The sequence below is a fragment of the Bradyrhizobium sp. F1.13.3 genome, assembly GCF_040548265.1.
GTDB lineage: Bacteria > Pseudomonadota > Alphaproteobacteria > Rhizobiales > Xanthobacteraceae > Bradyrhizobium.
In genome coordinates, this window is the sequence record NZ_JBEPRI010000001.1 from 738,878 (window position 1) to 796,548 (window position 57,671).

The following is a 57,671-nucleotide window of genomic DNA, read 5'->3' on the forward strand; positions in this document are numbered from 1 at the left end:
GAGTGCCGATGTGTGCTGGCTGCCCGGCGGCTATCCCGAGCTGCAGGCCGGCAAGATCGCGGCCAATGCGCGCTTCCACACCGGATTGCGCGGCTTCGCCGAAACGCGCCCGGTGCACGGCGAATGCGGAGGCTATATGGTGCTGGGCACCGCTTTGACCGACGCCGACGGCATCCGCCACGAGATGACGGGTCTGCTCGGCCTGGAGACGAGCTTTGCCAAGCGCCGCATGCATCTGGGCTATCGTCTAGCCGAACTCGCCACGCCGATGCCGGGTCATCAGGCCGGTGCACGCCTGCGTGGCCACGAATTCCACTATTCGACGATCCTCGCGCAGCCCGACACGCCGCTGGCGGTCGTGCACGACGCGACAGGCGCGGTCATCGCCGAGACCGGCTCGCGGCGGGGACAAGCCACTGGCACGTTCTTCCATCTGATCGCGGAGGACCGGTGAGCGGTTTTGTGTCCTTCGTCTCCGCCGGCCCCGGCGATCCCGAGCTCCTCACGCTCAAGGGTGCCGCGCGGCTGCGCGAGGCCGACGTCGTGCTCTATGACGATCTTGCTTCGGGCGCGATCCTCGATCTGGCCCGGCCGGGCGCCAATCTTGTTGCAGTGGGAAAGCGGGCGGGACGGGCCTCGACCAAGCAGCACCATGTCAACCGCCTGCTGGTCGACTATGCCGTAACAGGCGCGCGCGTGGTGCGATTGAAGTCGGGCGATGCCGGCATCTTTGGCCGGCTCGAGGAGGAGCTCGAGACGCTGCGTGAAGCGGGCATCGGCTACGAGATCATTCCGGGCGTCACCACGGCCTGTGTCGCTGCGGCCCAGGCCGGCATTCCCCTGACCCGGCGCCATACCTCGCGGCGGGTGCAGTTCATCACGGGCGCGGACGTCACCGGCGAGCTGCCGCCAGACCTCAATTGGGCAGCGCTGGCCGATCCCGAGGCGACGACCGTGGTCTATATGGGCCGGCGGACGTTTCCGGCGTTGGTCGCCAAATTGATCGAGCACGGCCTCGCCCCAACCACGCCGGCGCTGTTTGCCGAATCGCTCGGCCGTCCCGACGAGCGGTTGGTTCGCACCACCATTTCGGAACTTGCCGAGCAGCTTGCGCGGGGCGGAGCGGCCTCCACGGCGGCCGTCATCCTGTTCGGCGCGCTGGCGGGGGATTATCCGTCATGACGCTCTCGGCCGCCCTTCACCCCTTGACGCCCGGCTGGCGAAAGGGGCACACAGGAGAGGCATGGTGCTCGACGCGGCGCAAAGCGCCGGAGCATAATCGGGAATGGGGATGGGCGGACCCAGTTGCGGCGCCCAAAACCCCAGCCGCCCCCGCGACTGTAAGCGGTGAGGGACTTCGATCAGCCACTGGGCCGCAAGGTTCGGGAAGGCCGGAGACTCCCAGTGAACCGCGAGCCAGGAGACCGGCCGTGCACGTTTTGAGGCCAAGGCCGTCGGGTGTGACGGCAAGAAGGATCTGAGCCATGCATATCGAACCCGGACTAGTCTCGGACGCCAAGCTCGTGCTGAGTTACGCAACCGGCATCGCCGTCGGCGGCGTTGCCTTGAAGCTCGCGGTCGAGACCGTGCGCGAGCAGGGTATCACGTCGTTCGCGGCGCGCACGCTCGCCACTACGGGACTTGTATTTGTCTTCTTCGAGATCCTGCCGCACTTCCCGGTCGGCGTGTCCGAAGTGCACTTCATCCTCGGCTCGACCTTGTTCCTGCTGTTTGGAGCGGCGCCCGCGGCGTTCGGCCTCGCGTTCGGCCTGCTGTTCCAGGGCATCTTCTTCGAGCCGCCCGACCTGCCGCAATATGGCATGAACGTCACCACGCTGCTGGTGCCGCTGTTCGGGATCCAGGCGATCGCCACGCGGATCATTTCGCGCAACACGGCCTATGTCGATCTGAAGTACCGCCAGGCGCTGGCGCTTTCGACGACCTATCAGGCGGGTGTCATCGCCTGGGTGGCGTTCTGGGCGATTTATGGATCGGGCTTCGGCGCGACCAACCTCGCCAACATCGCGACCTTCGCGGCGTCCTATGCGCTGGTCATCGTGATCGAGCCGCTCGCCGATCTCGGCGTGCTGGCGCTGGCGAAGTCGTTGCGCGGCGTCACCGCGTCCGGCCTCGTCACACCGCGTTTGCACAACGCGGCCTAGAGACAAGCGAAAGGGCGGCCGTCATGGCCGCCCTTCGCGGGCACGATGCTCACGCTCTCCCTGATAGGCATCGGTTGCGGCGATCCCGAGCGGCTCACGCGCGCCGCGATCACTGCCATCAACGCGGCCGATCTCGTCCTGATCCCGCGCAAGGGGACGGCCAAGTCCGACCTCGCCGATCTCAGGCGGACGATCTGCGCGGATGTGCTCACCAACGATAAGACGCGCGTTGCCGAGTTCGATCTGCCCGTGCGCGACGCCGCTGAAGCGGACTACCGCAAGGGCGTGGACGATTGGCACGATGCCGTGGCTGCGGCTTGGTCGCAGACGATCGCAGATCATCTCAAAGGCGAGGGCAAGGTCGCGCTGCTGATCTGGGGCGATCCCTCGCTTTATGATTCCTCGCTGCGCATCGCGCGGCGGCTCAATCCCTCGCCGAAAATCGAGGTTGTTCCCGGCATCACCTCGATCCAGGCGCTGTGCGCGGCGCATGCGATTCCGCTCAACGACATCGGCGAGCCGTTTCTGGTTACAACCGGACGCCGCTTGCGCGATGGCGGCTGGCCGGCAGGTGTCGATACCGTGGTGGTGATGCTCGACGGCGGCACGGCATTCCAGTCGCTCGATCCGGCGGGCCTGCACATCTGGTGGGGCGCCTATCTCGGCATGGCCGATCAGATTATCATGTCCGGCGCGCTGGCCGAGATCGGCCCGCGTATCGTCGCGGTGCGGCAAGAGGCGCGCGAACGGCACGGCTGGATCATGGACAATTACATCCTCAAGCGCAGGCCGTGAGGCAAGCGAGGCAGCATGCTCCCCGAATGGGTCACCCAACAATGCCCGGATATCTCCGCAGTCCACCGCGAGGCGGCGGTGGCGCGGCAGGCGCAACTGACGAAACCGACCGGCGCGCTCGGCCGGCTTGAGCAGCTCGCGATCGAGCTTGCGGGCCTGCAAGCAACCGAGCAACCGCGCGCGGCGCGGGTGCCGATCATCATCTTCGCCGGCGATCACGGCATCGTCGCGCAGGGCGTCTCGGCCTATCCGCAAGAAGTGACCATCGCGATGCTGGCGAACTTCGCCTCCGGCGGAGCCGCGATCTCGGTGCTCGCGCGTGAGCTGGGGTCCAACCTGGAGGTTGTCGACGCCGGCACGCTGGCGCAGCAGGAGATGGCCGGAATCGTGACCGACAAGCCGCGCAGCGGCACGCGCGATTTCAGCGTCGAAGCTGCGCTCACCTCCACAGAGCTGGCATTTGCGCTCGAAGCCGGCCGACGTGCGGTGGCGCGCGCGCAGGCCGGACAGCCCGATCTTCTGATCTTCGGCGAGATGGGCATCGGCAACACCACGACATCGGCGGCGATCGCGGCCGGCTTGCTGGGCGTGAGCGCCGGGGAGATCGCGGGCAGCGGCACCGGGATCGACGCGGCCGGCCGTACGCATAAGGCGCGGGTGATCGACACTGCGATCGCACGCCGTGGCGTTGCGGGCGCTTCGCCCGAAAAGATCCTGTGCGCCGTCGGCGGTCTCGAGATCGCGGCCATCTGCGGTGCCCTTATCGCCGCTGCACAGCGCCGCATCCCCGTGTTGATCGACGGCTTTATCGTGTCGGTCGCGGCGTTGGCGGCGGCGCGGCTCAACCCCTCGTGCCAGCCTTTCTTGCTGGCCTCGCATCAATCCGCCGAGCAGGGACATCGGCTGGTGCTGCGCGCGCTGAATGTGCAACCGCTGATCAGCCTCGATCTCAGGCTCGGCGAAGGATCGGGCGCGGCCATCGCGCTGCCGCTGGTGCGGTCGGCTTGCGCGCTCCACAACGGCATGGCGACCTTTGCGCAGGCCAATGTGCCGGATCGTCCGGCCTGATTAAATCATCGGCTGATTGACCGAGACGACGCGCCAGCCGGTCGCGAGCCGGTCGATCCGGGTCAGCGACAGCGGATCGATCACAAAGCGGAGCGCCGCTTGTGGCGTCAGATCCAGCGCGATGCAAAGCGCCGCGCGGATCGTGCCGGAATGCACGACGAGCGTTGCGGCGCCGGCGCCGATCTTTGACAGACCTAACCGGACGCGCGCGACCTGTTCCTCGAAGCTTTCGCCGCCCGGCGGCCGTCCGCGCGCCGCATCGCTCCAGAACCGTGCATAGGCCTCGCCACCGGTCGCGGCGAGTTCGTCATGCCGACGGCCGGTCCAGTCACCAAAATCTTGCTCGCGGAATCCGTCCAGCTGCAGCGGCTCGAGCCCCAGCGCGCGGGCCGTTTCAACCGTGCGCCGCGACGGGCTCGCATAGCTCGTGGCGTCCCGCGGCAGGCGGTGTCGCAGAGCCTCGAGCTGCGCTCGAGCGCCGAGATCGGCCGGCGCGTCGGCTGCGTGGATCGTCCCTGGGACGCCATCGACGGGCGCGTGCCGTATCAGCCAGAGGAAGGTCTCGCCTTCCATGCTTATCTCCAAGGAAACTGGTCGTTGTGGCAATAACGCCGCAACTGGCACATTGACTCTGTCTGGATCGTAATCCTAGATGCTCGCGACGGTTTCCCCGAGAGGGGATGAAAAGGGAATGCGGTGCGGGGACGTTGTCCCCAATGCCGTGGCTGCCCCCGCAACTGTAGCGGCGAATCTTGCGTCACGTGCCACTGGGTATCTCGGTCCCGGGAAGGCGATGCAAGGTACTGACCCGCGAGCCAGGAGACCTGCCGTCAGCCGTGGTCACACGCGAAGATGTCGGTCGGGGAGTACAGACATTCGGCTTCATCGGAAGGCTGGAAGCCGGAAGATGGGACCTTGGTTCGCTGTGACGTGCCACTGACGTCACTCCGAGGTCCAAGACGGTGTCTCCTGTTCGCATTGTACGACCGCGTGCATTCCTGCTCGCATCCGCGGCGCTCACATCCTTTGTCATCCTTGATGCTCCCGCCGCACTGGCCCAGCAGGCCCCGGAACCTCTGCCGCCGGTCGAGGTAACGCCCGCCCAATCCCGCAAGCAGGCCAAGCCCGCCGCGCGGGAGGCGCAGGGCCCACGTCGCGCAGCAGCGCGCCGGCCGGTGACTGCATCCGCAGTGCCCAAGCCTGTCGTGCCGATCGCAGCGGCGCAAACGCCGCTCAACACCAACGTAGTCGCCGAAAGCGCCTCGCGCCTCGGCCTGACCGTGCGCGAAACGCCCGCGACCGTGGAGGTGATCTCGGCCGCAACCATGCGTGAGCAGGGCTATCGCACCGTGTCCGACGTCGCGCAGGGAGCGGTGGGCGTCACATCCGGCGACAATCCGGCCGAGCCCTCGGCGTTCTCCATGCGCGGCTTCACCAACAGCCAGATCAACACGCTCTACAACGGCATCAAGATCGGTCCGCAGAACATGACCTCGCGGATCACCGACACGGCCAATCTGGAGGCCGTCGAATTCCTGAAAGGCCCGGCGTCGCTGATCTCGGGCGAGGGCGCCGCCGGCGGTGCGATCAACTTCGTCACCAAGCAGCCGCACACCGGTCCGATCCGGAACGAGGCGGATTTCTCCTGGGATTCGCTGAACTCGTTCCGGGCGCATTACGGCTCGGGCGGCAGCACCAATGTGCAGGGGCTGGACTACCGCTTCGACGTCAGCCGTTCCTCGCTCAACGGCTTTGCCGACGACACCAACACCAAGACGCTCGACGTGTCGGGCCAGCTCAACTACCGCTTCTCCGACAGCCTCAAGGTCTGGGGTGCGATCGAGTATCGGGAAGATCGCTCGAAAGCCTATTGGGGTGCGCCGCTGGTGCCGATCGCGTTCAGCGGCTCGCATGCGACGATGGGGATCGTGTCCGGCAATTACGTCTCGAACTACAATAAAACCAATCTCGGCCCGGTCACGATCGATGATCGCACCTTCAACACCAACTACAACGTCCTCGACAATCGCAACGTCGCACAGGAGGTCTGGCTGCGCGGCGGCTTCGAGCTGAAGCTCGCGCCCGACCTGACGCTGAAGAGCCAGGCCTATGGTTATGGCGCAGAGCGCACGTGGTTCAATAATGAGGTCGAGGCGTTCAATTCCGGTACCAACATGGTTGACCGTGAGCGCTTCTATGTTGCGCACGGCCAACGCCTGGTCGGCAACATCACCGACCTGATCTGGGATACGAATATCGCCGGCTTTGACAACCGCTTGGTCACGACGTTGTCCTCGAGCTACCTTGATTTCGTGAGGCCGGGCGCCGCAAATTTTCCCGGCGATTCCGTTCCGCTGGTCGATCCGCCTCGCGGCTATTGCGGCCTGCTCACCATTCAGCAGCAGACCGCGCGGATCGACAACGAGGCGCTGTCATTCGAGGACCGGCTGAAGCTCACGCGCAGCTTCGCGCTGGTTGGCGGCCTGCGCGTCGAGCATATCGGGCTCGACCGCAATTCGACCGACAAGTTCGGTCTGGAGAAGGCGAACTTCCCGTTCTCGCAATCCTGGGTCCCGACAACGGGGCGCATCGGTTACACATGGGAAGCCGTTCCGGGCCTGACCTTCTTCAGCCAATATGCGACCGGCGCCGACATCGCAGCCAACAACATCTTCCTGCTCAATCCGACCGATCCGCTCAACCTGACCACCGCGCGCACCTACGAAACCGGCGTCAAGCACCTGTTCTGGGACAACCGGGCGGAGTGGTCGTTCTCGGCCTATGACATCCTGCGCAAGAACGTCTATGCCGCGGCCGGCGGCATGCAGCTCAACCTTGCCGGACGGCAGGAGTCGAAGGGCGTCGAGCTTGCCGCGTCCGTGCGTCCGATCGAGCCTCTGCGCCTCTGGGGCAACATCGCCTATGTCGATGCGCGCTACGCCGACTACGATTTTGTCGGCGGCTCGTTTTCCGGCAACACGCCGCCGAACGTGCCGCGCGTCGTCGCCAATGCCGGCGCGTCCTACCGGTTCTTCACGCCCTGGACGGTCGAGCTCGGCATCACCGGTCGCCATGTCGGCGACCGCTACAACACCGATGCCAACACCGTGACGCTGAAGGCCTACACCGTCGCGGACGTCTATGCTTTCGTCGACGTCCCCAAGGCCGTATTCAATGCGGTCGACCAGGCCCGCCTGACCTTCCGGGTGCGCAACATCACCGACAAGCGCTACGCGATCTGGGGCGATCCGTTCTATCCTGACCAGATCCTGCTGGGCACGCCGCGCACCTATGAGATCTCGGCTGCGTTCAAATGGTAGGACGCTGATCAATGATGCGCGCGCTCGTCCTGCTGCATCGATGGCTCGGGATCGCGTTCTGCCTGCTGTTCGCGATGTGGTTCGCGACGGGAATCGTGATGCACTTCGTTCCGTTCCCATCTCTGACGGAAACGGAACGTTTTGCCGGGCTCGTGCCGCTGGCTAGCGCTGAGACGAGGATTGCGGTCGCCGATGCCGTGGCCGCAAGCGGCATCGCGGATGCGACGCGCGTTCGCCTGATCCAGCGCAGCGACGGACCGGTCTATATCGTCGCGGGGCCGTCGCGCGCGGGTGCAGTCCGCGCCTCCGATGGGGCCGACGCGTCGGTCAAATCATTCGACGTCGTGCTGGCCATCGCGCGAGATCACGCCCGCAGCCGTGGGCTCGATGCTGCGCGGGCCACGATCGTTGCGCGCTCGGACTATGACCAATGGAGCGTGCCGAACGGCTTTGACCGCCATCGTCCCTTGTTTCGGGTTGCCCTCGGCGACGCCGCCGGAACGGAGGTCTATGTCTCCTCGCTCACCGGCGAGATCGTCCTGGATACGACGCGCAGCGAGCGGACCTGGAATCTCGTCGGGAGCGTGCTGCACTGGATCTATCCAACGGTGCTGCGAAGCAACTGGCCACTGTGGGATCGCGTGGTCTGGACCTTGTCGCTGCTGGCCCTGATCGCAGCATTGCTGGGCGCCGTGCTCGGGCTTGCGCGGATCAAACCTCGAGGTGGCCAGATCGGCTCGCCCTATCGTGGCTGGCATGCGCTGCATCATCTCATCGGCCTCGCGGCGATGGTCTTCGTGCTGACCTGGATTTTCAGCGGCTGGCTCTCCATGGATCACGGGCGACTATTCTCGCGTGGGCAATTGACCTCGGCCGAATCCAGCGTGATGAACGCCGCACCGAACTGGACGGCTGCCCCATCGATCGATCGGCAGCCTGGAGCGCCGTCGGCCCGTGAGACCGAATGGTTTGCATTCAACGGCACTCTCTATCGGCGGGATCGGACGGGCCTTGCCGCTCAGACCTTGATCAAGGCAGGGGATGCGCCCCGCGATCGACCAACGGGATCTCTGGATGTGCACGAGGTCGAGAGGCTGACAACGCGCCTCGCAGCCGGCTGCGCAGTACCGTCCGTGCTTGCCGACAACGACAACTATCCCGCGCAGTCCACCGTCCCGGGTGCCCCGGTCTACCGCTCCTGCTGCGGCGACCTCTGGTTCGACATCGACGGCGCGGACGGCAATTTGCTGCAAAGGCTGGATTCGTCGCGGCGGGTCTATCGCTGGTTCTACGGCGCACTGCACACGCTGGATTTTCCGGTCCTGGTCGCGCATCCGTTGCTGCGTGACGGCTTGGTCGTCGGGCTCTGCGCCCTCGGCTTTCTGTTCTCCATCACGGGCATTGTCATCGGCTGGCGCCGCCTGCGTCCCTCGTTTGCAGCCTGAGGCCTGGAGTGAGGTCGCGATGCGTTGAGCGGGCAAAACCACCGCTTACTGATCGTCCAATAAAGAGAGGCTGAGCCGACTGGCATGCATAGCTCATGAGCACGCGCAGGGCCCTTAGCGCCGGTCTATCGCCTGCAAATTAGACAGTCCGTGCGCGGCGCGTGGATTGCACTGCAGCGGATGTGGCGTTTCGTCCGCGAAAATGCGTGGTGCGCCGCACTTTTCTCGCGTGGAACGATCCACACCGGCGTGCACTCCCTGCGGGCAGCGCTGCACTAAAATGTGCCTCCGCGCGTCCTGCCCGTCGCGGGCTGGTCCAATGCGTTGCGACAACTCTGGCCCTATCCCGAGCCCATCGCTCTGTCGCACGCTCGCAAGCGGTGGCATGACAGGGGATGATGATGAGCGCTCTCGGTTTGCGATTGAACCTGGCGATGGACGGGAAGGACCCGGCGTCCGGTTCGAACGTCGTTCGCAGCTGACCTACACATGAGCACTGACGAAAATCACTGGGAGGTCGGCACCGATATCGGCGGCACCTTCACCGACATCATCGCAATCCGGCACTCCCCCGCGGAGGCGCGGATCGCGAAAGTGCCGTCGCGACCTCAGGCTCCGGTTCAGGCGATGCTGGAGGCCATTGAGGCGGTCGGCCTGCGCAAGAGCGAGGTCAAGCGCTTCGTCCACGGCACCACGCGTGTGACCAACGCCATCGTCGAGGGACGGCTGCCGAAAGTGGCGCTGGTGGCGACCGAAGGCTTTGCCGACGTGCTGGAGATCGCGCGCTATCGCCGCCGCGATCTTTATCGTCTCGATGTCCCGCCGAAATCGCCGCCGCTGGTGCCGCCGGAACGATGTTTTGGCCTTGCCGAGCGCCTCGACCACGAGGGAACGGTGCTGAAGGCGCTGGATGAAGCGGAGATCGAGCGCCTGGTCGCCTGGCTGAAAGCAACCGGCGTTCAGAGCGTCGCGGTCGCACTGCTTCACGCCTATGCCAATCCCGTCCACGAGAAGATGCTCGGCGAGCGCCTCAAGGGCGTCGTTGCCCACGTTTCGCTGTCGCACGAGGTCAATCCCGAGGCGCGTGAATATGAGCGGACTTCGGCGACCGTGTTCAACGCCGCCGCCATGCCGATCGCGGTGGAATATCTGAGCGAGCTGGAGCAGCGGCTGCCGATCGGCCCCGGCCTGCAGGTGTTTCATTCGGCCGGTGCCATGGTCCCGATCTCGGCCGTGAAGCGGCGGCCGCTGGTGATGGCCATGTCGGGCCCCGCGGCCGGCGTCTCCGCATCGGTCAGCATCGCGCGTCAGCTCGGCACGTCGCGTATGCTGACGTTCGACATGGGCGGGACAACGACCGACGTCTGCCTGATCGTCGATGGCCAGGCCGAGATGACAGACGGCCGCATGCTCGGCGACCAGCCGCTGCGCCAGCCGATGCTTGCGGTTCACTCGATCGGCGCGGGCGGCGGCTCGATCGTGCGCAATGGTCCCGGTGGCCTGACCGTCGGGCCGGAAAGCGCCGGCTCCGAGCCGGGACCGGCCTGCTACGGCCGCGGAGGTACCGAGCCGACCATCACCGACGCCAACGCCGTGCTCGGCTATCTCAATCCCGAAACCAGGCTTGGCGACCGGATCGGAATCGACATCAGGGCAGCTAATGACGTCATCGCGCCGATCGCGCGCGCGTTGGGGCTGAGCCTGACCGAAACCGCGCTCGGCATCATCAAGGTCGCGAATGCGACAATGGCGCGTGCGCTCCGCCGCGTCACAGTCGAGCGCGGCATCGACGGACGCGACTGCACGCTTCTCGCTTTCGGCGGTGGTGGCCCGATGCACGCCGCGGGTCTTGCCGATCTCTACGGGATCGCCGAGGTCGTCGTTCCCAGCGCATCGAGTGCGTTTTCGGCGCTGGGTTGTCTCACTGCCGACTTCAGCTTCCTCCAGCAGCAAACCCTACGCGCTGCGCTTGACGGCATCGATCTCGCCCGCGTGTCCGAGCGGATCGGGGTGCTGATCGACGATGCGTCGGCGCCGCTCATCGCCACCGGCGTTGCCGCGACCGAGATTCAGATCGAGCTGGTGGCCTTGATGCGCTACGCGGCGCAGAACGACGCTATTCCGGTGCCGTTCGCGCGACCGCTCGATGTTATCAGGCTGAAGAAGGATTTTCTGGCCCGGCACCATGAGCTGTTCGGCTATGCGACGAGCGAGAGCTGCGTCATCGAATCCGTGCGGGTGCAGGCACGCCGTCCCTCGAGCACCGTCGTGAGCCGGCCGGCCACCGCGGTCAGGACGGTATCCACCGGCGAGCGCAGCTGCTCGTTCGACGGCTTTCACGACGTCGCGACAAGCATCATCGATCGCGCCTCGCTGACCGAAATCGTCAGCAGCCCGGCCATCATTGAAGACGCATGTTCGACCGTGGTGGTCCCGCCCGGCTGGCAGGCGCGGCCGGATGTTTCAGGCAATTTGTTCCTGACTCGGGGGGCCGCATGAAGCTCGATCCGTTCGTCGTCGAGGTCATCAGGCACGGGCTCTCGGCCGCGGCCGAGGAGATGAGCCTGGTGATGACGCGCTCGGCGCGCTCGCCGCTGCTGCGTGAAGCCGGCGACCTGTCGTCGGCGATCACGGACGGCCGCGGCGATCTGGTCGGGCAGGGTCGGGACATCCCGATCCATCTCGGCGCGATGGCCTATACGGTTCTCGAATTGCTGAAGGTGGTGCCGCGCGACAGCCTGAACGACGGCGACGCACTGATCTACAATGTCGGCCCGCTCGGCGGCAATCATCTCAACGACGTCAAGGTCGTGCGCCCCGTCTTCGTCGACGGCGAGATCGTGGCGTTCGCAGTCAGCCTCGCGCACTGGCCCGATATCGGCGGCACCTGGCCCGGCAGCTATTTTGCCAAGGCGATCGATACCTTCCAGGAGGCGATGCGCATTCCACCGGTGCTGATCGCCACCGCAGCCGGCATCAACACGCCGATCGTGCAGCTGCTCAAGGCCAATGTTCGGGATTCCGAGTCTTGCGAGGGCGATCTTCTCGCCCAGATCGCCGCAACGAAAGCCGGTGAGAAGCGCATCGTCGAGCTCTGCCGCGAGCACGGCAAGGCGGTCTTCACGGCGGCGCAGGCGCGCCTGCACGATCTCTCCGAAATCGAGATGCGCGAGGCGTTACGGCATCTGCCTGATGGCGTCTACGAGGGCGAGGATTATCTGGACGACGGCGGCGTCGACGACGCTCCCGCGCGCATTCATGTCAAGATCACCATTGCGGGCGACGAAGCAACCTTCGACCTTTCGGGAAGCTGCGACCGCGTCTCGAATTTCTGCAACACGACGCCATTCATGGCGCGCTCTGCGGTGGCCTATGCCGCGCGCATCATGAGCGGGCGCGACATGAACCAGAACGCGGGCGCGCTGCGGCCGCTGACCATCATCACGCGCCCAGGCTCCATCCTGGAGCCGGGGTGGAGTGCCTCGGTTGCGGCCGGCAATCACGAGACCTCGATGCGCATCGTCGATGCGATTTTCCGCGCCATGCAGGATACCATCCCCGAACGTCTGTCGGCCGGCGGGGCGACCACGGCGGGCGTCCTCTTCTTCGCCGAGCCGCGACAGAACGGTTCATGGAAGATGCTCTACGAGGTCCACGGTGGTGGCGAGGGCGCGCGACACGATCGGGCCGGCATCTCGGCGACGCGGGTGCATCTGTCCAACACTTCGAATACGCCGGTCGAGGTGATCGAGGCGAATTACGCGATCCAAATCGAGCAGCAGGCCATTCGCCGGCAGTCCGGCGGCGCCGGCGCGCATCGCGGTGGGGACGGAGTCGTGCGCACCTATCGCATCCTGGCGCCGTCGATGCATCTGACCACCTGCATCGAGCGCATGGTGATGGCGCCGTTCGGCATGCAGGGCGGCGAGCCCGGCAAGGCCTGCCGCATCTCGCTGATCCGGCAGGGCGCCAACGTCGCGATCGACGGCAAGTCGAACCTGGTGCTTCAGCAAGGCGATCTCGTCACGATCGAGACGTGCGGCGGCGGTGGCTACGGCGTAGAGGCTGCGCAATGAAGGGATTGCGATGAGCAGATTGTTGCGAACCGGGCTCAACGCGGGCGACAGTGCGCCCATGGCCGTGGTCGGCGGCGAGGGCGTCTATTTTCATCTGTCGGATGGTCGCAAGCTCATCGACGGCAGCAACACCGGCGGCGGCCTCGGACATCGTCATCCCGCGATGGTGGAGGCGATCCGCCGCGCCGCGGATACGCCCGTCGTGAACGAGGGGTGGACCTGGGTCGGCCGCGAGCAGGCTGCGGACGATTTAATGGCCATCGCGTTCAAGGGTGAGGAGGATTGGGTCGGTGCGGTGCGCTTCTGCATCAGCGGCAGCGAGGCCAACGATATGGCGCTGTCGCTTTGTCAGGCGCTGACGCAGCGGTCCGCGCTGGCAACGCGCGAGCGCGCCTATCACGGCATCACCGGCCTGTCGCGCAGCATGACGGTGCAGCCGCAATGGCATGGCGGCCTCGCGGTGCACTCGGGCGGCTCGAAGCTGCCGGCACCGATGGCGCCGGTGCGGATATTGCCGGCCCCGGATGGCGCGATCTACGGCGCGCCGGCCAACAACACCCCGCCCAGCGAATATCTGGCCGATGCCACGCGCCTGCTTTCGGACACGGCGGCGACGATCATCGACTACACGCAGGGCGGCATCTATTACGACGGCGCCTATCAGGACGAGGTGGCGCGGTGCGCGCGGCAGGCTGGCTCCTACTGGATCGCCGACGAAGTGGTGACTGGTGCGGGCCGCGCCGGGCGCTGGTTCGCGTTCCAGGGCGCCGAGAGCCGTCCTGACATCGTGACGCTGGGAAAATCGCTCGGTGGCGGCGCGGCGGCGGTAGCCGCGGTCGTCGTGTCGAAAGATATCGTCGAACGGCTCAAGGGCGCGAGCTGGCAGAACTACGGCACGCTGCGCGGCCATCCGATCAGCATGGCCGCCGTCAGCGCCTATCTGAAGGTTGTGAGCGAAGAGAAAATCTTGGAGCACGTGAAGAGCCTCGAAAAGCTGTTCGCCCGGCGCCTGCTCGCCATCGCGCAGAAACATCCAAGCGTGCAGCGCGTGGCGGGGCAGGGGCTGCACTGGACGGTGGAGCTGCACGGGCCGGACTGGCGCTCCTGGCATGCCGACACCACTGAGGTGCCGATCGCCTCGCGCGTCGCCGAGCGGGCGCTGGAGGCCGGTGCCGTGATCGGGACCAGCGGCGAGCAGACTTCGCTGTTCCTGGCGCCGCCGCTCGTGATCTCCGAGCATGAGGCCGGGCAGCTTCTTGATGCACTCGACCATGGCCTCGATCTTGCCGATGCGGAACAGAAATGAGCGTGCAACGCACACCATGCCGATCGGCAGACACGGGCTGGCAAGTCCGGGCGATGCTGCGTTATGCTGCCGCGCGCCGGCACATTGTTGAAACTGTAGCTTAGCTCAAGACATCACCAGGAAATCGCTGATGCGTATCGTCAATGTTGCCGCCGCCCAGATGGGTCCAATCCAGAAAGCCGACAGCCGCGAGGCCGTGGTCAAGCGCATGATTGCGCTGATGGATGAGGCCAAGAGCAAGGGCGCAGACCTGATCGTCTATCCGGAACTGGCGCTCACGACCTTCTTCCCGCGCTGGTACGTGGAGGACCGGGCCGAGTTCGACAATTGGTTCGAGCGCGAGATGCCCAATGCGGCGACCCGGCCGTTGTTCGAGCGCGCGGCGCAGCACCAGATGGCGATGAATTTCGGCTATGCGGAGCTGACGCCTGATGGTCATCATTTCAACACTGCTGTTCTCACCGACAAATCCGGCAAGATCGTCGGAAAATATCGCAAGATCCATCTGCCAGGCCATGTGGAATACGACACCAAGCGCTCGCACCAGCATCTGGAGAAGCGCTATTTCGAACCGGGCGATCTCGGTTTCAACGTCTGGCGCGAGCTGGGCGGGATCATCGGCATGGCCATCTGCAATGACCGCCGCTGGCCCGAGACCTATCGCGTAATGGGCTTGCAGGGCGTCGAGATGGTGCTGATCGGCTACAACACGCCGTCCGTGAATGCGGAGAGGAGCGATGAGGGGGTCGAGAAACGCCTGTTCCACAACCGCCTCTCGGCGCAGGCCGGCGCCTATCAGAACGCGACCTGGGTGGTCGCGGTGGCCAAGGCCGGTAACGAGGACGGACACCCGCTGTTCGGCGGCAGCCTGATCGTCGATCCCAACGGCGAGATCGTCGCAGAGGCCAGGACTGAAGAGGACGAGCTGCTGGTCCATCCTTGCGATCTCGATGCCACCACATTCGGCAAGACCACGATCTTTAATTTCGCGCAGCATCGCCGCATCGAGCATTACGGTCTGATCACGAGCCAGACCGGCGCGGTGCCGCCGCCGGAGAAGTGATGTCGATGGCGGACAAGGGCACATCAGGTATTCCCCTGCGCGAGCTCGATCCGCGCGACCGCTACAAGCTGCTCTGCGGCGTGGTGGTGCCGCGGCCGATTGCGCTGGTGACGACGCTGGATGCGAACGGGGCGGTCAACGCCGCGCCCTTCAGTTTCTTCAACGTGTTTTCGGAGAGCCCCGCGCTGATCGTGCTCGGTCTCCAGCACAAGCCGGATCACAGCCCGAAGGACACCACCCGCAACATCCATCGCGACGGCGAATTCGTCGTTCACATGGTGGACGAGGCGCTGTCGGGGGCGATGAACGACTGCGCGGTGGATTTTCCGTCCGGTGACAGCGAGGTCGCTGCGGCAGGGCTCGCGATCCTTCCCTCAATCGACGTGAAGGTGCCGCGCCTCGCCGCAGCACCCTTCGCGCTCGAATGCCGGCGCCATGTCGCGCTGACCTTCTCGCCCGATCGGGAACTGCTGGTCGGCGAGGTGCTCCGGATTCACGCCCGCGAGGGCCTCGTCAACGAGGCCAACATGTATGTCGACCTCGACGCCTACCGGCCGATCGGTCGCATGTTCGGCAATCTCTATACGACGCAGCGGGACACGTTCGCGCTTGTCCGCGAGAGCCACGCGCAATGGCTCGCGCGGCAGGACGCCAAAGAGCTGAAGGACGCCTAGTGATTCGAGAACTGCACCGTACCGAGCGCCATCGTGACGGCCGCCTGTGTCGGGTCGATCACGGCAATGCCGAGCGCGTCTTCGAGGGGACGGCGATGGCGCGCCATGCCGGCGCAGCCCATCACGATGGCGCGGGCGCCGTCCTCGTCGCGCAGCGCGCGGCCGATTTCGATCATCGTGGCCAGCGTGCCTTCGCCCGAGGCGGTTTCCGCGACGCTCATGTTGAGCGGCCGCTCGCCGGCAAGGCGGTCGGTCAGTCCCATCTGCCTGAGATAGCGCATGTGACGCGGGATCGAGCGCTGGGCGATCGCGATGACGCCAAACGTTTCCGCGCGGGCGAGCGCCGTCAGCACGCCGCACTCGGCGATGCCGAACACGGGGCGGTCGGTGCCTTCGCGGCAGACCTGAAGCCCGGGATCGCTGTAACAGGCGATGACAAAGGCAGCCGAGCTGTTGTCGCCCTCGACCAGCCGGCGCAGCGGCATGGCAACGCCATCGACATCGGCCTGGCTTTCAATGCCGAACGGCCCCTCGGCCAGCGTCTGGCAGACCAGTTCGGGGCCACCCTCGAAGCCGAGCGGCTTCAGCGCGTCCTCCAGCCCCTGCGTCACCGCAGGGTTGGAATTTGGATTGATGACGAGAATGCGCGGTCGGGACATGCTGGTCTTCCTGCAAAATTTCGATCACTTGGCTTGAGCCTATCATGGAGTGCCTCATGACTGAACCCGCTTACGACCTGATCATTCGCGGTGGGCGCGTCGCGACGACAACGGACGTCTTTGAAGCGGATGTCGCCATCTCCGGCGAGACCATCGCCGCTATGGGGCGCGGGCTTCCGCCTGCGAAGCGCGAGATCGACGCGCGCGGCAAGCTCGTTCTGCCCGGCGGCGTCGACAGCCACGCCCATATCGAGCAATTGTCCGCTGCCGGCATCATGAACGCCGACACCTTTGAGAGCGCGACCGTCTCGGCCGCTTTCGGCGGTACGACCACGGTGATCCCCTTTGCCGCCCAGCATGTCGGCATGAAGCTGCCGCAGGTGGTGGAGGATTATCACGCCCTCGCCAAGAAGGGCGCCGTGATCGATTACGCCTTTCACATGATCATCGCCGATGCGACCAAGGAAACGGTCGAGGAGCATATTCCGGCGCTGGTGAAGCAGGGCCATGCCTCGATCAAGATTTTCATGACCTATGACCGGCTCAAGGTGGACGACGAGCCGTTGCTGGACATCCTTCTTGCCGCGCGCCAGTCCGGCGCGATGTTGTGCGCCCATGCCGAAAACCACGGTATCATCGCCTGGATGGTGAAGCGCCTGCTCGCGCGCGGCTACACCATGCCGAAATACCACGCCGTCAGCCACGCCCGGGTGTCGGAGGCGGAAGCCTTTACCCGGCTGATCGGCATGGCGGCGTTGATTGACCAGCCCATCATGATCTTCCATGTCTCGACTGCCGAAGGCGCCAAGGTCATCCGCGACGCGCGTGGGCAGGGCTTGAAGGTGTTTGCCGAAACCTGTCCGCAGTATCTGTTCCTGACCGCTGCCGATCTCGACAAGCCGGGGGCGGAAGGCGCCAAGTGGATGTGCAGCCCACCGCCCCGCACGCACTCGGATCAGGAGGCGTTGTGGCAGGCGCTGTCGCTCGGCGATCTTCAGACCATCTCGTCGGATCACGCGCCGTATCGTTACGACGAGACCGGCAAGCTGCGTGCCGGTCCAAATCCCAATTTCAAGCAGGTCGCCAATGGCCTTCCGGGGCTGGAGTTGCGGCTGCCGCTACTGTTCGACGCAATGGTGTCGAAGGGACGGTTGGGCCTGGAAAAGTTCGTCGAACTGACTTCGACCGCGCCGGCCAAGATCTACAATCTGCATCCGCGCAAGGGCTCGATCGCAATCGGCGCCGATGCCGATATCGCGATCTGGGATCCCAATCGCGAGACCGTGATCGCCGACGAGATGATGCACGACCTCGCCGGCTATACGCCGTTTGCGGGACGCAAACTGAAGGGCTGGCCGGTGTCGGTGCTGTCGCGTGGTCGGGTGATCATCGACGGCAACAAGTGCCTCGCGAGCGCTGGCAGCGGCCAGTTCCTGGCACGCAGCGGCGGCGAGGCGGCCAAGCCCACCGGCCGGCTCGTCGCCGACCTGGACCCCGAACGCAATTTCGGAGCGAAGCTACTGTGACCGCGGATCGCGCGCGATGAAGATTGTCATCTTCGGCGGCACGGGGTTTGTCGGCCTCAACATTGCGGAGGCGCTGCTCGCGCGCGGGCATGACGTGACGCTGTATGACCGTGCAGAGTTGCCCGGTTCGGCACGGCGATCTCTTGCCGACTACGGCGCCCGGCTCAAAGCCGTGCAGGGCGATATCACCGACGCAGATGCCATCGATGCCCTCATCGCCGAAGGCGTTGATGCGATCGTGCTCGGCGCGGCGATTACCGCCGGTGATGAACTGGAGAGAGTGTCGACCGCGCGCGTTATCGAGATCAACGTGATGGCGCAGATCCCGATCCTGCTCTCCGCCATCCGTCACGGCGTGCGCCGGGTCGTCAATCTCTCGTCGGCATCGGCTTACGGCGCCGCGGGCGCGCGGGTCGAGATTCTCGACGAGGAAACGCCCTGCGATCCAGTCTCGTTCTATGCCATCAGCAAGTTCACGTCGGAGCGATCTGTCGCGCGCCATGCCGAACTCTTCGGCGGCGATTTCCTGAGCGTACGGCTGAGCGCCCTGTTCGGACCGTGGGAGCGACCGAGTTCGGTGCGCGACACGCCAAGCCTCCAGTTCCAGATCTTGGCTGCGTTCGCCCGCGGGGAGGCGGCGATCATGCCCGAAGCGGGCATGAGGGACTGGATCTACGCGCCGGATGCGGCCGAGGCAGTGGCACTGCTGATTGAAGCCGATCGGCCCCACCATCGGCTCTACAACATCTCCAGCAGTGGGCTATGGCCTGCGCTGCAATGGGGCGAGGCCTTTGCGGCGTTGCATCCCGGCCTGCAATGCCGGCTCGCGGCGCCTGGGGAGAAAACCGTCATCAAGCTGCATGGACCGTATCGCGCGCCGCTGTCGGTGACGCGGATGGCGGATGAATTCGGCTGGCGGGCGCGGTTCGGCTGCGCCGAGTCGGCGGCCGCGATGAGCGCCTGGCTGACGCAGCACAAGGAGTGGATCTGACATGCGGCTGCAGGGGCGCACGGCCATCGTTACGGGAGCCGGCTCCGGCATCGGCCGTGCCAGCGCGAAGCTGTTCGCGGAGGAGGGCGCGCATCTCGCTCTGGTCGATCGCGATGCCGCAGGGCTTGAGGAGACGCTGATCCTGGTTGGCGAGGCCATGACGCATGTTGGCGACGTCGGCGATGCCGATTTCGCCGAGACCGTTGCAAACGATGTGGTGGCACGGCACGGCCGGCTCGATATCCTCATGACCGCCGCCGGCTTTTCCTGCGGCGGCACGGTGCTGACCACCAGTCCCGCCGATTGGGATGCTGTGTTCCGCACCAATGTCGGTGGCACCTGGCTGTGGGCGCGAGCGGCGGTACCGCAGATGCAGCGGCAGAACAGCGGCTCGATCATTACGCTGGCATCGCAGCTTGCGATTGCCGGCGGCAAGGGCAACAGCGCCTATATCGCCGCCAAGGGCGCGATCGTCAGCCTGACCCGAACGATGGCGGTGGACTTTGCGACCGACGGCATTCGCGTCAACGCGATTGCGCCCGGTGCGATCGACACGCCGATGCTTCGCCGCAGCTTTGCCCGTCATGCCAATGCGGACGAGGTGTGCGAAGGCTCCCGCAATCGCCACGCCATGAAGCGGTTCGGCCAGGCCGAGGAGATCGCGCAGACCGCACTTCACCTCGCAAGCGATGCGTCCTCGTTCACGACCGGCACCGTGATGGTGGTCGACGGAGGCTGGCTCGCGGCATGAGTGATGCGCTGACAGAGCTCGAAACGAAGGTTCGCGCCGATCTCGCGCGGATCGCGCATCCCGGTGCCGCCTGGCTCGAACCGAAGACAGGACCGGACGGCAAGCCTGCGCTGGATGTGCTCGTGGTCGGCGCCGGCCAATCCGGCATCGCCATCGGCTTCGGCCTGATGCGCTCCCGCGTCAGCAACATCCTGGTGCTGGACAAGGCAGAGGAGGGGATGGAAGGCCCGTGGCTCACCTATGCCCGCATGCCGACGCTGCGCAGCCCGAAAGACTATACAGGACCTGACCTCGACATCCCGAGCCTGACCTACCAGTCATGGCACGAGGCCCGCTTCGGCAGGGACGCCTGGCAGACACTGAACCTAATCCTGAGGGAGCATTGGGCTGAGTATCTGCTCTGGTTGCGGCGCACGATCGGCTTGCCCGTGCGCAACGGGAGCGAGCTTCTGGAAATCCGGCCGGCGGCGGATGGTTTGCTGGCCGCACGCGTGAAGCATGGCGATGGCGTCGAGACGCTCCATGCGCGCAAGATCGTGCTGTCGACGGGGCAGGAGGGGATGGGGAACTGGATGATCCCCGAACCGCTGAGCCTTCTGCCGGTGAGCTCGGTCGCAACCGTCGCCGACGACATTGATTTCGAAACTCTTCGCGGCAAGCGCGTCGCCGTGATCGGCGCCGGCGCATCTGCCTTCGATAATGCGGCAACTGCGCTGGAAGCGGGCGCGGCGGAAGTGCATCTGCTGTGTCGGAGGGCACAGATCCAGCTGATCCAGCCCTATCGCTGGCTGACCTTCCGCGGCTTTCTGCGCCATCTCAGCGATCTCGACGATGCCTGGCGCTGGCGCTTCATGCGCACCATCCTCGAGATGCGCGAAGGCTTTCCGCAGCCAACTTACGATCGCTGCGCAAATCACGCCAATTTCACATTGCACGAGGGCGCGCCGATCGAGGCCGCGCGCGAGACCGGCAAGGGAATCGAATTGCAGACGCCGCGCGGCGTCATCGCAACGGATTTCGTCATCTGCGGCACCGGCATTGACATGAACTTTGCCGAGCGCGCCGAGCTCGCCACATTCGCAGGCAATATCGCAACCTGGGCCGACCGCTACCAGCCCCCGGAAAGCGAGCGCAACGCGCGGCTTGGCCGCTTTCCCTATCTCGCCGACGACTACGCCTTCACCGAACGTATCGCGGGCGAGACGCCGTGGATCTCAGACATCCATCTCTTCGCCATCGCCTCCACCATGAGTTTTGGTCCGTCGGGATCGTCGATCAACGCGATGACGACCGCGGTGCCGAAGCTGGTGAACGGACTGACGCGCGGTCTGTTTCGTGCCGATGTCGAACGACACTGGGCCTCGCTCCGCGCCTATGACGTGCCGCAGGCCGTGGTCACGCGGCCAGCGCGAAACATGGAGGAATCGCGATGATCGTCCATGCGCCGCCGCGACAAAGCGTCCACAAGAGCGCATCATAAGACTGGCGCGCAACTTGCTTGTTTCTTAACCTGCCTTGCTGGCGTTCTTGTCGAGATTTTTGGGGAAAACAAATGCGTTTTGTGTCTTTCAGGTCGGTATCCTCCGTGCTCGCCACCACCGCGTTGTTGCTCATCGCCGCAGCGCCTTCGCAAGCGCAAACCAGGGCCGAGACGCTGCGCTATGTCACCGGCGCATCCGTCAACACGCTCGATCCCAACATTCCGGGCTCGACGCGCGAATCCTTCGCGCTGAGCATGAGCACTTACGACCGCCTTGTGGCGTTCGGCCGCAAGCAGCTCAACGGCAAATGGGTGTTCGATCTCGACAAGATCACCGGCGAACTCGCCGAATCCTACGACGTCAGCCCGGACGGACTGAAGCTGACATTCCGTCTGCGCAAGGACGCCAAGTTCCAGGACGGCTCGCCCGTGACCGCCGAGGACGTGAAATGGTCGCTCGATCGCTGCGTCACCGCTCCGATCCTCGGCAAGGCGCAATTGCTGACGGGATCGCTGACGTCGGCCGACCAGTTCAAGGTGATCGATCCCCTCACGATCGAGGTGACGCTGCCGAAACCCGATAAGCTCGCGCTGCCGAATCTCGCTACGGTCTACCCGCTGATCATCAACTCCAAGGTTGCCAAGGAGCATGCGACCCCGGAAGATCCCTGGGCCACCGCCTGGCTGAAGGAGCACACTGCCGGCAGCGGTGCTTACGTGATCGAGAGCTTCAAGCCCGGCGAGCAGGTGATCATCAAGCGCAACGAGGCCTGGAACCGCGGCTCGCCCGACAAGCCGGCGTTTTTCAAGCGCGTGATCGTGCAGTCCGTGCCGGAGCCCGCGACCCGCGCCAATTTGGTCGAGCGCGGCGACGCCGATCTCGTCGTCGATCTCCAGGCCAGCGACGTGCAGTCGCTGGAGGCCAAGGGCAAGCTCAAGGTGGTCTCGACGCCGCAATACAATTCGATCACCTTCGTCTCGATGAACAACCAGATCCCGCCTTTCGACAACGTCAATGTCCGCCGAGCCATCGCCTTCGCGCTGCCCTATGAGGACATGTTCAAGGCGGCCCTGTTCGGCCGCGGGGCCCCGCTGTTCGGTGCGAATTGGCCGGATGGCAAGCCGCTGAACGGCATCTATCCGTTCCAGGCGCCGGTGAAGACCGATCTCGACAAGGCGAGGGAATATCTGAAGGCCGCCGGCCTCCCGGAGGGTTTTTCGACTACCTTCAGCTTCAACGTCGGCCAGGCCTCGACCGCGGAGCCGATGGCGGCTCTTGTGAAGGAATCGCTCGCCAAGATCGGAATCAAGGTCGACATCCAGAAGCTGCCGGATGCGCAGATGTCGACGCAGATCAACGAAAAGAAGCTGCCCTTGTTCACGGAAGGCATCGTCGCCTGGCTGCCCTCGACCGATTACTTCTACCGCAACTTCTACACCGGCAATCAGCGCTGGAATTACAGCTCGATCAACAATCCCGAGCTGGCCGCGATCGCGCAGGAGGCCCGCTTCGAGCCCGACAAGGCCAAATACGAGGAGGATGGCCGCAAGCTCAACGCGATCCACTTCAGCGAGATGCCGCAGATCCCGCTGTGGCAGCCGAACCAGGACGCCGTGATGGCATCGTCGATCGAGGGCTATACCTACGAGTTCCATCGTCAGGTCGACTATCGCGACGTCAGCCGCAAGTGATGTCCGCAAGCCAGAGGCTCTGAAAGGTGATGACCGGACTTGGTGCGACGGTGGCGCGGGCGGGGAGGCGGCTTCTGTCGTCGCTGCCGGCGTTGTTCGGCGTGCTGGTCTTCACCTTTCTGCTGATGCGGGTCCTCCCCGGAGATCCCGCGGTGTTCTTCGCCTCGGGGCCCAATGCCGGCAAGGAGGAGATCGAGCAGATCCGCAAACAGATGGGGCTCGACAAGTCGGTGCCGGAGCAGCTCGTGTTCTATCTGTCCGACATCGGCCGCGGCAATCTGGGCCGCTCCATGATGACGGGGCAGCCGGTGCTCAAAGATTTGCGCGAGCGTTTGCCGGCCTCGCTCGAACTCACTTTCACGGCGCTCCTGATCGCGCTGATCGCGGCGGTGCCGCTCGGCGTGATCGCCGCCTTGAAGCCGGGATCGCTGGTCGATCACGGCGTGCGACTGTTCTGCGCGCTCGGCGTCTGCGTGCCGACCTTCGTCTCGGGCCTGCTGCTGATCTATGTGTTCTACTATCTGCTCGGTCTTGCGCCTGATCCGACCGGGCGGATCGACGTCTTCACCTCGCTGCCGCCGCAGCGCACCGGGTTTCTGTCGGTCGATTTCCTGCTCGCGGGCGACATCGAGGGCTGGTGGGCGGCCTGCAAGCAGTTGATCCTGCCGGCCGTGAGCATGGCCCTGTTCGTGATCGCGCCGTTGGCGCGGATCACACGAGCCTCGATGCTGGTCTCGCTCGGCAGCGATTTCGTGCGCACCGCGCGCTCGGTCGGGTTGTCCTGGCAGAAGGTCGTCGTCACCTATGCGCTGCGCAATGCGATCCTTCCCGTCATCACCATTGCCGGCATCGTGTTCTCGACCATGCTTGGCGCGAACGTCCTGGTGGAGAAGGTGTTCTCCTGGCCGGGCGTCGCCTCCTACGCGCTCGATGCGCTGCTGTCGTCCGACTATGCGCCGGTCCAGGGTTTCGTGTTGCTGATGGCTGGCATCTTCGTGCTGGTCAATCTCGTGGTCGACATCTGCTACGGCATCGCCGATCCCAGGGTGTCGATCGGATGACGAGCGCAACCCTCCGCCATTCGGTCTGGATTTTGCGCGGCAACCCGCTGACCGGTGTCGCCGCGGCGGGTGTCCTGCTGTTTGTCCTGGTCGCGATCTTCGGACCGTGGCTGGTGCCCTATGATCCCGTCGTCTCCAATGTTTCGGAGGCCTTGCAGCCGCCGAGCGCGGCGCATCTGGCCGGCACCGATCAACTCGGGCGCGACGTGTTCAGCCGCCTCGTCGTTGCGGCCCGGCTCGACCTTGCCATCGCGGTCTCGGCGGTCGGAATCTCTTTCGTGATCGGCGCCGTCGTCGGCTCTTTCTGCGGCTATGCCGGCGGCAGGCTCGACCGTTCGGTCGGCCGCTTCGTCGACGTCATGATGGCCTTTCCGCTGTTCGTGCTGGCGATGGCGATGGTTGCGGCGCTCGGCAACCGGATCGAGAACATCGTGATCGCGACCGCGATCATCAATCTTCCCTTCTACATCCGCTTCGCGCGCGCCGAGGTCAACGTCCGGCGCAATGTCGGCTGGGTGGAGGCGGCGCGATCCTGCGGCGAGAGCCATTTCTCAGTGGTGCTGCGCTTCCTGCTGCCGAACATCCTGCCGGCGATGGCGGTGCAGATCTCGCTCAACCTCGGCTGGGCCATTCTCAATGCGGCCGGCCTGTCGTTCATCGGCCTCGGCGTCAAGCCGCCGACGCCGGAATGGGGCATCATGGTCGCGGAGGGCGCCCGCTTCATCTCGACGGGGCGGTGGTGGCTGGTGGCCTTTCCGGGCCTCGCGTTGATGATGGCCGTGCTGTGCTTCAACCTTCTCGGCGACGGGATGCGGGACATTCTCGATCCGCGCATGCGCACATGAGCGAGATGCTCCTCGAGATTGACGATCTCCACGTCTCGTTCTCGACACGGCGTGGACTGGTCGAGGCCGTGCGCGGCGTCACGCTCGCGGTCGAGGCCGGCGAGATGCTCGGCCTCGTCGGCGAGAGCGGATCGGGCAAGTCGGTCACCGGGTTTGCCACAACGCGACTCCTGGATTCAGCCGGGCGCGTCACTCGCGGAAAAATCCTGTTTCGCGGCCAGGACGTCACAAAGCTCAGGGGCGACGATCTCCGTCAGCTCCAGGGCGCCGCCATGTCCATGATCTTCCAGAACCCGCGGGCCGCGCTCAACCCGATCCGCGCGATCGGTCTGCAGATTGCGGACGCGATCCTCACTCACAAGCGGATATCGAAGGATGCCGCCCGCGCCGAGGCGCTGGAGCTATTGCGTGCCGTCCAGATCCGCGAGCCGGAAACGCGGATGAACGCCTATCCGCACGAACTCTCCGGCGGCATGTGCCAGCGCGTCATGATCGCGATTGCGGTTTCCTGCAATCCCGCGCTGTTGATCGCCGATGAGCCGACGACCGGCCTCGACGTCACCACGCAGAAAGTGGTGATGGATCTCCTGGCGGAGATTGCCGCCGCGCGCGGCATGGCGACGATCCTGATCACGCACGATCTCGGGTTAGCGGCGCGATATTGTCGCCGTATCGCGGTGATGGAGCGCGGTCGCATCGTCGAAGAGGCAAGCCCGAGGACGCTGTTCGGCGCGCCGCAGCACGCCTATACTAGGCGTCTGGTGGCGGCGTCGCCGACTGCGACCTCCCAAATCGAGGACCTCGTGACGGAAGAGGAGCGGGAGCGCCATGCAGCTGTCGTCAGCAGGCCTAGGCAGGAGCTCGCCCACGGGACTCCACCGCTGCTGGAAGTGCGCAAGCTCGCAAAACGCTTCGACGAGGGTGCTGCGGCGGTGGCGGATTTCTCGATGACGATGGTTGGCGGCGAGAGCGTCGGCCTCGTCGGCGAATCCGGCTCCGGCAAGAGCACGACGTCGCGGATGATCTGCCGCCTGATCGATCCGAGCGAGGGCGAGATCGTGTTCGACGGGCAGTCGATCGGCCACGTGGCGTCGCGTGACTTCCATCGCTCGCGCTTCCGCAAAGACATCCAGATGGTGTTCCAGGATCCGAACGAGAGCCTCAACCCGCGCTTCACGGCCTTCGATTGCATCGCCCATCCCCTGATGCGGCTCGACGGCATGCGTGGGGGCGATGCGCTGCGCAAGCGGGTGGAAGACTGCGCCGATCGTGTGGGGCTGCCGCTGGATCTGTTGCCGCGCTTTCCGCATCAGCTCTCCGGCGGCCAGAAGGCGCGCGTCGGCATCGCCCGCGCCATCGCCTGCCGGCCGCGGCTCCTGGTGCTGGACGAGCCGACCGCCGCGCTCGACGTCTCCGTGCAGGCCGTGGTGCTGCAACTGCTCGACCGCCTGCGGCGCGAGAACGACATCGCGCTGCTGTTCGTCAGCCACGACCTCAACGTGGTGCGCATGCTTTGCGACCGCACCATCGTGCTGCGCAATGGCGGCATCGTGGAGCAGGGCGAGAGCCGGGCGCTGTTCGACAATCCCAAGACCGATTACACGCGCAAGCTGGTCGAGGCGATCCCGCATATCGAGACCGGCCCGGTACTGGCGGCCGCGCTTTGAGGTCTCGACCGGTCCAAATGGTGCGGATCTCCCGCTGGCGAAGGCCCGGTTAGTGGCATACCATTTGCACGCCAATGAGCTCTGGTTTCACCTGTTCTTGGCCAACGATGGCCGGCATCACGGCACTATTGGGAGGATTTCATGGATCGCAGGACCGTATTGAAGGGACTGGCCGGCGCGGGCGGTCTGGCATTGAGCGGCCTTTCGGCCCCGGCGATCGCACAAGGTGCCTCCGCGCGCACCCTGCGCTTCGTGCCGCAAGCAAATCTCGCCAATTTCGACCCGATCTGGGGCACGCAATATGTCGTGCGCAATGCCGCGGCGCTGGTCTGGGATACGCTCTACGGCGTCGATTCCGCGCTCCAGCCCCAGCGGCAGATGGTCGAATCCGAGGAAGTGACCGACGATGGCACCACCTGGACGTTCAAATTGCGGCCGGGACTCAAATTCCATGATGGCGAGCCGGTGCGGAGCAAGGACGTCGTTGCGAGTCTCACCCGCTGGGCAGCGCGCGATCCGATGGGGCTGATGCTCAAGGCGCTGCAGCAGGAGCTCACCGCTGTCGACGATCGCACTTTCAAATGGGTGCTGAAGCAGCCGTTCCCGAAAATGCTCTATGCGCTTGGCAAGAACAACTCGCCTTGCGCCTTCATCATGCCGGAGCGCATTGCGCAGACCGACCCGTTCAAGCAGATCGGCGATTATGTCGGCTCGGGGCCGATGAAGTTCGCCAAGGGCGAATGGGTCCCCGGCGCGAAAGCCGTGTTCGAGAAGTTCGCCGACTATTTGCCGCGGCAGGAAAAGTCGTCGTGGCTCGCTGGCGGCAAGCAGATGCTGATCGACCGCGTCGAATGGATCGTGATGCCGGATCCGGCGACCGCTGCGGCCGCGTTGCAGAACGGCGAGATCGACTGGTGGGAGAACCCGATCGCGGACCTCGTCCCGGTCCTGAAGAAGAACAAGAACATCAGCGTCGACATCGGCGACCCCCTCGGCAATGTCGGCTCGTTCCGCATGAACTTCCTGTATCCGCCCTTCAACGACGTGCGGGCGCGGCGCGCAGTGCTGATGGCGATGAGCCAGGAAGACTATATGCGTGCGCTCGTCGGCGACGATAATTCGCTGTGGAAGCCGCTCCCCGGCTTCTTCACGCCGGATACGCCGCTCTACACCGAGGCGGGCGGCGAGGTCCTCAAGGGCAAGCGCGATCTCGACGCTGCCAAGAAGCTGCTCGCCGAGAGCGGTTATTCCGGCCAGCCGGTGACGTGTCTGGTGGCGCAGGATCAGCCGATCACCAAGGCGTTCGGCGATGTGACCGCCGATCTCTTGAAGAAGCTCGGTATGAATGTCGACTTCGTCGCGACCGATTGGGGTACGGTCGGCTCCCGCCGCGCGCAGAAGACGCCGCCTGGACAGGGGGGCTGGAACATGTTCCACACCTGGCATGCGGGTTCGGACTGCATCAATCCGGCGCCCTATACCGCCATTCGCGCCAACGGCGACAAGGCCTGGTTCGGCTGGCCGAACAGCCCCGGCACCGAGAAGGAGGTCACGTCCTGGTTCGAGGCCAAGAACCTCGACGAGGAGAAGGCCGCGGTCGCTCGCCTCAACAAGGTCGCGCTCGAGGACGTCGTCTACGCGCCGACCGGCTTCTTCCTCAGCTACACGGCCTGGCGCAAGAACGTCTCCGGCATCACGAAAGGGCCGCTGCCGTTCTTCTGGGGCGTGTCGAAATCCGCATGACCTTGCGCTGAAGCCAGATGCTCTCCTACATCCTCCGGCGTATCGCCTCGACCTTGCCAGTGATGGCGATCGTCGCGCTGTTCGTGTTCAGCCTGCTCTACATCGCGCCGGGGGATCCCGCCGTGGTGATCGCGGGCGATCAGGCAAGTCCGGAGGATGTGGAGCGCATCCGTCAGAGCCTCGGCCTCGATCGACCCTTCCTGATCCAGTTCGGCAGCTGGGTCTGGCGCATTCTGCACGGCGATCTCGGCACCTCGATCTTCACCAATCTGCCGGTCTCGACCATGATCGGGCAGCGTCTCGGGCCGACGCTGTCGCTGATGATGGTCACGCTCCTGCTCACGATCGTGGTCGCGGTGCCGCTCGGCGTGCTGGCGGCGTGGAAGGCGGGAAGCCTGATCGACCGGGCCATCATGGCCTTTGCCGTGTTCGGCTTCTCGCTCCCGGTCTTCGTTGTCGGCTATGTCCTCGCCTACGTCTTCGCGCTGGAGCTCGAATGGCTTCCCGTGCAGGGCTATACGCCACTCGCCCAAGGCTTCTGGCCCTGGCTGCAAAACCTGATCCTGCCGGCGATCGCGCTCGGCTGTGTCTACATCGCGCTGATCGCGCGTATCACGCGCGCCACCATGCTCGAAGTGCTGCAGCAGGATTATATCCGCACCGCGCGCGCCAAGGGCCTCGGGCAGGGTGGCATCCTGTTCGTCCACGCGCTGAAGAACGCGGCGGTGCCGATCGTCACGGTGATCGGGATCGGCATCGCGCTCCTGATCGGTGGCGCGGTCGTCACGGAAAGCGTGTTTGCGATTCCCGGCCTCGGCCGGCTCACGATCGACGCGATCCTGCGCCGCGATTATCCCGTCATCCAGGGCATCGTGCTGCTGTTCAGCTTCGTCTACGTCCTCGTCAATCTGATGATCGACGTCACCTATACGCTCGTTGACCCGAGGATCCGCTATTGACCGACACGACCGTCAATCCGCAAGCGCTGCCGGCGGGCTTCGTCCTCGCGCCGCAACTGCCTGAGATCCTCCGGCCGGTCACGATCCGGCGCGGCTTCATCGGGCTGCTGCGCGGCCATCCCACCGTTGCCATCGGCGGCACGTTGCTGCTGATCCTCGTCCTGATCGCGATCTTTGCGCCTTATCTTGGAACGGTGGATCCGACCGCACTTGCGCCGGCCAAGCGCACCCGCGCACCGTCGGCGCTTTACTGGTTTGGCACCGACGTCCTCGGCCGCGACATCTATTCACGCGTGCTGTTCGGCGCGCGCGTCTCGCTCACCGTCGGGCTCTCGGTTGCGATATTCGCCTCCGCGGTCGGTCTTGCCATCGGCATCGTCTCCGGTTTCATCCGCTGGGCCGACGGCATCTTGATGCGCTTCATGGACGGCCTGATGTCGATCCCGCCGATTCTGCTGGCGATCGCGCTGATGGCGTTGACACGCGGCAGCGTCGGCAACGTCATTCTCGCGATCACCGTCGCCGAGATTCCGCGTGTTTCCCGTCTTGTCCGTAGTGTCGTGCTGTCGCTGCGCGAGCAGCCTTACGTGGATGCGGCGGTGGCCTGCGGCACGCGCACGCCGATGATCATCCTGCGCCACATCCTGCCCAACACAGTGGCGCCGATGCTGGTCCAGGCGACCTACATTTGCGCCAGCGCGATGATCACGGAGGCGATCCTGTCCTTCATCGGCGCGGGAACGCCGCCGACCATTCCGTCCTGGGGCAACATCATGGCCGAGGGGCGGGCGCTGTGGCAGGTCAAGCCCTACATCGTGTTCTTTCCGGCGGCCTTCCTGTCCGTCACCGTGCTCGCCGTCAACCTGCTCGGCGACGGCCTTCGCGATGCGCTCGATCCGCGCATGGCCAAGAGCCTCTGATGGCGAGGGGCTGATCGCGATGGCACTGCTCGAAGTCGAGAATTTGCAAACACACTTCCGCACGCCCAGCGGCATCAACCGCGCGGTGGACGGTGTGTCGTTCCATGTCAACGAGGGCGAGACGCTCGCCATCGTTGGCGAGTCCGGCTGCGGCAAGTCGGTGACCTCAATGTCGCTGATGCGGCTGATCCCGGAACCACCGGGCAGAATAGCCGGCAGCATCCGCTTCGCGGGCAAGGACCTGCTGCAAATGTCGGATCGCGAAATGCGCGCCATTCGCGGCAACGACATCTCGATGATTTTTCAGGAGCCGATGACCAGCCTCAACCCGGTCCTGACCGTCGGGCGTCAAATCCGCGAAACGCTGATGATCCACCAGGGCCTGGATAAGGAAGCCGCAGAGGCGCACGCCATCGAGATGTTGGTGCTGGTCGGCATTCCCGAGCCGAAGCGCCGCGTGCGCGAATATCCGCATCAGCTTTCCGGCGGCATGCGCCAGCGCGTCATGATTGCCATTGCACTCGCCTGCAATCCAAAGCTTCTGATTGCCGACGAGCCGACCACCGCGCTCGACGTGACGATCCAGGCGCAGATTCTGAAATTGATGCTGGATCTCAAGCACCGGGTTGGCGCAGCCATCATCCTGATCACCCACGATCTCGGCGTGGTCGCCGAGATCGCCGAACGCGTCATGGTCATGTATGCCGGCCGCAAGGTCGAGGAGGGGCCGGTGGCGGACCTGTTCCGTTCGCCGCGTCATCCCTATACCCAAGGCCTGCTCGGCGCAGTGCCGCGGCTCGGCTCGTCGCTGACCGGCACCGCGAGACGGCTTGCAGAGATCCCGGGACAGGTGCCTGATCTGCGCAAGCCCATCGTCGGTTGCGTGTTCGCCGGACGTTGCGCGCTCGCGACCGATCTTTGCCGGCAGTACGCGCCGGGGCTCGAAGAGAAGGGGCCACGTCACGTCGCGGCCTGCCACTATGCGGCCAAGGGAGCGGTCGCGGCATGAGTCCCCCGCTGCTCCAGGTCAACGACCTCAAGAAACACTTTCCGGTCAAAAAGGGCATGTTCAGCCGCAAGTCCGAATGGGTCTATGCGGTGGACGGCGTGTCGTTCGAAATCGCGCGCGGCGAGACGCTGTCGCTGGTCGGCGAGTCCGGCTGCGGTAAATCGACGGTCGGCCGTGCGATCCTGCGACTGTTCGACATCACGTCAGGGCAGGTCATCCTCGACGGCCAGCGCATCGACGACGCCCATCCGAGCACGATGCGCCAGATGCGCCGCCGCGTGCAGGTGGTGTTCCAGGACCCGTTCTCGAGCCTCAATCCGCGCATGCGCGTGCGCGACATCCTGGCCGAGCCGATCCGCAATTTCGGCCTCGCCAAATCCGCGATCGACCTCGAAACCCGCGTGACGGCGCTGATGGACACCGTGCGCCTGCCGCGCGAGGCGCTGAACCGCAGGCCACACGAATTCTCCGGCGGCCAGCGTCAGCGCATCGGCATCGCGCGGGCGCTCGCCGCCGAGCCCGAGCTGATCGTCTGCGACGAGGCGGTCTCGGCGCTCGACGTCTCGGTCAAGGCACAGATCGTCAATCTGCTGCAGGATCTCCAGCGCGAGTTCGGCCTGGCGCTGCTGTTCATCAGCCACGACCTCGCGATCGTCGAGCACATGACCCACCGCGTCGCGGTGATGTATCTCGGCAAGATCGTCGAGGTGGCGCCACGCTACGAGATCTTCGCAGCGCCAAAGCATCCCTACACCAAGGCGCTGCTTTCGGCGGTCCCGCTGCCGGAGCCGGGTGCCCAGCGCAATCCGATCATCCTCAAGGGCGACGTGCCGAGCCCGATCAACCCGCCGAGCGGATGCCGCTTCCACACCCGTTGCCCGCTCGTGTTCGATCGCTGCCGGACCGAGGAGCCGACATTGCGCGCGGCTGGACCCGAGCAGTGGGTGGCCTGTCATCTCGAAGAAGCGGCGGCGGTGGCGAGCGGCTAGCCGTTGGGCGGGCGGCAAAGCTCCGGATTGAGGTGCAGGGGCGACTATCGGGCGAGGATGCCACTCTGCTCCTGTTTTGCCCGACGAGTCAAAAGCGTTTGCGACGAAAATTCATGTGTAAAAACAACCTCATTCTACTGTGCATGGGGTTGTTTTCGCGTTTTTTGTTTAGCCGCCCTCAACCTTGGCGGCGCAGGAAGCCGGTGATCGTGACCTTGTCCCAGATGTCGGCCGCGGCAAACGGATCGGCTCGGTTGAAGGCTTCCACTTCAGCGCGGCTTTGGGCTTCGATCAGGAACAGGCTGCCGATCATCCTTTCGCCGTCGTCAGAGACCAGCGGCCCCGACATCACGATCTTGACGCCGAAGCGCGAGGTGTCGCTCAGGAAAGCCTTGTGGGCGTCGTAATTGGCGAGCCGGGTCGGTAGCGCGCCGGCGCGGTCGAGGGCGTGAATGGCGAACAGCATGATGGTCTCCGTTTATGTCTCGTTTTCTTGGGACGGCCGCGGCTGCGGCCGTCCGGGCTTGTCGTGATGGGTGCGCTTGGTTACTTGCCGCCAAGCTTGCTGGCTTCCTCGAAAGTCGGGCAGCTGCGTTGCTCCAGCGGCACGTCGAACGGCTGGTAATTGTCCTTGGTGATGACGGTTGGCCTCAGCACGATCTCTGCGATGACGGGCTGGTTACGCAAGGAGCGGATCGCCATCATGGTGCCAAGGCAGCCTTGGAAAAATCCGTTGTAGTCACCGCTCGCGAGCAGCTTGCCGGACTTGATCGCGTCGATCGCTTCCTTGGTGCCATTGATGCCGATTACCTGCGCCTTGCGGTTGGCGCCGTCGAGCGCCTCGATCGCGCCGACGGCCATGGCGTCGTTAGCGGCGAGCACCCCGTCGATCTGAGCGTTCGACTGCATCAGATTCTCCATCACCTGGAGCGCCTGGAGCCGCTGGTAGTTGCCGGGCTGCGAGGCCAGCAGTTTCGCACCGGCATTTTCCTTCAGCGCGTCGTTGAAGCCGCGGACGCGATCGACATTGGTCAGCGAGCCCTTGACGCCCTCGATGATGACGATGTTGCCCTTGCCGCCCAGCGTCTTGAGCAGGAAGCGCGCGGTCTCGAGCCCGAGGCTGTAATCGTCGGCGCCGACGAAGGACAGGAACTTGCCGCCGGCGGAGCGATCAGTGATGTTGACGACGGGGATCTTGGCGTCGTTGATCTTCTCGACACCCGGTACCATCGCCTTGTAGTCGACCGGCGTGAAGACGATGGCGCTCGGCTTCTTCACCACGACGTCCTCGATCTGGCTGAGCTGCTCGGGAATGCTGTCGGGCTTGGTCGGGATATACTGCAGCGTCTTCGCGTTCAGCGTCTTCGCCATGTTGTCGGCGCCGACCCGCACCGTCTGGAAGAACGGGTTGGTCTGGTTCTTGGTGAAGACGGCGATGGTCTCGCCGTCCGCTCGCGCTTGCGTGGTGAGCGCGGCCGCCATCAGCAGCGGTAGCGCCAAATAACCCAGTTTCTGTTTCATGTTGCCTCCATCCCTCGTTTTGCTTGTTGGTCGTTCAAGAACTCATTGCGCGCGGCGCCGGGTCTTCATGTCGAGCCAGACCGCGAGAATGACGATGATGCCGGTGACCAGCGGCTGCCAGTTGGCGCTGACCGACAAGAGGTTCATGCCGTTCAGCACCAGCGTCAGGATCAGTGCGCCGATGAAGGTGCCGAACACCGTGCCGACGCCGCCGAACAGCGATGTGCCGCCGATCAGCACGGCGGCGATCGCGGGCAGCGTCAGGCTTTCGCCGATGTCGGCCTCGGCCGAATTGAGCCGCGACAGGAAGATGATCGAGGCGAGCCCCGCCATGGTGCCGGAGACGGCGTAGACCAGCAGCAGGCGGCGCGCGACTGGAATGCCGGAGAGCCGTGCCGCGACCGGATTGGCACCGATCGCATAGATTTCCTGGCCCCAGATCGTTCGTTGCGCAAACAGCGTTCCGATCCCGAGGAACACCAGCAGCAGGTAGACCGGGATCGGCAGGCCGAACAGATAGCCGCTGCCGATCTGGCGGAAGCCGGCCGGGAAGCCGTGAAGGGTTTCGCCCGCCATGTACCAATAGGTGAGGCCGTTCAGCACCCAGAGCATGCCATAGGTGGCGATGAAGGAGGGGATGCGGAGCGCGGTGACCATGACGCCATTGAGCAACCCGACGAGGCCGCCGCAGGCAAGCCCGGTGAGGATGCCGAGCGCCGGCGAGCCGGTCTTGTGGATCACGGTCCCGGCGATGCAGGCGGACAGCGCGACATTAGCGCCGACGGAGAGATCGAGGCCCGCGGTCAGCACCACCAGCGTCAGGCCCGAAGCGATGAAGAAGGTCAGGCTCGCCTGCCTCAGCACATTGAGGATGTTGCCGAGGCTCAGGAAGGAATCGCTGAGCACGGCGAGCACCGCACAGATCAGCAGCGCCGCAAGCAGCCGATAGAACAATTGGATCGCGTCCTGCGACAGGAACGAGCGGGGCGGCGCGACGGCCTCTTTGCTGATGTCGGTCATGCGCGGCTCCTGAGACCATCGAGGAACAGCGCGACGATGACGAGGACACCGACGCTTGCGACCTGCACCGAGGAGGGCAGCGAGATCAGGTTCAGCCCGTTGCGCAGCACGCCCACGGATAGCACGCCGAGCACCGTGCCGAGCAACCAGCCATTGCCGCGCTCGAACGACGTGCCGCCGACGGCAACGGCCGCGATCGCATCGAATTCGAGACCGAGGCCCGCGGTTGGATGCCCGGAATTCATCCGCGCCGTCATCAGCAGGCCCGCGATGCCGGCCATGGCGCCACCGATCGCATAGACCGCGATCAGCAGCCGGTTGGGTGACAGGCCGGCATAGCGCAGCGCCTCCCGGTTGCCGCCGAGCGCGAAGATGTAGGTGCCGAATCGGGTGTGATAGAGGAGGCCGTGAAACGCTGCATAGGTCACCAGCGCCATCACGATCGGCACTGGGACACCAAGAAGCGTCGCCGAATAGATGTCGCGCACACTGTGGGGGATGCCGACCACGCTCTGGCCGTCGCTGACGATCAGCGAAAGGCCCTGCGCCATACCGAGCGTGCCGAGCGTGGCGACAAAGGGCGGGATGCCCACGATGGCAACCAGCCAGCCGTTGGCGAAGCCGAAGGCCGTGCCGACGAGTAGCCCGGCGCCGAGGCCGAGCAACATCGAGTGGGTGGCGAGCGAGACAATCGCGACGCAGAGCGAGGTCAGCGTCAGCACCGCGCCCATCGACAGGTCCAGCCCCTCGGTCATGATGATCAAGGTCATCGGCAGCGCGAGCATGGTCAGGATCGTCGACTGCACCAGCACGTTGGAGAGGTTGGCGACCGACAGGAAGCCGGGCGCGATCGTGCTGAACAGCGCGATCAGCAGCACCAGCACGATGGCAACGCCGGGAATGCGTTGCAGCGGATTCGGTTGTGAAACGACCGTGGCCTCACGCATGATGCATCCCCAGTCGCACGATGTTCTCCTCTGTCAGCTCGTTGCGCGCGAGGTGCCCGGCGATGCGCCCCTCGCGCATCACATAGGCGCGGTCGCAGACATGGCAGATCTCGACCTGTTCGGACGAGATCATCAGCGCCGCCGCGCCCTCCGCGACAAGGCGATCGATGAGGGCAAAGATTTCTGCCTTGGCGCCGATGTCGATGCCCCGGGTCGGTTCATCGAAGATAAAGAGTTTTGAGCCGGCGGCGAGCCACTTGCCGATCACGACCTTCTGCTGATTGCCGCCCGAAAGCAGGCCGACGGTCTGGCGTGCGCCCGGCGTCGCAATGCGCAACTGCCGGATCAGGCCGTCGGCAGTGCGCTGTGCCCGGCGCTGGTCGAACAGACCGCTCGGGAACAGCTTTCGCAGCGCCGATACCACCAGATTGTCACCCACCGACCGCAACAGCGCGAGACCCTCGCTCTTGCGGCTCTCCGGGATCAGCGCGATGCCACGGCGGGCGGCAAGATCAGGCTCGCCGGAGATAGTCTTGCTGTCGAAGACAATCTCGCCTGAGGTCACGGGATCGGCGCCGAAGATCGCACGCGCGACCTCGCTGCGACCCGAGCCAACAAGGCCACATAGGCCGACGATCTCGCCGCGGCGCACCTCGATGTTGATGTCCGAGATTCCGGTGGAGGCGCTCAGGCCCTTGACCTCGAGCAGCACCTCGCCGGGCTTGTCGGCAAAATTGCGCGGATAGGTCATGTCGACGTTGCGACCGACCATCATGCGGACGAGCTGGTCCGGCGTGACGTCGGCCGGGCGAACGCCGTCGATGCGACGACCGTCGCGCAGCACGGTGATGCGGTCGCCGAGCGCGAACACCTCCGCCATGCGGTGCGAGATGTAAACGATGGAAACGCCGTCGGCCTTCAGCCGCGCGATCAGCGCGAACAGCAGCTCAGTCTCGCGATCGGACAGCGCCGCGGTCGGTTCGTCCATCACGAGGATGCGGGCGTTCTGGCTGATCGCTTTGGCGATCTCGACCATCTGCTGCTGCGCCACTCCCAGCTTGTCGACGACGGTGGAAGGATCGATCTCGAACCCGATCATGCCAAGCACACGCCTGGCGTCGGCGAGAATCTTGCTGCGGTCGATCGTGCCAGCGATGCGGCCCTTCGGCTCGCGGCCGAGGAAAATATTCTGGGCGATATCGAGATGGGGCACGAGCGAGAATTCCTGGAAGATCACGGCAATGCCGAGCTTCTGCGCGTCCGCGGCCGAGTTGATCGCGACCTGCTCGCCTTTGTAGTAGAATTCGCCTGCATCGGCGCGATAGGCGCCGCACAGCACCTTCATCAGGCTCGACTTGCCGGCGCCGTTCTCGCCCAGCAGCATATGGACTTCGCCGGGGAAGACGGCAAAGGACACATCGTCCAGCGCCTTTACGCCGGGAAACTCCTTGCTGATGCCGCGCAGCTCCAGCAGCGGCGTGGAGACTGCGGGCTCGACGGCCAGTGCGGCGGTGCTCATGCGCGCGCTCCGCTTGCAAAGATCTTCCCGGGATTCATCAGTCCGTCAGGGTCGAGCGCGGTCTTGATCGACCGCATCACATCGACGGTCTCGCCGAGCTCGTCGGTGAGATAGTCGATCTTGCCGAGCCCGATGCCGTGCTCGCCGGTGCAGGTGCCGTCCATGGCAATGGCGCGGGCGACCATCCGGGCCTGAAGCGCCTGGGCGCCTTCGACTTCCTCCGGCCTGGCGGGATCGATCAGGATCAGCATGTGGAAATTGCCGTCTCCGACATGGCCGACGATAGGCGCCGTAAAACCGTGCTCGTCGGCCTCACGCCGGGTCTCCGTGAGGCATTCCGCCAGCCGCGAGATGGGCACGCAGACATCGGTGATCACGGCACGCGCGCCGGGGCGGAGGCCCAGGCCCGCATAGAGCGTATTGTCGCGGGCGTGCCAGAGCCGGCTGCGATCCTCCGGTGCCTTGGCCCAGGCAAAGCCGTGACCGCCATGGTCGGCGGCGATTGCCTCTGCGGCCTCGGCCTGCTCGGCGACGGAGCTCTCGGAGCCATGGAATTCGAAGAACAGGGTCGGGGCTTCGCGATAGCCGAGCTTCGCATAGGCGTTGATGCCGCGCATCATGACGTCGTCGAGCAACTCGATTCGCGCCACGGGGATCGCGGACTGGATCACGGAGATCGCGGTGTCCACGGCGTTGTGCAGGCTGTCGAAGCTGCAAACCGCGGCCGAGATGGCCTGCGGGACGGGATGCACCTTCAGCGTGATCTCGGTGATGACACCGAGCGTGCCCTCGGCGCCGACGAACATGCGGGTCAGATCGTAACCGGCGGCTGACTTGCGCGCGCGCCGGGCGGTCCGGATCACGCGGCCGTCGGCGAGCACCACCTCCAACGCCATGACGTTGTCCTTCATGGTGCCGTAGCGCACCGCCATGGTGCCGGAGGCGCGCGTGGACGTCATGCCGCCGATCGAGGCGTCGGCACCGGGATCGATCGGAAAGAAAAGTCCGGTGCCGCGCAGCTCCGCATTGAGCTGCTTTCGCGTGATGCCGGGCTGCACGACGACGTCCATGTCGCTCTCGTGCACCGTCAGCACCTTGTTCATGCGTGCGAAGTCGAAGCAGACGCCGCCCGCGACCGCGGCCGCATTGCCTTCGAGCGAGGTCCCGGCGCCGAACGGCACGATGGGCATATTCGCGCCCGCGCACAGCTTGACGATCTCGGCGACCTCCTGCGTGGTTTCAGGGAAGACGACGATGTCGGGCGGCAGGTTGCGATAATGCGACTCGCTCTGCCCATGCTGATCGAGCACGCCACGCGCGACGCTCGCGCGCGGGCCGATCATGCCTGTGAGGCGATCGGCCAATATGCTCGTGCTGACCCGCGGTCCCATCCTTGCTCCCTGTCTGCCTTGTTGTCGGACTCTTGTTGGGTCCGCCGTCGTTCAGCTTAAGCGGCTCGTGCGCTGCTAGCGACCTGCTTCAGGCCGAAATCATAGTTGAGATGATAATATTCGCTGTCCACCATGCGACCATCGGGCGCACGGCCTGGCGGGCACCGCACAAATTCTCGAATCAAGCTGTCCTTGACGCCGAATACCACGTCGCTGTCGAGATACTGGTCGCCGGCCACGAACACATGGGTCACGAGTTGCTCGAAGCCGGGCGCCGAGATCATGAAATGCACGTGCGCCGGGCGCCAGGGATGGCGGCCCTGGACCGCCAGCATGTCGCCGACCGTGCCGTCATGCGGGATCGGATAGGCAGCCGGCTTGATCGACCAGAAATTGAAGCGGCCATTCTGGTCGGTGTGGAAGCGCGCCCGCATCGCGAGATCGCCGATCTTGTCGAGCTGCTGCACGTCGTAATAGCCGTCATCGTCGGAATGCCAGACGTCCACGACGGCGCCGGCAAGCGGCCGTCCGTCGACGGTCGACACCGAGCCGGTGACGAGCATCGGATCGCCTTCCATCGGGCCGGAGATGTCAGCGCCGTTGTCTTTCTCAGGTGACGCCTGCACGAAGAACGGACCGAGCACTGTGGTCTCGGTCGCGCCTTCCGGCACCGGATGGTTGATGGCGTCGACCAGCATGGAGACGCCGAGCGCGTCCGACAGCAGGATGAACTCCTGGCGCTTGTCGTCGCACATGTGACCGGTGCGAGTCAGGAAGTCGATGCCGTATTCCCATTCCTTCTGGGTCGGCCGCACCTCGCGGACGAAGGCATGAAGGTGGCGCACCAGCGCTTCGCTGACCTGCTTGATCCGCGGATCGGTCGCGCCCGCGATCCGCTCCAGCACGGCGTCGGTGATGGTGTTCTCGTTGAAATTGCGCATGGATGCCTCCGTGAATCAGAGTTTGGGCTCGCCGAGGCCGGACAGCCGCTCGATGTGCTTGACGGTCGCGATGAAGTCGGCGTCGCCGTCGCCCTGCGCGACCAGCGAGCCATAGGTCTCCCGCACTTGGGCTGCGAGCTGAAGCGGCACGCCGACGGCGTGGCCGGCGCCGAGGATCAGATCGAGATCCTTGGCCATCTGCCTGCAGGAGAAGGTCGAGTCGAAATCGCGGTTACGCAGCGGCGCGGTCTTGTACTTCACCATCGGTGAGGCGACAGCGCTGTCGTCGAGAACTTTCAGAATATCCTGCCAGCCGATGCCGCCCTTGCGCGCCAGCGCCAGGCTCTCCGCCATCATGGTGGCCGACACCGCGATCATCAGATTGACCGCGAGCTTGGCATAGCGCGCTTCCTCGCCAGACCCGAGATAAGTCTGGGCGCGGGTGAAGGCGGCGAACAGCGGCTTTGCGTTTTCGTAGGCGTCCTTCGGGCCCGAGACGAAGCAGCTCAGGGCGCCGGTGTGGACGATGCTGGCATTGCCCGAGACCGGCGCACGCAGGTAGAGGACACCGCGCGCCTGTGCGGCGGCGTCGACCTCTGCGGAAGCCTCGACGCTCACGGTGCTGGTCTCGATCAGGACAGATCCAGCAGCCATCGCGGCGATGAGGCCGGTGGGGCCGAGCAATGCGCCGCGCAAGGCCGCGTCATCGGGCAAGGACGTGACGATCGTGGCCTTGCCGCCCACGGCCTCGGCCGGTGAAGCGGCAATCGAAATGCCCTGCGCGCGCGCCTCGTCGAGCCGTGCGGCGCTCCGGTCGAACGCGGTCACGGCATAGCCGGCCTTGGCGACGAGCACCGACATCGGCAGACCCATCTTGCCGATCCCGATGAAAGCGATGTTCTTCGAAAAAGCTGTCATTGTTGTTGTCCTTGACGCCCTCAGGCGGCGTGTCCCTGTCGTTCGATGTCCTGCACCAGCCGCCGGCCGGATTGCACGAGCAGTTGCTTTTTCGCCTCCAGACCGTCGGCCAGCAGCCGCCCATTCCGCTTCTTCCAGACGCCGCCGATCATGACGGCCTCGATATTGGCAAGGCTCGTCTGCATCACCACGGTGGAAACGGGATCGTGCACCGGGACGAGGTTGAGATCGGAGCAATCGATGATGACGAGGTCGGCGAGCTTGCCCGGCGTCAGCGAGCCGATCTGGTCTTCGCGGCCGAGCATGCGGGCGCCTTCCGTCGTGATCCAGCGCAGCGCCTCGCGGACGGGGACCGTGGTCGTCGCCGGAATGGCGCCGCTGTTCTTGCGCGACTCCGTGTTGTCCAGTGCCCGCTGCATCGAGAGCGCAACGCGTGCGGCTGAGAAGAGGTCGCCGCCCAGCACGGATTCCAGATCGATGCCGATGGTCGGCCGTACGGCGCGCTTGAGCAGCCGTCCGGTGATCGGAAAGCCGTGGCCCTGGATCATCTCGTTCTCCGGCGTCACCGAGAAGGAGACGCCGAGATCGACCATCCGATCCAGGAGATCATCCGGGAGGTCGTTGCCATGGACGATGTTGGTGCTCGCGCCGACGAGACCCGCCTCGATCAGCTTCTCCCAGCCAACAGGCGTCTTGGCGGGCCCACCGCCCTGATGCATCGATGCGATCAGCTTGAACTCGCGTGCCAGACGGAAATCGTGCATGGCGACGTCGAGCGTCGAATAATGCGGGCCGAGGATGGCGAGCCCAAGCGTGACGAGGCCGTCGCGGTCGGCGAGGGGGCCCGCCAGCAGCCGCTCGACTTCATGGCGTGGATGCGGGATCTCCGAGAAGTGCGGTTCGCCCGGTTTCGGCTCGGGCTTGGGCGAGCCGTGGAAGAAGGCCGCGCGGATACCGCTCTCGATCAGGCCGCGCACGGCGGCGTCGGTATGATCGGGCGTCGGATTGTTGTGGCACCAGTCGACCAGCGTGGTGGTGCCGTGGTTGATCTGATTCAGCGCGCCCACCAAGGTCGCGATATAAATGTCCTCGGGCCTGAAGACCGTCGCGAGCCCGGCATGCATGCGGCGAAAATATTCCAGCAACGTCCAGTTGGCAGCATAGCCGCGCAAGCCCGTTTGCCAGGTGTGCATATGCGCGTTGATCAGGCCGGGGATGACGATGCGCCCGGTGCCGTCGACGATCTCCGTCTCGGCCGCGCCGCCGAGGTCGATCGATGAGCGCACGTCAACGATGCGGCTCCCCTCGATCAGCACGTCGCCGTCAGGTAGATCGCCGATCGCATCATCCATGCTGATAATGATCGCGGATTTGATCAGCGTGCGCCGCATGGAATTAAACCGCGGCTTTGATAGCGTCGGGCGGCTCGCCGGCCCAGGCGCGCGCGATCAGGTCGCGGATGGCGTTGCGTTCGAGCGGGCGCGGGTTCCAGTAGGCGTTGGTGACCGCGAGATCCGCGGCCTTGTCGATGCCGCTTTCGGGCATGCCGATGTCGCGCAATGCGACCTTCGCACCCAGCCGCTTCGCGAGTTCGAAGAGTCCTTGCGATGCATCGGCGGCGCCGATTGCGCGTGAGATGCGCGCCATCGCGTCGGGCACGGCGGGCGCGTTGTAGGCCAGCGCATGCGGTAGCACGACGGTGTGGGTCTCGGCATGCGGCAGGTCGAAGGTGCCGCCGAGCGTATGGCAGAGCTTGTGATGCAGCGCCATGCCGACTGTGCCGAGGCAGACGCCGCACAGCCAGGCCCCATACAGTGCTTCGGTGCGAGCCTCGCGATCGTCGCCCTTGGCGGCGATGGCGGGGAGGGCACGTGCCAACGCGCGAATGCCTTCTTCCGCCATCAGCGACGTGACCGGATTGGTGTCGCGCGCGTAGAGCGCTTCGGCCGCATGCGCGATTGCGTTGATGCCTGATGTCGCGGCCAGGCTCGCCGGCAAAGTCAAAGTGAGATCGACATCGTAGATCACGGTCTCCGGCAGGATGGCGGCGTCGCGTACCGTGGTCTTCAGGCCGTTCTCGGTCTGGCCGACGATCGGCGTCATCTCCGAGCCGGCATAAGTGGTGGGAATGCAGAGCTGGTTGATTCCGGTGCGCAGGGCCAGCGCCTTGCCAAGTCCGGTCGTGGATCCGCCACCGAGGGAAATGACGCAGTCGGCCCCGCACGCCTTCATCGCCGCGAGCGCCCGCTCGGTGACCTCGACCGGCGTGTGCATGGTCGCGCCCGGAAAGATGCCGGCGTAAAGCGGGCCGAGCGCCGCGCCCAAGCTTTTGCCCTGCGCCTCCTGCTGCGGCGTCGTCAGCACCAGCGCGCGCTTGCCGCCGAGACGCTCGACCTCGGCCTTGGCCGAGGCAAGCGTTCCGCTGCCGAACACGACGCGGCAGGGCAGGTTTTCAAAGGTGAACGTACCGATCATGCGCCGGTCTCTTTGATGGGATAATCGACCTGGAAGCGTCCGATCCGCAAGTCGCCCAGCGCCTCGCGCACGCGCAAATGTTCCGGGTGGGTGGCATAGGCCGCGAGCGCAGCGTGGTCGGTGAATTCGGAGAACAGAACGACGTCGCAGGCGTAGTCGACATCGCTGACATCGAGACCGACTTCGATATGGGTGAGGCCGTCGATCCGGCCGCGCAGCCCCTCGAACAGGGTCTTGACCTTGACCCGGGTGGCGGAACGCTCCGCCGGCGTCTCCCCGCGCAGCCGCCACATCACGATGTGCCTGATCGGGCCCGACATTTCCCTGTTTCCTCGCCTGCTATCTTGCTTGTGTTTGGGCCATTTTGACTTGCGGGATACGGAAATAAAGATCAATAATCGTAAGTCTCTTTTCCTATTTGCGAAAAAATGGACCGCCTGCTCCAGTTGGAAGTGTTCGCCAAGACGGCCGAGCTCGGCAGCCTGTCCAAAGCTGCCGAGGCCCTGCGCATGTCGAATGCTGCCGCGAGCCGCCATCTCAGCGCGCTCGAGGAGCGCCTTGCGGTCCGGCTGATCGAGCGCAACACCCGTCGGCTGTGGTTGACGGAGGCGGGGCAGGAACTGCTGGAGCGCTCGAGCCGGGTTTTGAGCGAACTGGCGGAAGCAGAGGACATCGTCAGCGATCGCGCGCTGTCGCCGCAGGGCACGCTGCGGGTCACGAGTTCGCTCTCCTTTGCGGTGATCTATTTGGCGCCGATGCTGCCGGCCTTCCGCGCGCGCTATCCGAAGCTCAACATGCAGATCACCACCGCCAACCGGTACTCCGATTTCATCGAGGCCGGCATTGACGTGGCGATCAGGACGCGCGAGCAGGAGCCGGATTCGAACATCATCGTCCGCCGCATTGGCCAGATGCGGCGTGTGCTCGCTGCCGCGCCGTCATATCTCGCAAGCTGCGGCGAGCCGGAACAGCCGGTCGATCTCGCGCGCCATAACATGCTGGTCTACAATCTCGCCAACGATCCCTATTCGCTGCGCCTGCGCAAAGGCAATGGCGCGCAGACTGTTCGCATCACGCCGACGCTCGATAGCAATGACGGTCAGGTCATCCGTGGCGCCGCACTGGCGGGGCTCGGCATTCTCATCCAGCCGCTGTACATCGTGCAAAGCGATATCGCAGCGGGCCGTCTCGTCCCGGTCCTGTTGGAGTGGGAGCTGCCGCTGCTGACGATGAACATCGCCTACCAGAACCGTGCCGGACTGCCGGCCAAGATCAGAGTCTTTTCAGACTTCCTGGTCAGCCACATCCGCGAGCATTCGCAGCCGGGGATCTGGATCGACGCGGCGAAGTGAGCGACATTTTCGACTTCAGGCGGCTTTGTAGAAGGCACATCCATTGAAAGCCAGGACATCCGGTACCGCATGGCGGCATGCCAACATCGGTCGGCTGCTCAACAACGCGGTGCGGCGCTTCGAAAGTCGTGTGCTCGAGCTGATGAGCGAGAAGGGGCATGGCGAAACGCGGATCGCGCATGTCGGCCTCACACGCAATCTCGACGTGGAGGGGACCAGACTGACGGAGCTCGCCCGCCGCGCTTCCATGAGCAAGCAGGCGATGGGCGAGCTGGTCGATCAATGCGCCGAGCTCGGCCTGGTCGATCGCATCGCCGATCCGACCGATCGGCGCGCGCGCATCGTCATGTTTACGCCAGCCGGGCGCAAATGGCTCGACGCGTTCCGCGATGCGGTCGATGTCGCCGAGCAGGAGATGCGCGCCGAGCTCGGCAAGGCCACGATGGATGCGATCCTGAAGGGTTTGGCGATCTATGGCGCGACGTTCGACACCCTCGATGACGTCGATTAGTCAGGCTCCTTGACGATATCGTCAGGCGACCTTACCATGCAGAATAATGCTGGTAAGGAGAAGCGTCTTGGAAACATGTCTGACGGCCTCGGTGCTCATCGTGGGCGGGGGGCCCTGCGGCCTGATGCTCGCCAACGAGCTCGGCCGGCGCGGCGTGTCCGCGATCCTGGTCGATGAAAAGCCGGGCACGGCATTCAATCCGCAAGCCAATGCGACGCAGGCGCGCTCGATGGAGCACTATCGGCGGCTGGGTTTTGCCGACGAAATCCGACGCGAAGGTCTGCCAGCGGATTATCCGACCGACGTTGCGTACTTCACGCGCTACACCGGTTACGAGCTGGCCCGATTTCAGTTGCCGTCATCGTCACGCGCGGGCGAGCTCGTCAAGGGCATGTCGGGCTCCTGGAGCGCGGCCGAACTGCCGCATCGGGTCTCGCAAAAATATGTCGAGGCGGTGCTGCGCCGCCATGCCGAACGAATCCCCGGAGTGAAGCTCAACTACAGCCACAGGCTGATCGGCTACGTAGAGAGCGGCGACGGCATCGTCGCCGACGTCGAATGTCTCGATGATGGCAGCCGATTTCAGATCCGGGCCAACTTCCTGGTCGGAGCGGACGGGCCGCGCTCGATGGTCCGGCAGTCGCTCGGGATTGCCTACGGCGGCGAAACCGGAATGCAGCGTGATTTCATGGGCGGCCGCATGCTGGCGGTCTATCTCCGTTCGCCCGGATTCTACGCGAGCGTCCCGCACGCCAAGGCGTGGATGTATAATTGCTTCAACGGCGACCGCCGCGCCTTCATGGCATCCGTGAACGGTCGCGACGAGTTTGCGTTTCATACGCAGCTTCGCTCCGATGAGGACGAAACTGCGATCACGATCGACGAAGCCAAAGCCGCGTTCCAGCGCGCCTGCGGCGCACCGATCGATTGCGAGGTGCTCTCGTTCCTGACCTGGACCGCCGGTCACGCGCTGGTCGCGAATGGAATGCAGCGGGGCAGGGTGTTCCTTGGCGGCGACGCGGCGCATCTGTTCACGCCGACCGGCGGGCTTGGCTACAACACCGCGATCGAGGATGCGGTCAATCTCGGCTGGAAGCTCGCAAGCGTCGTCAAGGGGGTGAGCCCGGCGGGGCTGCTCGACAGCTATGAGGTCGAGCGGCGTCCGGTGGCGCTGCGCAACACCGATTATGCGCGTCGCTTTGCCGACTCGCTCGGTCTGTTCGCGCCCGCGCCTGACATCGAGGATGCCACCGACGCCGGCGACGAGGCGCGGCGGACGGCGGGCGTCTATCTCGAACAGCACGCCCGCGCCGAATTCAACATCCCCGGCGTCACCTTCGGGGGGCGTTACGACGGCTCGCCGATCATCGTTTCCGATGGCAGCCAGCCGCCGCCGGACGCCGCGAACGTCTACGTTCCGAGCGCCTGCCCCGGCGGCCGCGCCCCGCATGCGTGGTTGGACGACGGCGTCTCCCTGTACGACCTGTTCGGGTTCGAGTGGACGCTGCTCCAGTTCGGCGAGGTCATGTCCGCGCATGCGTCAGTTGCCGAGACCATCCGCGCGATCGGGGTCGATGTGAAACTCGTCACGCTGCCGAAATCCCTGCGCGATCTCTACGACGCCGATCTCGCTTTGATACGCCCCGACCAGATCGTGGCCTGGCGCGGCAGCGCGTCACAGGCCGGGATGATCGGAGGCGTCCTCGCCTGCGCACTTGGACACAGCGCGAGCGACGTCGCGCGCCTGGCCAGCTGATCGATCCTGCCGCCGCATCCGATCAGCGGCTGCGCGGCCAACAACAACAAGACAACAAATCGAAAAATTACACCGGAGGAGGAAACCGTGACGACAAGAGCATTGGAGGACTACGACGATCATGCCGCCACCGCCACCGCCGAGCAGACGGCGAGCAGCCGCCGGCGTATCCTGATCGCCGGCACCATCGGCACCGCGATCGAATGGTACGACTTCTTCATCTACGGCCTGATCGCGCCGCTGGTGTTCGATCAGCTGTTCTTTCCGAAGTTCGATCAACTCACGGCGACTATCGCGGTGTTCGCGACGTTCTCAGTCGGTTTCTTGGCGCGTCCGCTCGGCGGACTGGTGTTCGGTCATTTCGGCGACCGCCTCGGCCGAAAGTCCGTCTTGCTGTGTACGCTCCTCATGATGGGACTTGCGACCATGTCGATCGGTCTGTTGCCGACCTACGCCAGTGTGGGTGTGGCCGCGACGGTCGCGCTCGTCATGCTGCGCTTCCTCCAGGGTTTTGCGCTCGGCGGCGAGTCGACCGCAGCGATCCTGATGGCGATCGAGACGGCGCCTGGCCACCGGCGCGGGTTCTCGGCCGCGGTGATCCAGGCCGCAGGACCTGTCGGCGTCGTGCTCGCCTCGTTTGCGGCGCTCACGATCTCGCGGCTGCCGGAAGCGGACCTGCTGTCATGGGGCTGGCGCGTTCCGTTCCTGATCAGCGCGGTGCTGGTCGCGCTCGGCGTCTACATGCGCCTGCGCATCGAGGAGAGCGCGACGTTCCGAAAGGCGAAGACGACTGAAGCAGCGCCTGTGGTCGAAGCAGTGCGGGAGCACTGGCGGCCGATCCTCATCGTGTTCTTCGCCGAGATGGCGCAGACATCCTATTTCTATCTGACGGCCATCTTCACCATCTCCTTCGCGACCCGTCAGCTCGGCGTCCAGAAGGACGTCATCACGCAGGCCGTGCTGTTCGCCAATCTCGTCGGGCTCGTTGCGATGCCCCTCATCGGCGCCTGGTCCGACCGCATCGGGCGAAAGCGTCTGTTTCTGGCCGGCTTGGTGCTCGCAGCCATCTCGATGTTTGCATTCTACGGTGTGGTCGCGAGCCGCGACACGGTGCTGGTGACGGGCGCGGTGATCCTCGCCGCGGGAATGATCCATCCGCTGATGTTCGGCAGCGAAGGGAGCTATTTCCCCGAATTGTTTCCGACCCGCATTCGCTTCACCGGCGTATCGATCGGAAAGCAGCTTGGGACGGTGCTGGGCGGCGGCATCGCGCCGCTAGTCGCCACCAGCCTGTTTGCGCAGACGGGCTCCACCTACGCGATCACAGGATACTACGTCGTGCTCGCGCTCGCGGCGATGATCGCGCTCGGCTTCGCGCGTGAAACCGGCAAGTCGCGGCTACTCGGCTAGGGCGAGCGCCATCACCAACACCAGGGAGGTCTTCATGGACGTCAGTCTTCTCATCAACGGGCAGGATCAGGCCGCTTCCAGCGGCAAGATGTTCGAGCGGCGCAATCCGCTGTCGCAGGAGGTCGCAAGCCGCGCGGCCGCCGCGACCGCTTCCGATGCCGACGCCGCGGTGGCGGCGGCCTCCGCCGCCCTTGCCGCATGGTCGGCGCTTGGCCCGAATGCGAGGCGCGCGCTGTTGCTGGAGGCCGCAGACGCACTCGACGCCAAGCGCGACGCCTTCATTAAGATCATGATGGCCGAGATCGGCACGACGGAGATCTGGTCCGCCTTCAACGTCAAGCTCGCGACCGGCATGCTGCGCGAAGCGGCGTCGCTCACCACGCAGATCGCCGGCGAGGTGATCCCGTCGGACAAGCCGGGATGTCTCGCGATGTCCGTTCGCCAGCCGGCCGGCGTCTGCCTCGGCATCGCGCCGTGGAATGCGCCGATCATTCTCGGCGTTCGCGCCATGGCGACGGCGCTCGCCTGCGGCAATACGGTCGTGCTCAAGGCGTCCGAGATCTGCCCGGGAACGCACCGATTGATCGGCGAGGTCTTCAAGGACGCAGACTTTCCGCCCGGTGTCGTGAATGTTCTGACCAACGCACCGGCCGATGCGCCCGCTCTGGTGGAACGCCTGATCGCCAATCCTGCCGTGCGGCGGATCAATTTCACCGGTTCGACCCGCGTCGGTCGCGTCATCGCCGAACTCGCCGGGCGCCACCTCAAGCCGGTGCTGCTCGAGCTTGGCGGCAAGGCGCCTCTGGTCGTACTCGACGATGCCGATCTCGATGCCGCCGTCGCGGCCGTGGCATTCGGCGCCTTCATCAATCAGGGCCAGGTCTGCATGTCCACCGAGCGGGTGATCGTCGACGAGGCGGTGGCGGCGTCCTTTGTCGAGAAGCTTGCGAAGAAAACGGCTACGCTTCCGGCCGGCGACCCGCGTCCTGGTCCGGTTGTCGTCGGCTCGATGATCGACGAAGCGCCGGGCAAGCATGTCGTTGCACTGATCGATGACGCGATCGCCAAAGGCGCCGTCAAGCTCGCGGGCGGCGACCGGGTTGGCACGGTCGTTCCGGCCACCGTGCTCGACCGCGTGGTGCCCGGCATGCGCATCTACACCGAGGAGAGCTTTGGTCCCGTCGTCTCGGTGATCCGCGCAAGTGGCGTGGACGATGCCGTGCGGCTCGCCAACGATACCGAGTACGGCCTCTCGGCCGCCGTGTTCGGCCGTGACGTCGCGCGTGCGCTGACGGTGGCGCAGCGTATCGAAAGCGGCATCTGCCACGTTAACGGCCCGACCGTGCATGACGAGGCGCAGATGCCGTTCGGCGGCGTGAAGGGATCGGGCTACGGCCGCTTCGGCGGCCAGGCCGGCATCGCCGAGTTCACCAATCTGCGTTGGATCACCATCGAGACCCAGCCGCAGCACTATCCCTTCTAAGCGCGCCGCAAGCGAAGCCCACCAGGACGTCCATTCATGAATTCGAAAATTCTCACGGTTCGAGAAGCGACCCTCGGTGTGCTTCGGTCATTTAGCGTCGATCGCGTTTTTGGCAATCCCGGCTCGACCGAGCTTGCCTTCCTCGGCGACTGGCCCGATGACATCGACTATGTGCTCGGTCTGCAGGAAGCCTGCGTCGTCGGCATGGCGGATGGCTATGCGCAGGCGACGGGGCGTCCGGCTTTCGTCAATCTGCACTCGGCGGCCGGGCTTGGTCATGCGCTCGGCAATCTCTTCACCGCGTTCCGCAACAAGACGCCAATGGTCGTGACAGCCGGACAGCAGGCACGCAGCCTGTTGCGGATGCGACCCTATCTCTTCTCCGAGGACGCCGCACAGTTCCCAAAGCCCTATGTGAAATGGAGCGCCGAACCGGCGCGCGCCGAAGATGTTCCAGCGGCGATCGCGCAGGCCTTCCTCACCGCCATGCAGCATCCGCGCGGTCCGACATTCGTGTCGGTGCCGTCGGATGACTGGGCGCGGCCCGCAGTCGCTCCGCCGGTCCGCCACATCGCGACGGAGTTTGCGCCGGATCCGGCGGCGATCGTTCGGCTCGGCGCGGCGATCCGAGCCGCCAAAAAACCTATCTTCGTTGTCGGACCCGAGATCGACCGCAGCGGCTGCGTCGACGCGATGGTCGCTGTGGCCGAGCAGGCGAGCGCGGCCGTTTGGGCAAGCCCGATGTCGAGCCGTTCGAGCTTTCCGGAATTGCATCCGCTGTTCGCCGGCTTCCTTCCGGCAGCACCAGGAGGTCTCGCCCGCGCCCTGCGCGGCGCCGATCTGATCATCGTGGTCGGCGCGCCGGTGTTTACTTTCCATGTCGAAGGACAATGCGAATTGCTCGACGACGGAACGCCGGTCTGGCAGATCACGGATGATCCGACGGAAGCCGCATCCGCTTCTGTCGGTGACACCATCATCAGCACGCTCCCGAAAGCACTGGCTGGGCTGCTGTCGGCGATGCCAGATATCGCTGAGCGCGAGGTGCCGGCCCCGCGCATGCGGCCTTCCGCTCCTGCCGCGCAAAATCCGATTCCGCCGAGCCATGCGCTCGCCCGGCTCTCGGCGTTGATGCCGAGCGATGCGATCGTGGTCGAGGAGGCGCCGTCGCATCGTCCTGCCATTCAACAATTCCTGCCGCGGCCGGGCGCGGACAGCTTCTACACGATGACGAGCGGCGGACTTGGTTACAGCCTGCCAGCCTCCGTCGGCGTGGCGCTGGCGCGGCCGGGCCGCCGCATCGTCGCCCTGATCGGCGACGGATCGGCGATGTATTGCATCCAGGCGATCTGGACCGCGGTGCAACGCCGCCTGCCGATCGCCTTCGTGGTCATGAACAATTCAGGCTATGGCGCGATGCGCGCCTTCAGCCAGCTGATGCAGGCGCATCGCCCGCCCGGAATTGACTTGCCCGGGCTCGACTTCGTGGCGCTCGCAAGGGGAATGGGTTGTCCGGGGCGGCGCGTGACCGATGCCGGGGATGTCGACTACGCCTTGACCGAAGCGTTGGCATCGAGCGGCCCGGCGCTGGTCGATATCGCCGTCGATGACGCCACGACGGACCTGTTCAGCCATCCGCGTTAGCTGGCGGTAGAGGGACTGGTTCGCGGCGACAGAACGGCCGATGGAAATTTGCCCCCAAAGGCGCGGGTCTTGGGTTGAACACGCGATCCGTCGATCACCTCGAGCTGTCCGCAGCGGTTCAAGGTGTGCAACTTCCTGCCGGGCCATACCGGTCCGGGCCTCACAGAGTGACGGACGATCTGCTTGAACGTCGTCGGCGATAGTTCGGCGATTTCCGCCAGCGCGAGCGCTGCCCCGTATCCGTCGGCACAATCCTGGACCGGTCGCCACAATCGTTCATTGATGGTGACGAAATTCCCCGCCGGCCGCGTGCTCGCGCGATCGATCAGGACCGGGTTGCTGGCGTGCGGCAACCAGGGGCCCATGAGGTGCTCGGCATAATAGATCGCCAGCGAATCCGAATAGCCGCCGGTGCCGTCGCGCCAGGCTCCGAACAGATAATTCAGGCCGTTGTGCCGGGTGATCGTGGCATCGGCCAGCTCGACGCCCGAAAGCAGCGTTGCGTGCCGCTCCCATTTGTCCGGAAACCGAACGCATTTATAGAGGGCGACGTCCCCATTGATCGAGCTCTCCGGGATCATCCACAACGCGCCATCGTCCTCGATGAGGAACGGATAAGAGAGGTGCCAAGGCTCCTCCAGAACGGGGACGACCGCTCCGATCGGGCCGGCGTCGTTGAACTCGATCGCGGAAATGATGCCTTTTCCAACCCGGTGATCGAGGTCTTCAAAGAAGACGAATGTTCTTCCCTGCCCGGTGATGGGGAAAGGATCGGCGTAGAAGTGGTTTCCCGGATCGGCAAGGACGTTCCACGAAGGCCCTGACAGATCTCCGGTCTGCCAGACGCCTGCGCCCTTGTTGATGCGCCATCCGACATGCCAATGCGGGGCATAGCAGCAGAGCCGATAGATCTCCTTGGCGATCGATATGGCGAGCCCGCGCGCGACGTACGCCGCCGGCGGGCGGCCGTTGGTGGCTCGAGCGGGGCGTGCCAGCTGCGGCACGATGCGCGGCCGTCCCGACAGGATGGCCGCCACCATGGTCAGGGTTCGCGCCATGACCGTTTCTAGGCCGCCGCTCAGACCGGCTGCGATTTCTCCGGAGGGGTGGCCGCGATCGAGGACTGCACCGTCGATCTCGTCGATGATTTCGATCACGGGCAGATCGCCGGCGAGAATGGCGGCAAGGGCGGCGTTTTCGCCTGCGGCTCCATTGAACAGCGGGCGGAGATACTGCCGGGCGGAGCAGTTCGGATCCCGCGCGGCACCGGTGAAATCGACGATGACGTCTGCCGTGCCGGCGCGAGCCTGCATCCGGTCGGGACTGATCTTCAGCCGATCGGTGCCGCTGTGCTTGCCCTTGTGCAACACCAAACGTTCGAGCTCGAACAGCGCGTCGAGACCTGTGGGGCGCGGCTCCGTCGTTGCCGTCCATACGATCTGGACCGGGACATCCCGGCCGTCGACCGACAGCGTCTCGCGGCCCATCCATCGCCGCGCATGCTCAATTTCACAGCGAAACTCGATGGTCATGTCGAGCCGATCCGTTTCAATGCGTCCCGATCAAATGACCTGGCCGAGAATTCGAACGTATTCTTCCACCATGGCATCCACTGAATAGCGCAGCTTCAGGCCTTTGGCGTTTTGCCGCAGTTCGTCGCTCAGTTTTTGGTCCGTCAGGAGCCTGGAGACGGCCGCGGACAGCTTGGTATGATCGGAGGCATCGACGAACAGCGCTGTCGGTTTTCCTTCGACGGACAACACCTCGCGCAAGACCGGAAGATCGGTGACGACGGAGGGAACGCCGGCGTTTGCGGCCTCCACAGCGGCGAGGCCGAAGGTCTCCGCCTGTGTCGGAAATACGAACACGTCGAGAGCGGCGAGAAACTCCGCCATCTGGCGCGGGGTGATTTCGCCAAGCAGATGCAGCCTGTCCGATACTTTCAAATCATCTGCCAACTGCCGCAGCCGGGCCTCGTCGGCTCCCTGGCCGGCCAATGCGAGGTGCCAGGATGGTTGATCCGGCAACAGACGTATCGCCGCGTCGAGCCGCTTGTGCGGGTGCAATCTTGCTGCGCAGCCGAGCAGGGTGCGATCCGGCGGCAGATTAAATTTCTGTCGCGCAGCTTGCTTCGTCAGCGTGAGGGCCTTGTCGTCGAAGCCGTGCGGGACATGCACCATGCGCGCGCGATAAGCCCTGGGGTAGCGCGAATACTCGCGCTGCATGTCCAGCGAATTGAGCGTGATGCGGTCGAAGAAGCCGAGGCTGCCCATGGCGATGTCGGCGATACGGATCGGCCAGCTCATCGACAGCGCGGAGGAAACCTGATTGGCGATGACAGGCGCGCGGCAAATGAGGCGCGCCACGCCGGCGCCGATGACATTGCCGAAGTGCTGAAAGGTCAGAACGGCGTCGGGCCTCGTGGCCCTGAGATGGCCGCCGAGCGTCCACAGCATTTGCAGCAGCGCCAGCGGGTTTCCCGGCCGGCTCGACGCGCAATAAATCGTGTCCGGCGGCTCATCGAACGAATCCGACTTGCGGAAGAAGAACAGATTGGTGACCCGATAGCCGCGGGCGGTCAGCCCGGCGCCAAGCAGGCGCGAGATCTCCTGCGCACCGGCGTTCTCGGCCTGGGTCTGTACGAGGAGCACGTGCAGCTTTCGTCCGCCACCGTTGGACGGCGGAAGTGCTGTCGCAGTCGTCTCGCCCAACACCCTGTTTGGCTGATAATGCAGCACGGATCCCGACCCACTGAAGAAACGAATTTTTCACCTTCTTAACCGCCTATCTACCATGCGGGCATCACGCGGACACCGACTAGCAAGAAACGGAGTTAATGCGCCCTGCCGCAAGGGCGTCGTTCACCAGGGTATTCCGGCGGCTCCCGACGAAGCGAATAGGACGTGGGTAACTGCCGACCAGCCATCGATATTCAGGTTGGAGCGGGCCACTGAGAGCGTGCGAAAACGACTCTGCCGGTGCGCTGACGGTCGCCGGTGCGCTTCTTCATGCGGGACACGCCCGACTATTCTGACGCTCTATTCACCATCCGCGGCACGGACCGCGTAGGCGCTAGGCTTCGACGCCGAGAAACGCAGAAGCCCCAAGATCGAGGGGTCGACGCCGGTTCGCCGGCGACAGATGATGTTGAGGGCGATGGTCGCGAGCGCCAGCGATACAGTGGCCGAGATTGCTGCGCCAAGAACGCCGAGCCAGGGAATGAGGACGAGAAATCCGACTAGCCGCAGCGCTACGTTCCCGGCAATCACGGGAACATACTCGCGCTCATAGCCGGTCAGCTGCAATATCGCCGCAGACGGACCGCCCGCTGCCTGGAACGCCGTTCCGATGGCGAGCACGATCAGAACCCAGTGCTGCGCAGCGAAATGCGGCCCAAACAGGTTGAGCAGATGGGGACCGCCAACCCAGATCAGGAGAAGTCCGCTGACCACGCACACCGCGGTCACTTCCGCCATGAGCCTCAACGTTCGCTCGAATTCCTGATGGTTCTTGCTGAAGTACAGCGAGGGGAGCCGACGTGCACCAAAACTGTACAATGCGGCCGACAGCATGGCGAAGATGTTGGCGAGGCGCGAAGCGGCAAAGTAAATTCCGGCAGTTGCCGGGTCCAGCATCCAGTAGACCAGAATGACGTCGAAATATTGGTTCGCGGCTTCGAGGATGGATGCGGCCCAGAAATGAAGCGCGCTCGATCTCCAGCGCGACGGCTCGGAACGCACCGCCGTGCCGCGGAAATCCGGCAGAACTCGCGCAATCGCGATGATCTGTGCAACCAGCCCGACGGACATGGCAAGCGTCATCACGGCGATCAATTCGGCGGGATCGAGCAGCCGATGGCCGGACATGATTGCGAGCAGAAACAGCACGACGCTGACTCGCCAGAAGAACTCCCTGTTTCCTTCTCCCATGAGAATGCTGACCAGCGAGCGTGCGATCTGGCTGCCAAGCATCAGTCCCGCATTCACGGCCGTGTAGGCCGACACCGCGACAACCAGCAGCCACGAGGCGCCTTTGATGTTGGCGCCGATCGCGATTGCGCCGATCGCAATCAGCATCGCGACGGAGGAAATCTTGAAGCTCGATAGCAGCACGCCTTTGGTGAGATCGGGCTGATTTCCAGCCCGATACTCGTTCAGAAATCGCACCAGCAGCGATTCCTGGCCCACCAGACCGACGACCGCAGCCATCTGGGCCACCGAAAGCCAGGTCGCAAAGATGCCGAACCCATCGGGCGACATCGTTCGTGCCGCAAGCGAGAACAACGCGAACGCAAGCGCGCCGCTACCAACCTTGAGAAGGATGGTTCCGGCAACACCGCGAGTCACGTCGCGCCGCATGAACTGGACGATGGATTCGATCATGGAAATTTAAGAGGCAACTTCCCCTGAAGAGACATTTTCCGATTACCTCCAAAAGCCTAGCATGCCGAAAAATCGCGAGTGTTAATGGACGGTCTCCGTGATCCTGCCGACCGCGGCGACGTCGCGGTCATGCCTGGTGCTTCACTATGGAACATCGCTGACCCCACTGTCCCGGATAGAGCAAAGTGCAGCCTAATCGCGTGGCGGCATAGCGCCGCATCGACGGCCGATGAGGCGAGATGAGCCGCTGGAATGCGGACCAGCTCGCCGGGAATGGCCATCCCGAGCAAGGCGCGTGCCGGACCTCATCGGGCCGGGCAGGTCTCCGCTGCATTAACCGAGATATCGAGAAATGATCGCGTTTGCTCCTGCGATGCGACATCAGGCGTGAGAATTGCTCAGGCAATCATCATTGACCGTGGGAGCCTGCACCATGACGGCGGATAGCCTGCCCGAGCCGATTGCCGCAGCCGGCACTTCGACGATCACCGCCGACATCGCGATCGTTGGCGGCGGGCTTGCGGGCTCGCTCGCGGCGGCCGTGCTCGCGCGGTCGGGGCATCGTGTCGCTCTCGTCGACAAGCGCGCGGTCCATCCGGACGAGTTCCGGGTCGAGAAAATCGGCGGCCATCAGCTGGAGATGTTGCGCAAGCTTGGCTTCCTCGACGCGCTCGACAACGTGGCCTGCCGGTATGACCAGGTGCTCAATATCAGGGAAGGCAAGGTGGTCGATATCAGCGTCGGCCGGGCTTACGGACTTCCATATGCGGATCTCGTCGCCATGGCGCGCAGCCAACTGCCTAATCCGTCGAGCCTGATCGTCGACGAGGTCACGGCCATCAAATGCAGCGACGATATCCAGGATATCGAGCTCGCGTCCGGGAGGCGCTTGACAGCGCGCCTCGTCGTGCTGGCCACGGGCATGGCGGGCGTTCTCGGCTACAAGCTCGGCATCAAGCGGCGCGTGCTGGCCGAGCGTCATTCGGTCTCGTTCGGCTTCACGATCGCCCGCCGGGATGATGCGCCGTTCGACTTCGAGGCGCTGACCTGTTACGGCGAGCGCACGGCGGACGGCATCGATTATCTCAGCCTGTTTCCCGTCCGTGCTGGCATGCGGGCAAATCTCTTCATGTTCCGAGACCCCACCGATCCGATCATGCGCGAGTTGCGCCGCGAACCGGAAGCGACGGTTTTGCGCCTGCTGCCGGGATTGCGCGCCTACCTCGGCGATTTCCGCGTGATCGACCGGGTGCAGAATTGGGTGATGGACCTGTCCGTCGTGGAGGGGCATCTCCAGCCCGGCGTCGTGCTCATCGGCGACGCCTTCCAGACCAATTGTCCGGCCGCCGGCACCGGCGTTGCCCGCCTGCTGGTCGACGTCGAGCGCCTCTGCACCGAATATGCGCCGCGTTGGCTCATGACCGCAGGCATGGGCCAGGAGAAGATTTCGGAATTCTATTCCGATCTCGACAAGCTCGCGGCGGACCAGCAATCACTGAAGATGGCGCGCTTCCGGCAGGCCCTGACGTCCCGCAACGATATCGGCTGGGACGTGCGGCGGCGGCTGCACTTCCTGCGACGCAGTATCACCCACCGGGTCGATCAGATGCGTCCGGGCTGGCTCGCGCATGTTCGAAGCGCGCTACGCGCCTGAGAGCCGCGCCCGTCGGCGCCTCGCGCCGGTCAGCGCGTCGGCGTTGAGGTGCGGGTTGGCAGAAGCCTGAACTCCGACATTCGCTTGGCGGCCAGTTTGAGCCAAGGCGCCTGTTTGAGTGCGAATAGGGAGAAGGCGCCCGTGGTGCTGCCGGCCTGCGTGACGGTCCACATCGGCGAAGGCTCCGCGCCGAACTGCTTCTTGTAAGGCTCGTCGCCGATGGTGAAATCGAGCATCTGATCCCCACGCTCGATGCAATCCTTCGCCACCTGCTCGAACATCAGTGCGCCCAGGGACTGGCTCTTGTATCCGGCAATGTCGAAGGCGCCCATGATCACGAGGAATCTACCGCGATGGCAGAGACCGAGCACGGCCGCAATCACCTCGCCGTTCATCTTCATGGCATAGAGCCGGACAAAGGAGCCGAGACCGCGGTGCGCTATCTCGGAATAGAAGCCGTAATATTCGGGGCGCTGGAGCAAATCTCCGTCGCCATGTGCCTGAAAGCGCGGCCCGCGAAATTTCTTCATCACGTCCAGCACCTCC

General features: G+C 64.8%; 49 protein-coding genes and 2 riboswitches (2 of these 51 running past the window's edge). Of the genes, 32 read left to right on the forward strand and 17 right to left on the reverse strand.

Annotation, left to right across the window (positions count from 1 at the left end; all coding sequences use genetic code 11):
* The 5 genes from ABIB66_RS03330 to cobT all read left to right on the forward strand — a co-directional run.
* Positions 1-454, forward strand: the 3' portion of a protein-coding gene (locus ABIB66_RS03330; RefSeq protein WP_354206542.1) for a cobyrinic acid a,c-diamide synthase CobB. It extends 857 nt beyond the left edge of the window; 454 of the gene's 1,311 nt are visible here — the last part of the coding sequence; the start codon falls outside the window, past its left edge; its stop codon occupies positions 452-454.
* Entirely contained in the window at positions 451-1,182 is a 732-nt protein-coding gene (cobA, locus tag ABIB66_RS03335) for a uroporphyrinogen-III C-methyltransferase (protein ID WP_275167599.1), read from the forward strand. The genes ABIB66_RS03330 and cobA overlap by 4 nt, the downstream gene beginning before the upstream one ends.
* Before the next feature lie 45 nt (positions 1,183-1,227).
* A riboswitch (cobalamin riboswitch) is annotated at positions 1,228-1,447 on the forward strand.
* Positions 1,448-1,484: 37 nt separating this feature from the next.
* Positions 1,485-2,162, forward strand: a complete 678-nt coding sequence (locus tag ABIB66_RS03340) for an energy-coupling factor ABC transporter permease (RefSeq protein WP_027517095.1) — start codon at positions 1,485-1,487, stop codon at positions 2,160-2,162.
* 45 nt (positions 2,163-2,207) lie between these two features.
* Positions 2,208-2,957: a precorrin-6A synthase (deacetylating) gene (gene cobF, locus ABIB66_RS03345; RefSeq protein WP_354206539.1), complete on the forward strand. Its 750-nt coding sequence runs from the start codon at positions 2,208-2,210 to the stop codon at positions 2,955-2,957.
* A gap of 15 nt (positions 2,958-2,972) precedes the next feature.
* On the forward strand, positions 2,973-4,025 hold the full coding sequence (gene cobT / locus ABIB66_RS03350; RefSeq protein WP_354206537.1) for a nicotinate-nucleotide--dimethylbenzimidazole phosphoribosyltransferase: 1,053 nt from the start codon (positions 2,973-2,975) through the stop codon (positions 4,023-4,025).
* Here the strand turns inward: cobT and ABIB66_RS03355 are convergent, their stop codons facing one another.
* Positions 4,026-4,598 carry a histidine phosphatase family protein gene (locus ABIB66_RS03355; protein WP_354206535.1) on the reverse strand — a complete coding sequence of 191 codons (573 nt, stop codon included), beginning with the start codon at positions 4,596-4,598 and terminating at the stop codon, positions 4,026-4,028.
* Positions 4,599-4,670: 72 nt separating this feature from the next.
* A riboswitch (cobalamin riboswitch) is annotated at positions 4,671-4,871 on the forward strand.
* A 116-nt stretch (positions 4,872-4,987) separates the two neighbouring features.
* On the opposite strand from ABIB66_RS03355, the gene ABIB66_RS03360 reads away from it, so the two are divergent.
* The 7 genes from ABIB66_RS03360 (at position 4,988) to ABIB66_RS03390 (ending at position 15,909) form a co-directional block, all read left to right on the forward strand.
* Complete coding sequence (locus ABIB66_RS03360) at positions 4,988-7,345, forward strand: TonB-dependent receptor (RefSeq protein ID WP_354254120.1); 2,358 nt, start codon at positions 4,988-4,990, stop codon at positions 7,343-7,345.
* An 11-nt stretch (positions 7,346-7,356) separates the two neighbouring features.
* Positions 7,357-8,790 (forward strand): PepSY domain-containing protein, encoded by a 1,434-nt coding sequence (locus tag ABIB66_RS03365; protein WP_354206532.1) that lies wholly within the window; start codon positions 7,357-7,359, stop codon positions 8,788-8,790.
* A gap of 489 nt (positions 8,791-9,279) precedes the next feature.
* Entirely contained in the window at positions 9,280-11,289 is a 2,010-nt protein-coding gene (locus tag ABIB66_RS03370) for a hydantoinase/oxoprolinase family protein (RefSeq protein ID WP_354254122.1), read from the forward strand.
* Complete coding sequence (locus ABIB66_RS03375; protein ID WP_354254124.1) at positions 11,286-12,866, forward strand: hydantoinase B/oxoprolinase family protein; 1,581 nt, start codon at positions 11,286-11,288, stop codon at positions 12,864-12,866. Before ABIB66_RS03370 ends, ABIB66_RS03375 begins: the two co-directional genes overlap by 4 nt.
* Positions 12,867-12,876: 10 nt before the next feature.
* On the forward strand, positions 12,877-14,172 hold the full coding sequence (locus tag ABIB66_RS03380) for a class-III pyridoxal-phosphate-dependent aminotransferase (protein ID WP_354206528.1): 1,296 nt from the start codon (positions 12,877-12,879) through the stop codon (positions 14,170-14,172).
* Positions 14,173-14,302: 130 nt separating this feature from the next.
* Positions 14,303-15,235, forward strand: a complete 933-nt coding sequence (locus ABIB66_RS03385; RefSeq protein ID WP_354254126.1) for an N-carbamoyl-D-amino-acid hydrolase — start codon at positions 14,303-14,305, stop codon at positions 15,233-15,235.
* Positions 15,236-15,240: 5 nt separating this feature from the next.
* The gene (locus tag ABIB66_RS03390; RefSeq protein WP_354207329.1) at positions 15,241-15,909 is read left to right on the forward strand and encodes a flavin reductase family protein; all 669 of its coding nucleotides are present in this window, start codon (positions 15,241-15,243) and stop codon (positions 15,907-15,909) included.
* On the opposite strand, the gene ABIB66_RS03395 is transcribed toward ABIB66_RS03390, so the two are convergent.
* Positions 15,906-16,568 (reverse strand): aspartate/glutamate racemase family protein, encoded by a 663-nt coding sequence (locus tag ABIB66_RS03395; RefSeq protein ID WP_354206524.1) that lies wholly within the window; start codon positions 16,566-16,568, stop codon positions 15,906-15,908. The genes ABIB66_RS03390 and ABIB66_RS03395 overlap by 4 nt on opposite strands.
* Before the next feature lie 56 nt (positions 16,569-16,624).
* Between ABIB66_RS03395 and hydA the strand changes: the two genes are divergently transcribed.
* The 13 genes from hydA to ABIB66_RS03460 all read left to right on the forward strand — a co-directional run bounded on the left by hydA (position 16,625) and on the right by ABIB66_RS03460 (position 32,201).
* A complete protein-coding gene (gene hydA / locus ABIB66_RS03400; RefSeq protein WP_354254128.1) occupies positions 16,625-18,094 on the forward strand; it encodes a dihydropyrimidinase in 1,470 nt (489 codons plus the stop codon).
* A 16-nt stretch (positions 18,095-18,110) separates the two neighbouring features.
* The gene (locus tag ABIB66_RS03405) at positions 18,111-19,085 is read left to right on the forward strand and encodes an NAD-dependent epimerase/dehydratase family protein (RefSeq protein ID WP_354206520.1); all 975 of its coding nucleotides are present in this window, start codon (positions 18,111-18,113) and stop codon (positions 19,083-19,085) included.
* 1 nt (position 19,086) lies between these two features.
* Positions 19,087-19,836: an SDR family oxidoreductase gene (locus tag ABIB66_RS03410; RefSeq protein WP_354206518.1), complete on the forward strand. Its 750-nt coding sequence runs from the start codon at positions 19,087-19,089 to the stop codon at positions 19,834-19,836.
* Entirely contained in the window at positions 19,833-21,269 is a 1,437-nt protein-coding gene (locus tag ABIB66_RS03415) for an NAD(P)-binding domain-containing protein (RefSeq protein WP_354254130.1), read from the forward strand. Before ABIB66_RS03410 ends, ABIB66_RS03415 begins: the two co-directional genes overlap by 4 nt.
* 119 nt (positions 21,270-21,388) lie before the next feature.
* Positions 21,389-23,008 (forward strand): ABC transporter substrate-binding protein, encoded by a 1,620-nt coding sequence (locus tag ABIB66_RS03420; RefSeq protein WP_354254132.1) that lies wholly within the window; start codon positions 21,389-21,391, stop codon positions 23,006-23,008.
* Between the two features lie 26 nt (positions 23,009-23,034).
* On the forward strand, positions 23,035-24,069 hold the full coding sequence (locus ABIB66_RS03425; protein WP_473317811.1) for an ABC transporter permease: 1,035 nt from the start codon (positions 23,035-23,037) through the stop codon (positions 24,067-24,069).
* A complete protein-coding gene (locus ABIB66_RS03430) occupies positions 24,066-24,914 on the forward strand; it encodes an ABC transporter permease (RefSeq protein ID WP_007608569.1) in 849 nt (282 codons plus the stop codon). Before ABIB66_RS03425 ends, ABIB66_RS03430 begins: the two co-directional genes overlap by 4 nt.
* The gene (gene nikE, locus ABIB66_RS03435) at positions 24,911-26,581 is read left to right on the forward strand and encodes a nickel ABC transporter ATP-binding protein NikE (RefSeq protein WP_354206510.1); all 1,671 of its coding nucleotides are present in this window, start codon (positions 24,911-24,913) and stop codon (positions 26,579-26,581) included. The genes ABIB66_RS03430 and nikE overlap by 4 nt, the downstream gene beginning before the upstream one ends.
* Before the next feature lie 141 nt (positions 26,582-26,722).
* Positions 26,723-28,324, forward strand: a complete 1,602-nt coding sequence (locus tag ABIB66_RS03440; protein ID WP_354055887.1) for an ABC transporter substrate-binding protein — start codon at positions 26,723-26,725, stop codon at positions 28,322-28,324.
* 17 nt (positions 28,325-28,341) lie between these two features.
* Positions 28,342-29,283, forward strand: coding sequence for an ABC transporter permease (locus ABIB66_RS03445; RefSeq protein WP_106942294.1), 942 nt, complete (start codon positions 28,342-28,344; stop codon positions 29,281-29,283).
* Entirely contained in the window at positions 29,280-30,203 is a 924-nt protein-coding gene (locus ABIB66_RS03450; protein WP_354055885.1) for an ABC transporter permease, read from the forward strand. Before ABIB66_RS03445 ends, ABIB66_RS03450 begins: the two co-directional genes overlap by 4 nt.
* A gap of 19 nt (positions 30,204-30,222) precedes the next feature.
* Entirely contained in the window at positions 30,223-31,212 is a 990-nt protein-coding gene (locus tag ABIB66_RS03455) for an ABC transporter ATP-binding protein (protein ID WP_354100821.1), read from the forward strand.
* The gene (locus ABIB66_RS03460) at positions 31,209-32,201 is read left to right on the forward strand and encodes an ABC transporter ATP-binding protein (RefSeq protein WP_275167577.1); all 993 of its coding nucleotides are present in this window, start codon (positions 31,209-31,211) and stop codon (positions 32,199-32,201) included. Before ABIB66_RS03455 ends, ABIB66_RS03460 begins: the two co-directional genes overlap by 4 nt.
* A 178-nt stretch (positions 32,202-32,379) precedes the next feature.
* Here ABIB66_RS03460 and ABIB66_RS03465 read toward each other — a convergent pair whose 3' ends face one another.
* The 11 genes from ABIB66_RS03465 to ABIB66_RS03515 form a co-directional block, all read right to left on the reverse strand.
* A complete protein-coding gene (locus tag ABIB66_RS03465; RefSeq protein WP_275167576.1) occupies positions 32,380-32,667 on the reverse strand; it encodes a YciI family protein in 288 nt (95 codons plus the stop codon).
* An 80-nt stretch (positions 32,668-32,747) separates the two neighbouring features.
* Positions 32,748-33,722, reverse strand: coding sequence for a sugar ABC transporter substrate-binding protein (locus ABIB66_RS03470; RefSeq protein WP_354206506.1), 975 nt, complete (start codon positions 33,720-33,722; stop codon positions 32,748-32,750).
* A 42-nt stretch (positions 33,723-33,764) separates the two neighbouring features.
* On the reverse strand, positions 33,765-34,742 hold the full coding sequence (locus ABIB66_RS03475; protein ID WP_354055878.1) for an ABC transporter permease: 978 nt from the start codon (positions 34,740-34,742) through the stop codon (positions 33,765-33,767).
* Positions 34,739-35,689: an ABC transporter permease gene (locus ABIB66_RS03480; RefSeq protein ID WP_354206503.1), complete on the reverse strand. Its 951-nt coding sequence runs from the start codon at positions 35,687-35,689 to the stop codon at positions 34,739-34,741. The genes ABIB66_RS03475 and ABIB66_RS03480 overlap by 4 nt, the downstream gene beginning before the upstream one ends.
* Complete coding sequence (locus ABIB66_RS03485; RefSeq protein WP_354254134.1) at positions 35,682-37,208, reverse strand: sugar ABC transporter ATP-binding protein; 1,527 nt, start codon at positions 37,206-37,208, stop codon at positions 35,682-35,684. Before ABIB66_RS03485 ends, ABIB66_RS03480 begins: the two co-directional genes overlap by 8 nt.
* On the reverse strand, positions 37,205-38,599 hold the full coding sequence (locus tag ABIB66_RS03490) for an FAD-linked oxidase C-terminal domain-containing protein (RefSeq protein WP_354254136.1): 1,395 nt from the start codon (positions 38,597-38,599) through the stop codon (positions 37,205-37,207). Before ABIB66_RS03490 ends, ABIB66_RS03485 begins: the two co-directional genes overlap by 4 nt.
* 56 nt (positions 38,600-38,655) lie before the next feature.
* The gene (locus ABIB66_RS03495) at positions 38,656-39,540 is read right to left on the reverse strand and encodes an intradiol ring-cleavage dioxygenase (RefSeq protein ID WP_354055870.1); all 885 of its coding nucleotides are present in this window, start codon (positions 39,538-39,540) and stop codon (positions 38,656-38,658) included.
* 15 nt (positions 39,541-39,555) lie between these two features.
* Positions 39,556-40,458 (reverse strand): NAD(P)-dependent oxidoreductase, encoded by a 903-nt coding sequence (locus ABIB66_RS03500; protein WP_354206497.1) that lies wholly within the window; start codon positions 40,456-40,458, stop codon positions 39,556-39,558.
* A gap of 20 nt (positions 40,459-40,478) precedes the next feature.
* The gene (locus ABIB66_RS03505; protein ID WP_354206495.1) at positions 40,479-41,849 is read right to left on the reverse strand and encodes an amidohydrolase family protein; all 1,371 of its coding nucleotides are present in this window, start codon (positions 41,847-41,849) and stop codon (positions 40,479-40,481) included.
* Positions 41,850-41,853: 4 nt separating this feature from the next.
* Positions 41,854-42,933: a maleylacetate reductase gene (locus ABIB66_RS03510; RefSeq protein WP_354206493.1), complete on the reverse strand. Its 1,080-nt coding sequence runs from the start codon at positions 42,931-42,933 to the stop codon at positions 41,854-41,856.
* The gene (locus ABIB66_RS03515) at positions 42,930-43,253 is read right to left on the reverse strand and encodes a Dabb family protein (protein WP_354254138.1); all 324 of its coding nucleotides are present in this window, start codon (positions 43,251-43,253) and stop codon (positions 42,930-42,932) included. The genes ABIB66_RS03510 and ABIB66_RS03515 overlap by 4 nt, the downstream gene beginning before the upstream one ends.
* Before the next feature lie 108 nt (positions 43,254-43,361).
* Here ABIB66_RS03515 and ABIB66_RS03520 point away from each other — a divergent pair, with 108 nt between their 5' ends.
* The 6 genes from ABIB66_RS03520 (at position 43,362) to mdlC (ending at position 51,089) form a co-directional block, all read left to right on the forward strand.
* Positions 43,362-44,285 (forward strand): LysR family transcriptional regulator, encoded by a 924-nt coding sequence (locus tag ABIB66_RS03520; protein ID WP_354206491.1) that lies wholly within the window; start codon positions 43,362-43,364, stop codon positions 44,283-44,285.
* A gap of 43 nt (positions 44,286-44,328) precedes the next feature.
* The gene (locus ABIB66_RS03525) at positions 44,329-44,796 is read left to right on the forward strand and encodes a MarR family winged helix-turn-helix transcriptional regulator (protein WP_354206489.1); all 468 of its coding nucleotides are present in this window, start codon (positions 44,329-44,331) and stop codon (positions 44,794-44,796) included.
* 46 nt (positions 44,797-44,842) lie between these two features.
* Positions 44,843-46,552: an FAD-dependent oxidoreductase gene (locus ABIB66_RS03530; RefSeq protein ID WP_354206487.1), complete on the forward strand. Its 1,710-nt coding sequence runs from the start codon at positions 44,843-44,845 to the stop codon at positions 46,550-46,552.
* An 87-nt stretch (positions 46,553-46,639) separates the two neighbouring features.
* The gene (locus ABIB66_RS03535; protein ID WP_354206485.1) at positions 46,640-47,962 is read left to right on the forward strand and encodes an MFS transporter; all 1,323 of its coding nucleotides are present in this window, start codon (positions 46,640-46,642) and stop codon (positions 47,960-47,962) included.
* 34 nt (positions 47,963-47,996) lie between these two features.
* A complete protein-coding gene (locus tag ABIB66_RS03540) occupies positions 47,997-49,445 on the forward strand; it encodes an aldehyde dehydrogenase (RefSeq protein WP_354206483.1) in 1,449 nt (482 codons plus the stop codon).
* Between the two features lie 36 nt (positions 49,446-49,481).
* Positions 49,482-51,089, forward strand: a complete 1,608-nt coding sequence (gene mdlC, locus ABIB66_RS03545) for a benzoylformate decarboxylase (RefSeq protein WP_354254140.1) — start codon at positions 49,482-49,484, stop codon at positions 51,087-51,089.
* On the opposite strand, the gene ABIB66_RS03550 is transcribed toward mdlC, so the two are convergent.
* The 3 genes from ABIB66_RS03550 to ABIB66_RS03560 form a co-directional block, all read right to left on the reverse strand.
* A complete protein-coding gene (locus ABIB66_RS03550) occupies positions 51,086-52,621 on the reverse strand; it encodes a glucosamine inositolphosphorylceramide transferase family protein (protein WP_354206479.1) in 1,536 nt (511 codons plus the stop codon). The two genes, mdlC and ABIB66_RS03550, sit on opposite strands and share 4 nt — an antisense overlap.
* A gap of 30 nt (positions 52,622-52,651) precedes the next feature.
* Positions 52,652-53,827, reverse strand: coding sequence for a glycosyltransferase family 4 protein (locus ABIB66_RS03555; RefSeq protein WP_354207327.1), 1,176 nt, complete (start codon positions 53,825-53,827; stop codon positions 52,652-52,654).
* A 300-nt stretch (positions 53,828-54,127) separates the two neighbouring features.
* A complete protein-coding gene (locus ABIB66_RS03560; protein WP_354055849.1) occupies positions 54,128-55,471 on the reverse strand; it encodes a lipopolysaccharide biosynthesis protein in 1,344 nt (447 codons plus the stop codon).
* 433 nt (positions 55,472-55,904) lie between these two features.
* Between ABIB66_RS03560 and ABIB66_RS03565 the strand changes: the two genes are divergently transcribed.
* Positions 55,905-57,125: an FAD-dependent oxidoreductase gene (locus ABIB66_RS03565; RefSeq protein ID WP_354206477.1), complete on the forward strand. Its 1,221-nt coding sequence runs from the start codon at positions 55,905-55,907 to the stop codon at positions 57,123-57,125.
* Positions 57,126-57,154: 29 nt separating this feature from the next.
* Here ABIB66_RS03565 and ABIB66_RS03570 read toward each other — a convergent pair whose 3' ends face one another.
* Positions 57,155-57,671, reverse strand: the end of a protein-coding gene (locus tag ABIB66_RS03570; RefSeq protein WP_354206475.1) for a GNAT family N-acetyltransferase. It continues 620 nt past the right edge of the window; the window shows 517 of its 1,137 coding nt (coding positions 621-1,137); its start codon lies off the right edge, out of view; its stop codon occupies positions 57,155-57,157.

Bases quoted from the DNA above. Each gene is read 5' to 3' on its own strand.
- ABIB66_RS03505 (WP_354206495.1), bottom strand. From the start codon at position 41,849: ATGCGGCGCACGCTGATCAAATCCGCGATCATTATCAGCATGGATGAT.
- ABIB66_RS03430 (WP_007608569.1), top strand. From the start codon at position 24,066: ATGACGAGCGCAACCCTCCGCCATTCGGTCTGGATTTTGCGCGGCAAC.
- mdlC (WP_354254140.1), top strand. From the start codon at position 49,482: ATGAATTCGAAAATTCTCACGGTTCGAGAAGCGACCCTCGGTGTGCTT.
- ABIB66_RS03410 (WP_354206518.1), top strand. From the start codon at position 19,087: ATGCGGCTGCAGGGGCGCACGGCCATCGTTACGGGAGCCGGCTCCGGC.
- ABIB66_RS03420 (WP_354254132.1), top strand. From the start codon at position 21,389: ATGCGTTTTGTGTCTTTCAGGTCGGTATCCTCCGTGCTCGCCACCACC.
- ABIB66_RS03565 (WP_354206477.1), top strand. From the start codon at position 55,905: ATGACGGCGGATAGCCTGCCCGAGCCGATTGCCGCAGCCGGCACTTCG.
- nikE (WP_354206510.1), top strand. From the start codon at position 24,911: ATGAGCGAGATGCTCCTCGAGATTGACGATCTCCACGTCTCGTTCTCG.
- ABIB66_RS03380 (WP_354206528.1), top strand. From the start codon at position 12,877: ATGAGCAGATTGTTGCGAACCGGGCTCAACGCGGGCGACAGTGCGCCC.
- cobF (WP_354206539.1), top strand. From the start codon at position 2,208: ATGCTCACGCTCTCCCTGATAGGCATCGGTTGCGGCGATCCCGAGCGG.
- ABIB66_RS03515 (WP_354254138.1), bottom strand. From the start codon at position 43,253: ATGTCGGGCCCGATCAGGCACATCGTGATGTGGCGGCTGCGCGGGGAG.
- ABIB66_RS03355 (WP_354206535.1), bottom strand. From the start codon at position 4,598: ATGGAAGGCGAGACCTTCCTCTGGCTGATACGGCACGCGCCCGTCGAT.
- ABIB66_RS03475 (WP_354055878.1), bottom strand. From the start codon at position 34,742: ATGACCGACATCAGCAAAGAGGCCGTCGCGCCGCCCCGCTCGTTCCTG.
- ABIB66_RS03495 (WP_354055870.1), bottom strand. From the start codon at position 39,540: ATGCGCAATTTCAACGAGAACACCATCACCGACGCCGTGCTGGAGCGG.
- ABIB66_RS03520 (WP_354206491.1), top strand. From the start codon at position 43,362: ATGGACCGCCTGCTCCAGTTGGAAGTGTTCGCCAAGACGGCCGAGCTC.
- ABIB66_RS03460 (WP_275167577.1), top strand. From the start codon at position 31,209: ATGAGTCCCCCGCTGCTCCAGGTCAACGACCTCAAGAAACACTTTCCG.
- ABIB66_RS03455 (WP_354100821.1), top strand. From the start codon at position 30,223: ATGGCACTGCTCGAAGTCGAGAATTTGCAAACACACTTCCGCACGCCC.
- ABIB66_RS03490 (WP_354254136.1), bottom strand. From the start codon at position 38,599: ATGGGACCGCGGGTCAGCACGAGCATATTGGCCGATCGCCTCACAGGC.
- ABIB66_RS03550 (WP_354206479.1), bottom strand. From the start codon at position 52,621: ATGACCATCGAGTTTCGCTGTGAAATTGAGCATGCGCGGCGATGGATG.
- ABIB66_RS03530 (WP_354206487.1), top strand. From the start codon at position 44,843: ATGCTGGTAAGGAGAAGCGTCTTGGAAACATGTCTGACGGCCTCGGTG.
- ABIB66_RS03465 (WP_275167576.1), bottom strand. From the start codon at position 32,667: ATGCTGTTCGCCATTCACGCCCTCGACCGCGCCGGCGCGCTACCGACC.
- ABIB66_RS03440 (WP_354055887.1), top strand. From the start codon at position 26,723: ATGGATCGCAGGACCGTATTGAAGGGACTGGCCGGCGCGGGCGGTCTG.
- ABIB66_RS03560 (WP_354055849.1), bottom strand. From the start codon at position 55,471: ATGATCGAATCCATCGTCCAGTTCATGCGGCGCGACGTGACTCGCGGT.
- ABIB66_RS03365 (WP_354206532.1), top strand. From the start codon at position 7,357: ATGATGCGCGCGCTCGTCCTGCTGCATCGATGGCTCGGGATCGCGTTC.
- ABIB66_RS03480 (WP_354206503.1), bottom strand. From the start codon at position 35,689: ATGCGTGAGGCCACGGTCGTTTCACAACCGAATCCGCTGCAACGCATT.
- hydA (WP_354254128.1), top strand. From the start codon at position 16,625: ATGACTGAACCCGCTTACGACCTGATCATTCGCGGTGGGCGCGTCGCG.
- ABIB66_RS03340 (WP_027517095.1), top strand. From the start codon at position 1,485: ATGCATATCGAACCCGGACTAGTCTCGGACGCCAAGCTCGTGCTGAGT.
- cobT (WP_354206537.1), top strand. From the start codon at position 2,973: ATGCTCCCCGAATGGGTCACCCAACAATGCCCGGATATCTCCGCAGTC.
- ABIB66_RS03405 (WP_354206520.1), top strand. From the start codon at position 18,111: ATGAAGATTGTCATCTTCGGCGGCACGGGGTTTGTCGGCCTCAACATT.
- ABIB66_RS03385 (WP_354254126.1), top strand. From the start codon at position 14,303: ATGCGTATCGTCAATGTTGCCGCCGCCCAGATGGGTCCAATCCAGAAA.
- ABIB66_RS03415 (WP_354254130.1), top strand. From the start codon at position 19,833: ATGAGTGATGCGCTGACAGAGCTCGAAACGAAGGTTCGCGCCGATCTC.
- ABIB66_RS03470 (WP_354206506.1), bottom strand. From the start codon at position 33,722: ATGAAACAGAAACTGGGTTATTTGGCGCTACCGCTGCTGATGGCGGCC.
- ABIB66_RS03485 (WP_354254134.1), bottom strand. From the start codon at position 37,208: ATGAGCACCGCCGCACTGGCCGTCGAGCCCGCAGTCTCCACGCCGCTG.
- ABIB66_RS03390 (WP_354207329.1), top strand. From the start codon at position 15,241: ATGGCGGACAAGGGCACATCAGGTATTCCCCTGCGCGAGCTCGATCCG.
- ABIB66_RS03500 (WP_354206497.1), bottom strand. From the start codon at position 40,458: ATGACAGCTTTTTCGAAGAACATCGCTTTCATCGGGATCGGCAAGATG.
- ABIB66_RS03370 (WP_354254122.1), top strand. From the start codon at position 9,280: ATGAGCACTGACGAAAATCACTGGGAGGTCGGCACCGATATCGGCGGC.
- ABIB66_RS03375 (WP_354254124.1), top strand. From the start codon at position 11,286: ATGAAGCTCGATCCGTTCGTCGTCGAGGTCATCAGGCACGGGCTCTCG.
- ABIB66_RS03395 (WP_354206524.1), bottom strand. From the start codon at position 16,568: ATGTCCCGACCGCGCATTCTCGTCATCAATCCAAATTCCAACCCTGCG.
- ABIB66_RS03510 (WP_354206493.1), bottom strand. From the start codon at position 42,933: ATGATCGGTACGTTCACCTTTGAAAACCTGCCCTGCCGCGTCGTGTTC.
- ABIB66_RS03445 (WP_106942294.1), top strand. From the start codon at position 28,342: ATGCTCTCCTACATCCTCCGGCGTATCGCCTCGACCTTGCCAGTGATG.
- ABIB66_RS03540 (WP_354206483.1), top strand. From the start codon at position 47,997: ATGGACGTCAGTCTTCTCATCAACGGGCAGGATCAGGCCGCTTCCAGC.